The sequence below is a fragment of the Xenorhabdus szentirmaii DSM 16338 genome, assembly GCF_002632585.1.
GTDB classification, from domain to species: Bacteria; Pseudomonadota; Gammaproteobacteria; order Enterobacterales; family Enterobacteriaceae; genus Xenorhabdus; species Xenorhabdus szentirmaii.
This window is the reverse complement of sequence record NZ_NIBV01000001.1, coordinates 171,472-229,142: the sequence shown is the minus strand read 5'-3', so window position 1 is coordinate 229,142 and position 57,671 is coordinate 171,472. Positions and strand designations below refer to the sequence as shown.

General features: G+C 42.9%; 47 protein-coding genes and 1 other annotated feature (2 of these 48 only partly in view). Of the genes, 24 read left to right on the top strand and 23 right to left on the bottom strand.

Annotation, left to right across the window (positions count from 1 at the left end):
* Window positions 1-626 carry the 5' portion of a molecular chaperone DnaJ gene (gene dnaJ / locus Xsze_RS01105; RefSeq protein WP_038238639.1) on the bottom strand. 511 nt of this gene lie to the left of the window's left edge, so only the first 626 of its 1,137 coding nucleotides appear in the window; it begins with the start codon at window positions 624-626; its stop codon lies off the left edge, out of view.
* Window positions 627-740: 114 nt separating this feature from the next.
* Entirely contained in the window at window positions 741-2,651 is a 1,911-nt protein-coding gene (gene dnaK, locus Xsze_RS01100; RefSeq protein WP_038238636.1) for a molecular chaperone DnaK, read from the bottom strand.
* Window positions 2,652-2,992: 341 nt separating this feature from the next.
* Between dnaK and satP the strand changes: the two genes are divergently transcribed.
* The gene (satP, locus tag Xsze_RS01090; RefSeq protein ID WP_038238635.1) at window positions 2,993-3,565 is read left to right on the top strand and encodes an acetate uptake transporter; all 573 of its coding nucleotides are present in this window, start codon (window positions 2,993-2,995) and stop codon (window positions 3,563-3,565) included.
* Between the two features lie 65 nt (window positions 3,566-3,630).
* Here the strand turns inward: satP and Xsze_RS01085 are convergent, their stop codons facing one another.
* Window positions 3,631-4,923 carry an MFS transporter gene (locus Xsze_RS01085; protein ID WP_038238633.1) on the bottom strand — a complete coding sequence of 431 codons (1,293 nt, stop codon included), beginning with the start codon at window positions 4,921-4,923 and terminating at the stop codon, window positions 3,631-3,633.
* 607 nt (window positions 4,924-5,530) lie between these two features.
* On the opposite strand from Xsze_RS01085, the gene Xsze_RS01080 reads away from it, so the two are divergent.
* The 4 genes from Xsze_RS01080 (at window position 5,531) to Xsze_RS01065 (ending at window position 10,795) form a co-directional block, all read left to right on the top strand.
* Complete coding sequence (locus Xsze_RS01080; RefSeq protein WP_038238631.1) at window positions 5,531-6,187, top strand: ArsR/SmtB family transcription factor; 657 nt, start codon at window positions 5,531-5,533, stop codon at window positions 6,185-6,187.
* Between the two features lie 206 nt (window positions 6,188-6,393).
* Window positions 6,394-7,230, top strand: coding sequence for a BglG family transcription antiterminator LicT (licT, locus tag Xsze_RS01075; protein WP_038238693.1), 837 nt, complete (start codon window positions 6,394-6,396; stop codon window positions 7,228-7,230).
* A 237-nt stretch (window positions 7,231-7,467) separates the two neighbouring features.
* Window positions 7,468-9,372, top strand: a complete 1,905-nt coding sequence (gene bglF, locus Xsze_RS01070) for a PTS beta-glucoside transporter subunit IIABC (protein WP_038238629.1) — start codon at window positions 7,468-7,470, stop codon at window positions 9,370-9,372.
* A 22-nt stretch (window positions 9,373-9,394) separates the two neighbouring features.
* On the top strand, window positions 9,395-10,795 hold the full coding sequence (locus Xsze_RS01065; protein WP_038238627.1) for a glycoside hydrolase family 1 protein: 1,401 nt from the start codon (window positions 9,395-9,397) through the stop codon (window positions 10,793-10,795).
* A gap of 41 nt (window positions 10,796-10,836) precedes the next feature.
* Here Xsze_RS01065 and mog read toward each other — a convergent pair whose 3' ends face one another.
* Window positions 10,837-11,412: a molybdopterin adenylyltransferase gene (gene mog / locus Xsze_RS01060; RefSeq protein WP_038238624.1), complete on the bottom strand. Its 576-nt coding sequence runs from the start codon at window positions 11,410-11,412 to the stop codon at window positions 10,837-10,839.
* Between the two features lie 86 nt (window positions 11,413-11,498).
* Window positions 11,499-12,452: a transaldolase gene (tal, locus tag Xsze_RS01055; protein WP_038238622.1), complete on the bottom strand. Its 954-nt coding sequence runs from the start codon at window positions 12,450-12,452 to the stop codon at window positions 11,499-11,501.
* 184 nt (window positions 12,453-12,636) lie between these two features.
* Here tal and yaaA point away from each other — a divergent pair, with 184 nt between their 5' ends.
* Window positions 12,637-13,413, top strand: a complete 777-nt coding sequence (gene yaaA, locus Xsze_RS01050) for a peroxide stress protein YaaA (RefSeq protein ID WP_038238620.1) — start codon at window positions 12,637-12,639, stop codon at window positions 13,411-13,413.
* Window positions 13,414-13,464: 51 nt separating this feature from the next.
* On the opposite strand, the gene thrC is transcribed toward yaaA, so the two are convergent.
* Genes thrC through thrA form a run of 3 tightly spaced genes read right to left on the bottom strand, consistent with a single transcriptional unit; the run spans window position 13,465 to window position 18,175 of the window.
* A complete protein-coding gene (gene thrC / locus Xsze_RS01045; protein ID WP_038238618.1) occupies window positions 13,465-14,757 on the bottom strand; it encodes a threonine synthase in 1,293 nt (430 codons plus the stop codon).
* A 2-nt stretch (window positions 14,758-14,759) separates the two neighbouring features.
* On the bottom strand, window positions 14,760-15,710 hold the full coding sequence (gene thrB, locus Xsze_RS01040; protein ID WP_071991784.1) for a homoserine kinase: 951 nt from the start codon (window positions 15,708-15,710) through the stop codon (window positions 14,760-14,762).
* A complete protein-coding gene (gene thrA / locus Xsze_RS01035) occupies window positions 15,692-18,175 on the bottom strand; it encodes a bifunctional aspartate kinase/homoserine dehydrogenase I (protein WP_038238612.1) in 2,484 nt (827 codons plus the stop codon). Before thrA ends, thrB begins: the two co-directional genes overlap by 19 nt.
* A gap of 26 nt (window positions 18,176-18,201) precedes the next feature.
* Window positions 18,202-18,321, bottom strand: a sequence feature (Thr leader region).
* A gap of 697 nt (window positions 18,322-19,018) precedes the next feature.
* Here thrA and arcA point away from each other — a divergent pair.
* The gene (gene arcA, locus Xsze_RS01030) at window positions 19,019-19,735 is read left to right on the top strand and encodes a two-component system response regulator ArcA (RefSeq protein ID WP_038238609.1); all 717 of its coding nucleotides are present in this window, start codon (window positions 19,019-19,021) and stop codon (window positions 19,733-19,735) included.
* A gap of 102 nt (window positions 19,736-19,837) precedes the next feature.
* On the opposite strand, the gene creA is transcribed toward arcA, so the two are convergent.
* A complete protein-coding gene (gene creA, locus Xsze_RS01025; protein ID WP_209435281.1) occupies window positions 19,838-20,314 on the bottom strand; it encodes a protein CreA in 477 nt (158 codons plus the stop codon).
* A 687-nt stretch (window positions 20,315-21,001) separates the two neighbouring features.
* Here creA and robA point away from each other — a divergent pair.
* Window positions 21,002-21,883 (top strand): MDR efflux pump AcrAB transcriptional activator RobA, encoded by an 882-nt coding sequence (robA, locus tag Xsze_RS01020; RefSeq protein ID WP_038238606.1) that lies wholly within the window; start codon window positions 21,002-21,004, stop codon window positions 21,881-21,883.
* Here robA and gpmB read toward each other — a convergent pair.
* A complete protein-coding gene (gpmB, locus tag Xsze_RS01015) occupies window positions 21,880-22,527 on the bottom strand; it encodes a 2,3-diphosphoglycerate-dependent phosphoglycerate mutase GpmB (RefSeq protein ID WP_038238605.1) in 648 nt (215 codons plus the stop codon). The two genes, robA and gpmB, sit on opposite strands and share 4 nt — an antisense overlap.
* Before the next feature lie 55 nt (window positions 22,528-22,582).
* Between gpmB and yjjX the strand changes: the two genes are divergently transcribed.
* Window positions 22,583-23,110 (top strand): inosine/xanthosine triphosphatase, encoded by a 528-nt coding sequence (gene yjjX / locus Xsze_RS01010; RefSeq protein ID WP_038238603.1) that lies wholly within the window; start codon window positions 22,583-22,585, stop codon window positions 23,108-23,110.
* Between the two features lie 177 nt (window positions 23,111-23,287).
* On the opposite strand, the gene trpR is transcribed toward yjjX, so the two are convergent.
* Both trpR and sltY read right to left on the bottom strand, forming a co-directional pair.
* Entirely contained in the window at window positions 23,288-23,608 is a 321-nt protein-coding gene (gene trpR, locus Xsze_RS01005) for a trp operon repressor (RefSeq protein WP_038238600.1), read from the bottom strand.
* A gap of 56 nt (window positions 23,609-23,664) precedes the next feature.
* Entirely contained in the window at window positions 23,665-25,593 is a 1,929-nt protein-coding gene (sltY, locus tag Xsze_RS01000; protein WP_038238599.1) for a murein transglycosylase, read from the bottom strand.
* Between the two features lie 305 nt (window positions 25,594-25,898).
* On the opposite strand from sltY, the gene ettA reads away from it, so the two are divergent.
* Complete coding sequence (ettA, locus tag Xsze_RS00995) at window positions 25,899-27,566, top strand: energy-dependent translational throttle protein EttA (RefSeq protein WP_038238597.1); 1,668 nt, start codon at window positions 25,899-25,901, stop codon at window positions 27,564-27,566.
* Window positions 27,567-27,630: 64 nt separating this feature from the next.
* On the opposite strand, the gene Xsze_RS00990 is transcribed toward ettA, so the two are convergent.
* The 4 genes from Xsze_RS00990 to serB form a co-directional block, all read right to left on the bottom strand.
* Window positions 27,631-28,356, bottom strand: a complete 726-nt coding sequence (locus Xsze_RS00990) for an ATP-binding cassette domain-containing protein (RefSeq protein ID WP_038238594.1) — start codon at window positions 28,354-28,356, stop codon at window positions 27,631-27,633.
* Window positions 28,357-29,035: 679 nt separating this feature from the next.
* Complete coding sequence (nadR, locus tag Xsze_RS00985) at window positions 29,036-30,262, bottom strand: multifunctional transcriptional regulator/nicotinamide-nucleotide adenylyltransferase/ribosylnicotinamide kinase NadR (protein WP_038238592.1); 1,227 nt, start codon at window positions 30,260-30,262, stop codon at window positions 29,036-29,038.
* Between the two features lie 570 nt (window positions 30,263-30,832).
* Window positions 30,833-32,218, bottom strand: coding sequence for a DNA repair protein RadA (gene radA, locus Xsze_RS00980; RefSeq protein WP_038238590.1), 1,386 nt, complete (start codon window positions 32,216-32,218; stop codon window positions 30,833-30,835).
* A 40-nt stretch (window positions 32,219-32,258) separates the two neighbouring features.
* A complete protein-coding gene (gene serB / locus Xsze_RS00975; protein ID WP_038238587.1) occupies window positions 32,259-33,236 on the bottom strand; it encodes a phosphoserine phosphatase in 978 nt (325 codons plus the stop codon).
* A 115-nt stretch (window positions 33,237-33,351) separates the two neighbouring features.
* On the opposite strand from serB, the gene Xsze_RS00970 reads away from it, so the two are divergent.
* The gene (locus Xsze_RS00970; RefSeq protein ID WP_038238585.1) at window positions 33,352-34,011 is read left to right on the top strand and encodes a YtjB family periplasmic protein; all 660 of its coding nucleotides are present in this window, start codon (window positions 33,352-33,354) and stop codon (window positions 34,009-34,011) included.
* A gap of 50 nt (window positions 34,012-34,061) precedes the next feature.
* On the opposite strand, the gene dkgA is transcribed toward Xsze_RS00970, so the two are convergent.
* The 4 genes from dkgA to metC form a co-directional block, all read right to left on the bottom strand.
* A complete protein-coding gene (dkgA, locus tag Xsze_RS00965) occupies window positions 34,062-34,892 on the bottom strand; it encodes a 2,5-didehydrogluconate reductase DkgA (protein WP_038238583.1) in 831 nt (276 codons plus the stop codon).
* 24 nt (window positions 34,893-34,916) lie between these two features.
* Window positions 34,917-35,072 carry a hypothetical protein gene (locus Xsze_RS22030; protein WP_156935884.1) on the bottom strand — a complete coding sequence of 52 codons (156 nt, stop codon included), beginning with the start codon at window positions 35,070-35,072 and terminating at the stop codon, window positions 34,917-34,919.
* Between the two features lie 275 nt (window positions 35,073-35,347).
* On the bottom strand, window positions 35,348-36,019 hold the full coding sequence (locus Xsze_RS00960) for a DedA family protein (protein WP_038238581.1): 672 nt from the start codon (window positions 36,017-36,019) through the stop codon (window positions 35,348-35,350).
* A 312-nt stretch (window positions 36,020-36,331) separates the two neighbouring features.
* The gene (metC, locus tag Xsze_RS00955) at window positions 36,332-37,543 is read right to left on the bottom strand and encodes a cystathionine beta-lyase (RefSeq protein ID WP_038238580.1); all 1,212 of its coding nucleotides are present in this window, start codon (window positions 37,541-37,543) and stop codon (window positions 36,332-36,334) included.
* Between the two features lie 369 nt (window positions 37,544-37,912).
* On the opposite strand from metC, the gene exbB reads away from it, so the two are divergent.
* From exbB to Xsze_RS00935, 4 genes are all read left to right on the top strand, one after another.
* Window positions 37,913-38,935, top strand: a complete 1,023-nt coding sequence (gene exbB / locus Xsze_RS00950) for a tonB-system energizer ExbB (RefSeq protein ID WP_038238578.1) — start codon at window positions 37,913-37,915, stop codon at window positions 38,933-38,935.
* A 6-nt stretch (window positions 38,936-38,941) separates the two neighbouring features.
* The gene (exbD, locus tag Xsze_RS00945) at window positions 38,942-39,367 is read left to right on the top strand and encodes a TonB system transport protein ExbD (RefSeq protein ID WP_038238576.1); all 426 of its coding nucleotides are present in this window, start codon (window positions 38,942-38,944) and stop codon (window positions 39,365-39,367) included.
* A 534-nt stretch (window positions 39,368-39,901) separates the two neighbouring features.
* A complete protein-coding gene (locus Xsze_RS00940) occupies window positions 39,902-41,107 on the top strand; it encodes an alpha-xenorhabdolysin family binary toxin subunit A (RefSeq protein WP_038238574.1) in 1,206 nt (401 codons plus the stop codon).
* Between the two features lie 42 nt (window positions 41,108-41,149).
* Complete coding sequence (locus tag Xsze_RS00935) at window positions 41,150-42,202, top strand: alpha-xenorhabdolysin family binary toxin subunit B (protein ID WP_038238572.1); 1,053 nt, start codon at window positions 41,150-41,152, stop codon at window positions 42,200-42,202.
* Between the two features lie 150 nt (window positions 42,203-42,352).
* On the opposite strand, the gene Xsze_RS00930 is transcribed toward Xsze_RS00935, so the two are convergent.
* A complete protein-coding gene (locus tag Xsze_RS00930) occupies window positions 42,353-42,988 on the bottom strand; it encodes a TetR/AcrR family transcriptional regulator (RefSeq protein WP_038238569.1) in 636 nt (211 codons plus the stop codon).
* A gap of 510 nt (window positions 42,989-43,498) precedes the next feature.
* On the opposite strand from Xsze_RS00930, the gene Xsze_RS00925 reads away from it, so the two are divergent.
* Window positions 43,499-44,653 (top strand): porin, encoded by a 1,155-nt coding sequence (locus Xsze_RS00925; protein ID WP_038238566.1) that lies wholly within the window; start codon window positions 43,499-43,501, stop codon window positions 44,651-44,653.
* A gap of 278 nt (window positions 44,654-44,931) precedes the next feature.
* Here the strand turns inward: Xsze_RS00925 and rdgC are convergent, their stop codons facing one another.
* Window positions 44,932-45,843 (bottom strand): recombination-associated protein RdgC, encoded by a 912-nt coding sequence (gene rdgC, locus Xsze_RS00920; protein WP_038238564.1) that lies wholly within the window; start codon window positions 45,841-45,843, stop codon window positions 44,932-44,934.
* A gap of 168 nt (window positions 45,844-46,011) precedes the next feature.
* Between rdgC and mak the strand changes: the two genes are divergently transcribed.
* Entirely contained in the window at window positions 46,012-46,920 is a 909-nt protein-coding gene (gene mak / locus Xsze_RS00915; RefSeq protein WP_038238561.1) for a fructokinase, read from the top strand.
* A 51-nt stretch (window positions 46,921-46,971) separates the two neighbouring features.
* Here mak and Xsze_RS00910 read toward each other — a convergent pair whose 3' ends face one another.
* Entirely contained in the window at window positions 46,972-47,211 is a 240-nt protein-coding gene (locus Xsze_RS00910) for a DUF7823 domain-containing protein (RefSeq protein ID WP_455685319.1), read from the bottom strand.
* Between the two features lie 64 nt (window positions 47,212-47,275).
* On the opposite strand from Xsze_RS00910, the gene Xsze_RS00905 reads away from it, so the two are divergent.
* The 7 genes from Xsze_RS00905 to Xsze_RS00875 form a co-directional block, all read left to right on the top strand.
* Window positions 47,276-49,243, top strand: a complete 1,968-nt coding sequence (locus tag Xsze_RS00905) for a bifunctional 2',3'-cyclic-nucleotide 2'-phosphodiesterase/3'-nucleotidase (RefSeq protein WP_038238557.1) — start codon at window positions 47,276-47,278, stop codon at window positions 49,241-49,243.
* 190 nt (window positions 49,244-49,433) lie between these two features.
* Window positions 49,434-50,246: a ribonuclease T2 family protein gene (locus Xsze_RS00900; protein WP_038238555.1), complete on the top strand. Its 813-nt coding sequence runs from the start codon at window positions 49,434-49,436 to the stop codon at window positions 50,244-50,246.
* Window positions 50,247-50,566: 320 nt separating this feature from the next.
* A complete protein-coding gene (locus tag Xsze_RS00895) occupies window positions 50,567-51,601 on the top strand; it encodes a peptide ABC transporter substrate-binding protein (RefSeq protein ID WP_244431797.1) in 1,035 nt (344 codons plus the stop codon).
* Between the two features lie 73 nt (window positions 51,602-51,674).
* The gene (locus tag Xsze_RS00890) at window positions 51,675-53,309 is read left to right on the top strand and encodes an ABC transporter substrate-binding protein (RefSeq protein WP_051462401.1); all 1,635 of its coding nucleotides are present in this window, start codon (window positions 51,675-51,677) and stop codon (window positions 53,307-53,309) included.
* 103 nt (window positions 53,310-53,412) lie between these two features.
* On the top strand, window positions 53,413-55,050 hold the full coding sequence (locus Xsze_RS00885; RefSeq protein ID WP_051462400.1) for an ABC transporter substrate-binding protein: 1,638 nt from the start codon (window positions 53,413-53,415) through the stop codon (window positions 55,048-55,050).
* 45 nt (window positions 55,051-55,095) lie between these two features.
* Window positions 55,096-56,730 (top strand): ABC transporter substrate-binding protein, encoded by a 1,635-nt coding sequence (locus Xsze_RS00880; RefSeq protein WP_038238553.1) that lies wholly within the window; start codon window positions 55,096-55,098, stop codon window positions 56,728-56,730.
* Between the two features lie 100 nt (window positions 56,731-56,830).
* Window positions 56,831-57,671, top strand: the 5' portion of a protein-coding gene (locus tag Xsze_RS00875) for an ABC transporter substrate-binding protein (RefSeq protein ID WP_084616244.1). It continues 794 nt past the right edge of the window; only the first 841 of its 1,635 coding nucleotides appear in the window; it begins with the start codon at window positions 56,831-56,833; its stop codon lies off the right edge, out of view.

Genomic DNA, 57,671 nt, shown 5'->3' with positions numbered 1-57,671 from the left:
TCAACGCGGCCATGTCCATGACATTTGCCACAAGGCTCTTTGATGGTTTTCCCGCGCCCGTGGCACTGAGGACAAGGCTGCTGAACGGTGAAGAACCCTTGTCTCATATGGACTTGGCCTGCTCCGTGACAGGTTGAACAGGTTTCAGGGCTTGTTCCTGCCTTGGCTCCGCTGCCATGGCAGCTATCGCAGGATTCCAATGTTGGAATTCGGATCTCTTTGGTCACACCACGGACGGCTTCTTCCAGTGTCAGTTCCATGTTGTAACGCAGGTCTGAGCCACGGCTGGCACGCTGCTGACGTCGACCGCCACCGAAAATATCTCCGAAAACGTCACCAAAGATATCGCTAAAGTCAGCTCCGCCACCGAAACCACCTGCTCCGCCACCCATACCACCGTGTTCAAAGGCGGCGTGACCGTATTGGTCATAAGCGGCACGCTTCTGCGAATCGGTCAGGATTTCATAGGATTCTTTAATTTCTTTGAATTTATTTTCTGCTTCTTTATCACCCTGATTACGGTCGGGATGATATTTCATTGCCAGCCTTTTATAGGCTTTTTTGATCTCTTTTTCGTCAGCTGTTTTGGATACTCCCAAAACTTCGTAATAATCTTTTTTTGCCATTGTATTGTTTACCCTTAACACGCACACACGGGCGTGGAGTTACCTCAACGCCCGTGTCAGTTAACAAGTAACAGGCGCCCTGTTACTTTCTGTTAATTTGCCCGTCAAGGGCTATTATTTTTTGTCTTTAACTTCTTCGAATTCAGCGTCTACGGCGTCGTCTTCTTTCTTCGCGTTGCCTGCACCTGCATCAGCAGCGCCAGCCTGAGCTTGTTGCTGTGCGATTTCCAGAAGTTTCTGGGATGCTTCAACCAGAGCCTGAATTTTTGTTTCGATTTCAGCTTTGTCTTCGCCTTTCGACGCAGTTTCCAGCTCAGAAGATGCTTTCTCGATTGCCGCTTTGTCGTCAGCAGTCAGTTTGTCGCCCGCTTCTTCAACTTGCTTACGAGTACCGTGGATCAGCTGGTCAGCTTGGTTACGAATCTGAACCAGCTCTTCAAATTTACGGTCAGCTTCTGCGTTTGCTTCAGCATCACGTACCATTTGTTGGATTTCTTCTTCGTTCAGACCAGAAGATGCCTTGATGGTGATGTTCTGCTCACGGCCAGAGTTTTTGTCTTTTGCAGAAACATGCAGGATACCATCAGCATCGATGTCGAAAGTGACTTCGATCTGTGGAGTACCGCGCATTGCTGGCTGAATGCCGTCAAGGTTGAACTGACCCAGGGACTTGTTATCGCCGGCGCGCTTACGCTCACCTTGCAGTACGTGGATAGTTACCGCGGACTGGTTGTCTTCAGCAGTAGAGAACACTTGGCTATGCTTGGTTGGGATAGTGGTGTTCTTAGAAATCAGGGAAGTCATTACGCCGCCCATGGTTTCGATACCCAGAGACAGTGGTGTTACGTCCAGCAGCAGAACGTCTTTCACGTCACCTGCCAGTACGCCACCCTGAACTGCTGCACCTATAGCAACCGCTTCATCCGGGTTTACGTCTTTGCGTGGCTCTTTACCGAAGAAGTCTGCGACCGCTTTCTGCACCATTGGCATACGAGTCTGACCACCCACCAGAATCACGTCCTGAATGTCAGATACAGACAGGCCTGCGTCATTCAGAGCAACTTTCAGTGGCTCGATAGAACGTTTAACCAGATCTTCAACCAGAGATTCCAGTTTCGCACGGGTAACTTTTACGTTCATGTGCTTAGGACCGGTTGCATCTGCGGTGATGTATGGCAGGTTTACGTCAGTCTGTTGTGCGGAAGAAAGCTCGATTTTCGCTTTTTCTGCCGCTTCTTTCAGACGCTGCATTGCCAGTGGGTCGTTACGCAGGTCGATACCTTGTTCTTTTTTGAATTCATCAACCAGGTAGTTGATCATGCGGCTGTCGAAGTCTTCACCACCCAGGTGGGTATCACCATTGGTTGCCAGAACTTCATACGTTTTTTCGCCGTCAACTTCGTCGATTTCGATGATAGAGATATCGAAAGTACCGCCACCCAGGTCATAAACTGCGATAGTACGGTTGCCGACTTCTTTGTCCAGACCGTAAGCCAGAGCCGCTGCGGTTGGTTCGTTGATGATACGCTTAACTTCCAGACCTGCAATGCGGCCGGCATCTTTGGTTGCCTGACGCTGTGCATCGTTGAAGTAGGCAGGAACGGTGATAACAGCTTCAGTCACCGTTTCACCCAGATAATCTTCTGCTGTTTTCTTCATTTTTTTCAGAACTTCAGCGGAAATCTGAGGTGGTGCCATTTTCTGGCCTTTCACTTCCAGCCATGCATCGCCATTATCAGAAGCCATGATTTTGTATGGCATGATAGCTTCGTCGCGCTGAACTTCTTCGTCCTGAAAACGACGGCCAATCAGACGCTTGATAGCGAACAGTGTATTTTGCGGGTTAGTGACAGCCTGACGTTTAGCTGGTTGACCAACCAGAGTTTCACCGTCCTGAGTATATGCGATGATGGAAGGTGTGGTACGGTCACCTTCACTGTTTTCAAGCACACGAGCAGTAGTGCCGTCCATAATTGCTACACAAGAGTTGGTAGTTCCCAAGTCGATACCAATGATCTTACCCATCTAAACGCCTCCACAGAGAATTCATAATATTCGGTCAAGTTACTAAGCTATATGAGGACGAATGCTTTCTTTTCAATGGCACGGATTGCCAGAAATTCCTCATTTCATGTTTTCAACTGATGTTGAAATATCGGTAGTAACTGTAGTTGAAACTTAAATGGGGTCATTCATTCCATCATCAAGGGGCTGATAGAAAAAAAAGTGAGGGTGAATGAAAAAATTTTTCGGAGGCCATTGTGTAGTTGATGGCATCACATTATGATTCGCCGCCTTTTATGGCTTTTGGGCACAAAAATGTGCCATGAGAATTTTTTACTCTTTGTTTTGTTTCTAGGGGAAGTATGCATTCTAATAAGTTGGCGAATCCAGGCCCATTGGGGTTAATGGGTTTTGGTATGACAACCATTTTGTTGAACTTGCACAACGCAGGTTTTTTCCCATTGACGTCTGTCATTTTAAGTATGGGAATTTTTTACGGTGGTTTGGCTCAAGTCCTTGCGGGTATCTTTGAGTACAAAAAAGGAAATACTTTTGCGGCAACCGCATTTACCTCTTACGGTATGTTCTGGTTGAGTCTGATTGGGGTACTTTTCCTGCCGACGATGGGGCTGGCTGAAGCAACCAGTCATGAATTCCTTGGTGTTTACCTTGCCCTGTGGGGTATTTTCACCCTGTTCATGTTCTTTGGTACGCTGAAGGCTAACCGCGTTTTGCAGTTTGTATTTGGTAGCCTGACTTTGCTGTTTGCTTTGTTGGCAATCGGCAATATCACAGGCAATGCCGGCATTCTGACCTTCGCGGGCTTTGAAGGCGTTATCTGTGGTGCGAGTGCTTTCTATCTGGCAATGGCTGAAGTTCTGAATGAACAATATGGCCGTACTGTTTTGCCGATTGGTGAAGTGAAACACGCTTAATCTTTCAGACAGGATGAGCATAAACACTCATCCTGTTTTTAAATGTCCGTTCCTGCCGGAGTGCATTATTTTGTTTTATGCTCAGTCCACACCTTCCCTTTTCTGAGATACAGCCCCAATAAAACACCGACAGCGGATAAGGCCATAATATAGTAAGCAGGCGCCAGAGAAGTGTATCTCAGCAACAGGGTAATGAGGATTGGCGTCAGGCCACCGAAAATGGCATAGGCCATATTATATGAAAATGAAATACCACTGAATCTGACTTCTGCCGGATAGCTGTTGACCATCACAAACGGCGCTGCACTGATGACGCCGACAATCAGTCCAAGGGTGGAATATATGCTAAATAACTTGAGTGGTTCATGGCTGATATTGTGGTAGAAAAACCAGGTTGCAGCGGCTAATAGAATGCAGCCCACGATCAATACAATACTCGCTCCCCATTTATCACACAGGTATCCCACGGATATACAGCCAATCGCGAGTGAGATAATGGCCAGACTGTTTGCTTTCAGGGTCAGCGATTGTTCCAGATGGAAAACGGTTTGCATATAGGTCGGTGTCATCAGAATAATGACCACGATACCCGCGGACAGCAACCATGTCAGAAACATGGAGACAGCAATAGCACGTTTGTGATTGAAAACTACGGCTTTCAGCGGCAATCCGTCAAACAATGCCTTGCGTTCCTGCATTTCCTTGAAGATAGGCGTTTCATGTAACCAGCGACGCAAGTACATGGCACACAGGCCGAAGAACCCGCCGAGGAAGAATGGCAGACGCCATGCCCAATCCAATACCTCTTGCTTGTCATAAAGGGATGTAATGATGGTTGCCACAAGGGAGCCAAACAAAATCCCCATCGTCAAACCGGCGGTCAGGATACCACAGGCAAAGCCGATGCGTTTGCGGGGAACATGTTCTGCCACGAATACCCATGCTCCGGGCACTTCACCACCAATTGCCGCTCCCTGCATGACTCTCATCAGCAAGAGCAGAATAGGCGCTGCAATGCCAATCGTATCGTAAGTCGGCAGCATTCCGATGGTGAGTGTCGGCAAAGCCATCAGCAATATGCTGAGCGAGAACATTTTCTTGCGGCCCACCAAATCACCAAAGTGAGCCATGATGATCCCGCCTAAAGGCCGGGCCAGATAACCCGCTGCAAAAATACCGAATGTCTGTAGTTGCCTGAGCCATTCAGGGATATCAGCAGGGAAAAAGAGTTCTCCGAGTGTCATGGCAAAAAAAACAAAGATAATAAAATCGTAAAACTCCAATGCACCACCTAAGGCAGCCAAAGACAGAGTTTTATAGTCCTGCTTGTTTAATGAACGATTGTGTTGTTGTGACATAAGTTACCGATTTATAGTTATAAAATGAGGTTTTTATTATTATTTTCCATACTCCGCATCGGAATGGAGCAAGATGAAAATAAAACTTATGCTATATTAAAAGGTATTTATCCTGCAATTTTTTGAATAAAACGATTGTAGCGATTTATAGGATAGGTTAAGGCAGAAATAGAGGTTATTACTGTCTATGATAGGAATTTAAGGCAAGCGTGCAAGGCCTGACTTTTATTTAACTATTTTATTCTGTTAACTAAGAAGGTTAAATTTTTTTCTTATACACCCTAATAATTGTTCTGGGAAATAAAACAAATGCGATGGAATTAATAAACCATTCCTGTTGATAAATAGCCGTTGAAAAATGGCTGGTTACAAATAGCCATCGATAAAGTTTACCGACGGTAATTTAAATATGAAATCATGAGAATAATGTTATGAGAAGTACTGATAAATCAGTGCGGATAAATATAAGCCAACACCAAAAGAAGGTTAGCCAGTTATTCACTTGTCCTGCGATTCATTGGATATATGCTGGCATTCGAAAAGCCCGAAAAACTCTGATATTATCACAATCAATAATTTTATTGAATGTAATAATATTGGAAGATTGATGTCAATATTTGATAAACAAATTTTTGTTGAGGTTGCTGAAATTGCTAAGGTTCTGGGAAATGTCCATCGACTGACACTGCTTGAGTGTCTGGCTGATACAGAGCTATCCGTGGAACATTTGTCAGAACTTTCCGGTTTGTCCATTGCCAATACTTCCCAGCACCTTCAGCACCTTCAGCAGCTTAAACGCGCTGGCGTGCTTCAATCACGAAAATCCGGCAAACATGTGTTTTATCGTCGGGGAGAAGGCCCTGTCATGGAAATTATTTCCGCGCTTCGGCAATATGCTGAATTTAACCGGGCAGAAATGCGCAGGTTGATCGATGATGCAAGCAACCAAGAAGCGATTTCCAGGGAAGAGTTGCTGGACAGAATCAAAGAAAAGAGCATGACTTTACTGGATGTCAGGCCGAAAGAGGAATTTGAACAAGGCCATTTGCCCGATGCCATTAATATTCCAGTCGATGAGCTGGAAAACAGGTTGGATGAATTAATTTCCCATCAAAATTTGATCGCTTATTGCCGTGGCCCTTATTGCATACTTTCTGCTAATGCGTTGGCCTTGCTTCACGCCAAGGGCATTAAGGCCCGCAGATTTAAAAAAGGATTTTTGGGATGGAAAGAGGCAGGAATGGATATTGAAGTGAAACCTTAAAATAAATCCAATTTAATTCGTCTTATCCGAGTCACGAGAATTGATATTTTATCCCGAGATCATAATCACATTTCTATTGTCCACAAATTGAGGTGTGACTAAAAGCAGATAGAATTAGAAATTGATTGTTACTGCGTAGGCAGGCAAAACCTGATCCATTGGCATCTGCCAGAGTTCAGGTTTTTTTGTTTCTGGGGCTTTTTACGATGAAAATTACTAAAATTCTTAATAACAATGCCGTCGTCACCCTTGATGCACATCAATGTGAACAAGTCGTGATGGGGTGTGGCATTGGGTTTCAGAAACGCGCGGGAGAATCATTAAATAAAGAATTGATTGAGAAAGTTTTCAGGCTTCAGCGTTGTGGTTGGGTATCGCACTTGAGCGAATTGCTTGATCATGTTCCTTTAGAAGTGATTACAACCTGTGACCTGATTATTTCTGGTGTCAGAACACAGCTGGGTAAGCTACAGGATAGTCTTTACATCACACTGGCCGATCACTGTCATTTTGCTATTGAGCGTCAACAACAGGGAATTTTTATCCGCAATAATTTGCTTTGGGAAATTCAACGATTGTATCCCAGGGAATATGCATTGGGCGGGGAAGCGTTAGATATTATTGAAAAACGTTTAGGAATACGTTTGGCAGAAGATGAAGCCGGATTCATTGCTCTGCATTTGGTTAATGCACAATTAAACAGTGACATGCCCGAAGTCATGAACATTACGCAAATCATGCACGAGATCCTGAATATCACCAAATATCAGCTGCGGATAAATTACGATGAAAAGATGCTGAGCTATCAACGTTTTGTGACTCATTTGAAGTTTTTTGTACAGCGGATGTTGTTACAAACGCCTGTGCCTGATGACGATCTTGGTCTGCATGAAACCGTCATGAATCATTATCCCATTGCATGGCAATGCGCAGAGAAAATCAGCCACTTCTTTGCGATGCAATACCAACGGGAATTAACCTCTGAAGAAACCATGTTCCTTGCGATTCATATTGAAAGAGTCAGGAAAGACAGCATGAACTGAGTGTTGGAAAACTGAGTACTGAAAATAGTGAAAAAACAGTTTAGAAACCGGTGTCGATAGACAGGATTGTTACTGCGGCCCGTTATGGGTGCAGGCAAAACCTGACAGTGATTATCTCCCCGACAAGGGAAGATGGCATTGTCAGGTTTTTTTCAGCTGGACCTGAATGATTTTGCAACAAGCCTATTTTGGAAACAGTACAGCGCGTAAATACGGTGTGTAAATGAGGGAAATGGCATGAATTACCCGATATTGACTCGAGAAATACTTGAAGGTGTTGGCGGTAAAGAGAATATTGTCAGCCTTATCCATTGTGCAACCCGACTGCGTTTTAAATTACAGGATCATAGACTTGCCGATATCGACAAATTAAAAGCCAATCCCGACATTATTATGGTGCTGGAAAGTGGGGGGCAATTTCAGGTTGTCATTGGCAATGAAGTGAAAGGGGTTTATCAGGCAATTCAGCAAGTATTGGCACCGAATGATGAAACGCCATCAGAGACAAAGACAGCAGGTAAGAAGGATAAATTATTTGAGCGTTTTATCGATATCATTTCGGGCATTTTTACCCCTTTTTTAGGCATCATGGCGGCTTCTGGTATCTTGAAAGGATTTCTGGCGGTTGCCATTACCCTGAATTGGTTTTCACAAGATAGTGGAACTTATCGTATCTGGTATGCTGCCAGTGATTCATTGTTTTACTTTTTTCCGTTGTTACTGGGTTATACCGCGGGTAAAAAATTTGGCGGCAACCCTTTTATTACGATGGGGATTGGCGGTGCATTGGTTCATCCTCTGATTACCTCTGCCTTTGAGGCATCAACTGCCGCTGGTGGTACGACGGAATACTTTCTGGGAATTCCTCTTTCCTTTCTGAATTACAGCTCTTCGGTGATCCCGATTATTTTTGCTTCTTGGGTGAGCTGTGAGGTAGAAAAAAAACTGGATGCCCGTCTCCCGAGCACAATCAAATTGTTTATCACCCCCCTCGTTTGCCTGATGCTGGTCGTTCCCCTTGTTTTTCTTATTATTGGACCAACCGCAGAATGGTTAAGTCAATTATTGGCTCAGGGTTATCAAGCTATATATGGATTTGCTCCGGCGTTGGCGGGGGCAGTCATGGGAGCCATCTGGCAGGTTTGTGTCATGTTTGGCCTGCATTGGGGATTAGTGCCGATTGCGATCAATAACATCACGGTCATGGGGCACGACACACTTGCTCCTTTGCTGTTACCTGCGGTCATAGGACAAGCGGGAGCGGCGTTGGGGGTTTTCCTGCGAACCCGGGACGCAAAATTGAAAGTGTTATCCGGTTCTGCTGTGACGGCGGGGATTTTCGGCATCACTGAGCCTGCGGTTTATGGCGTAACCCTCCCTTACCGGCGCCCCTTTATCTTTGGCTGCGCCGCCGGGGCGGCGGGTGGCTTTGTTGTTGGTTATTACCAAAGCGCAGTTTACTCCATGGGAATAGTCAATATTTTTACCTTTATGCAAATGATCCCGCCATCAGGCATCAATCATACCGTCTGGGGAGCGATTATCGGCACATTGCTGGCATTTTTTATTTCTGTCGCATTGACATGGATGTTCGGCCTGCCCGCAGTCACTACTCCGCCCGTTGAAAAACAAGCCGATGAAAGCCAGCCTGAATCTCAGCCCGTCGGCAGTCATTGCGTATTCATGCCAGCCAATGGGTGTGTCATACCATTGGAACAGGTTAAGGACCCGGCATTTGCCAGCGGATTATTGGGGCAGGGCGTGGCGATTATTCCAGAAGAAGGATGTATTTTCTCTCCGGTAACGGGGCAAGTTGTTTCATTATTCCAAACCAAGCATGCCATTGGCATTAAAAGTGAGTCCGGCATTGATGTGTTGATCCATATCGGTATCGATACCGTCAAATTGGACGGGAAATATTTTACTGCATTGGTGCAACAAGATGCTTTCGTGAAAGCGGGAGAGGCGTTAATTCAATTTGATAGGCAAGCCATTTTGGACGCAGGTTTTGATCTTACGACGCCGGTTATTGTCAGTAACAATGAGAACGATTCATCAATAGAGTGCCTTGCTGCATCAAAAATTGCGGCATCAAAAGTGGAAAAAGGTTCGCCATTATTATTCGTTAAATATTCATCATAAGTATTCATAAGAGGACATTTGAATGAAACAGTTCCCAACACACTTTCTGTGGGGAGGCGCGCTTGCTGCCAATCAGGTTGAAGGTGCTTATTTGACGGATGGAAAGGGTCTGTCTACGTCAGATGTGATGCCACAAGGCATTATTGGCCCTGTTATCGAGCGTGATACGGTAAATAAAACTGCATGCCTCAAAGATATCGCCATCGATTTCTATCACCGCTATCCCGAAGACATCGCGTTATTTGCAGAAATGGGGTTTAAATGCCTGCGGACGTCCATCGCATGGAGCCGTATTTTTCCCCATGGTGATGAAACCCAGCCTAATGAAGCCGGGTTGGCATTTTATGACAGCGTGTTCGATGAAATGGCCAAGTATGGCATTCAACCTGTGATCACGTTATCTCATTATGAAATGCCGTGGACATTGGTCAAAAAATACGGTGGCTGGGGGGATCGCAAGCTGATTGATTTTTTTGAACACTATGCGCGGACGGTATTCACCCGTTATCAGGAAAAAGTGAAATTATGGCTGACATTCAACGAAATCAATATGTCGTTGCATGAGCCAATGACTGGGGTCGGGTTACCGAAAAGCAGCAGTCAATCTGAAATCTATCAAGCGATCCATCATCAATTGGTTGCCAGTGCACGTGTGGTGAAATTGTGCCATGAAATCATTCCTGAAGCCCGGATTGGCAATATGCTGCTTGGCGGCTTGATGTACCCATTAACGTGTAAACCGGAAGATGTGCTGGCAACGCTTCAGCAAAATCAAAAATGGTTATTTTTTGGTGATGTTCAGAGCCGGGGAAATTATCCTGGTTACATGCTGCGTTATTTCCGTGAAAATGGCATTGAGCTGGCTATTACAGAGCAAGATCGACAAGATTTGAAAAACACCGTCGATTTTATTTCATTCAGTTACTACATGAGTGGCTGTACAACCGCGGATGAGTCGGAATACCTGAAACAGCAGGGCAATATCCTGCATATGATAACTAACCCTCATTTACCCAGCTCTGAATGGGGTTGGCAGATAGATCCCCTCGGTTTACGCACGTTATTGAATCTATTGTGGGATCGTTACCAGAAGCCCTTATTTATCGTTGAAAATGGTCTGGGTGCCAAAGATACGCCAGAAGCCGATGGCAGTATTCAGGATGACTACCGTATTCAATACCTCAATGATCATCTTGTTCAGGTCAGGGAAGCGATTGAAGATGGGGTGGATATTATGGGATATACCAGTTGGGGCGCGATTGATTTGGTCAGCGCCTCAAAAGGTGAGATATCCAAACGCTATGGTTATATCTATGTTGATCAGAATGAACAAGGAACGGGATCGCTGGAACGCCGCCGCAAAAAGAGTTTCCATTGGTATAAGCAAGTCATTGAAACCCAAGGTGGCAGCTTGAGTGAATAATCCGCCACAAAGGTTCTGAAAAACTCAGAACCTTTGGTGAATCAACGACGGGCGCTCTTTGGTCTGAAGGCGGCGACAACAGATTCATCAGTTTCGATATAAGGGCCATCCAGCAGTTGGATGCAATAAGGAACGCTGGCAAAAATGCCGGATACTATCACCTTGCCATTCTCATCTTTTAAACCTTCCAGTGTTTCCGCGATGGCTTTAGGTTGCCCGGGCAGATTCAGGATCAATGCCTGATTACGGATCACGCCGACCTGACGGGACAGGATTGCCGTGGGAACAAACTGTAGGCTGATTTGACGCATTTGCTCCCCAAATCCGGGCATTTCACGATCCGCAATCGCCAGCGTCGCATCCGGCGTGACATCCCGACGCGCTGGTCCGGTGCCTCCGGTGGTCAGTACAAAATGACATCCCAATTCATCGACCAATTCACACAGGGTTTGTTCAATCAAAATCTGTTCGTCAGGAATAAGGCGGGTTTCTACACTAAAAGGAGTGGTGATGGTTTTTTTCAGCCACGCTTCCAGTGCCGGAAGCCCTTTGTCCTGATAAACACCGCTTGAGGCCCGATCAGAAACGGAGACGAGGCCAATGCGCAATTCATTCATATAAACCTCAATAATAGATAAAAAAGGCGACTCATTATGATGTCGCCTTTCTACAGGAAAAATAGCGTATCGCTTAGCGCTTAAGATTACAGTAGGTCTGCGATCATGCTTTCCAGTTTGCCTTGGTCTACCGCAAACTTACGGATGCCTTCCGCCAGTTTTTCAGTTGCCATTGCATCCTGATGGTGTTCCCAATAAAACTCCGCTTCCGTCATTGGTGCCGGACGTGCTTTAACTTCGCCTTCATAGCCCAGTTTGCGCTCGACTTCACCTTCTGCTTCTGACAGCTCTTTCAGCAGTGCAGGGGAAATGGTCAGGCGGTCACAGCCAGCCAGTTCCAGAATTTCACCCGCGTTACGGAAACTTGCACCCATTACGACGGTGTTGTAGCCGTGTTCTTTGTAGAATTGATAAATTTCAGAAACAGAAATCACACCCGGATCTTCATGAGGTGCGAACTCTTTCTTGTCACCGTTCGCTTTGTACCAGTCGAAGATACGGCCGACGAACGGAGAAATCAGGAAAACACCTGCTTCTGCGCAAGCACGCGCTTGGGCAAAGGAGAACAACAGGGTCAGGTTACAGTTGATGCCTTCTTTTTCCAGCTGTTCGGCAGCACGGATACCCTGCCATGTGGAAGCCAGTTTGATCAGGATGCGGTCATTGCTGATACCCGCTTCGTTGTACAGTTTGATCAGGCGTTTTGCTTTCGCGACGCTTGCTTCGGTGTCATAAGACAGACGAGCATCCACTTCAGTGGAGATACGGCCGGGGATCAGTTTCAGGATTTCCAGACCAATATTGATAGCCAATTTGTCGCCGGCATCAATAACTTGCTGCTCACGGGAATCGCTCTGGCTACGCGCCCATTCAACAGCATCGTCAATCAGTTGACGGTATTCCGGAATTTGGGCTGCATTTAAAATCAGGGAAGGGTTGGTGGTAGCATCTTGCGGCTGATAGAGTTTCATCGCCGCGATATCCCCGGTATCTGCTACTACTGTTGTCAGTTTACGCAGGGAAGTCAGTTTATCGGTCATGTTTAATGTCTCATCGTTATACGTAAAATCTTTGGCAGCATTGCCTCGCCATCCTGTGATAATAACATGGTCAAGCGTGACTGTAAGGTAGGAAAATCCTATCGCTGAGATTCTCCCCTTTTCATCTTTTTTTGCTAAAGTGGAGAGAGTCTGAGTTCCTGGAAAGAATAGTTAGGAAAAAATAATGCTTATTACCCTTTCACCTGCAAAAACCCTCGATTATGAAAGTCCGCTCCCGACAGAAAAATACAGTCAGCCGGAATTGTTGGAAGAATCCCAGCAATTGATCGATATCTGCCGAACATTAACCCCGGCACAAATCAGCAGCTTAATGAATATCAGCGATAAGCTGGCAGGTTTGAATGCCGCTCGTTTTGGTGAATGGCAACCCCATTTTACGCCGGAAAATGCCCGTCAGGCGATTTTGGCATTTAAGGGCGATGTTTATACAGGAATGGAGGCAGAAACGTTCTCTGCCCGCGATTTTGATTTCGCTCAAGTACATTTGAGAATGCTGTCGGGGTTGTATGGTGTTTTGCGCCCTCTTGATCTGATGCAACCTTATCGTCTGGAAATGGGCGTTAAACTGGAAAATCCCCGGGGTAAAGATCTGTATAAGTTTTGGGGTGACCGCATTACCGAAAATTTGAATGCCACACTGGAACAACAGGGGGATGATATTCTGGTTAATCTGGCGTCGGATGAGTATTTCAAGTCAGTGAATACTAAAAAACTGGCAGCCAGAATAATTAAACCTGTTTTTCTGGATGAAAAAAATGGCAAGTACAAAGTCATCAGCTTTTATGCCAAAAAAGCCCGTGGATTGATGAGCCGTTTTATCATTCAGAATAAACTGACCGATCCGGCACGTTTGGTTGAATTCAATCTGGAAGGATACACTTTTGAGGCCTCCCTTTCCAAAGGGGATGAGTTGGTGTTTGTTCGTCCAGAGCAGCACTAACCCATTTTATAGATATCACCCCACCCATGTGGGTGGAGTGATGAGCGCTGATTATTTCGCTGCTTTTTCCATCAGGAATTCACGCAGGGTTGAGAACTCAGCAGGCAGGAAGTGGGAGAGCAAGGCCAAATCGGCTCTTTCTGCCAATTCTGTGGGCAAGGGAAGTGCTTGGCCGAGAGTCGCTTCAACACTTTCTTTGAATTTAGCCGGATGAGCCGTACCCAAGAACAAACCATATTCTCCATCCTGTAACTGATCACGCAGGATACGATAAGCAACGGCTGCATGGGGTTCGGAAATATAGCCCTTTGCCGCCAGCTCCCGCATGGTGTTTTGCGTGGTATCGTCGTTCACGACACCATTTGCCAATTCACTCAGTGCCCAGCCTTTGCGTCTGAACAGTTCTTCAATGCGTGGCCAGTTATTAGGCTGGCTGACATCCATTGCGTTGGACAATGTGGCAACAGTCTTGTTGGGCTGCCATTCACCCTCCGCCAGATAGCGGGGAACGGTATCATTGACGTTGGTTGCGGCGATAAAGCGTTTGACCGGCAATCCCAGAGACTTCGCCAATAATCCTGCGGTTAAGTTACCGAAATTGCCGCTGGGTACGGAAATGACCAATTGTTCACGTTTTTCTGCTGGGATCTGTGCAACGGCTTCAAAGTAATAACAGATTTGTGCCAACAAACGGCTGATGTTAATGGAGTTGGCTGAATTGAGGTGCAGGGCACGTTTCAGTTCTTCATCATCAAAAGCCTGTTTGACCAGCGCCTGACAAGCGTCGAAATCACCGTTGATGGCAACAGTGTGAATATTCTTGCCCAGAGTGCAGAAAAGCTTTTCTTGCAAGGGGCTGATTTTGCCTTCGGGATACAAAATCACGACTTGCACGTTATCCAGCCCATAAAATGCATGGGCAACCGCAGCACCGGTATCACCGGATGTTGCAGTCAAAATAGTGACAGGCTGTTCTCCCGCAATATGAGCAAGGATTTGTGCCATGAAACGACCGCCAAAGTCTTTGAACGCCAGTGTCGGGCCGTGGTAAAGCTCCAGTGAGGCAATATCATCTTCGACCTGTGTGACGGGTGCAGGGAAAGCAAAGGCATTTTTAATGCGGGCAGCCAATTGTTCTGCGGGGATCTCATCCCCAATAAACGCAGAGAGAATTTTCTGGCTGCGACTGACGAAATCCAGTTTCAGTAATTCGTCAATTTCATCACGGCTAAATTCAGGTAAATCTTGTGGAAAAAAGAGACCTTGTTGTTTACCCAATCCCTGTTTTACCGCCTGAGAAAAACTGACCTGCTCGCTGTTGTCTTTTAAGTTATAGAGTTTCATGGTTACTTTACCTGTCGTGCGCCTGCGAGATCCAGACGGCAAATGTGTACAAAGCCTTCATCATTCTGCACGTAATGTTGTTGCAGCCATTGGGCGACTTCTTTTGCTACTGCCATTTCGTTACAAATGGTAAAGAGGGTTGGGCCTGAGCCGGAAATACTGCATGCCAGCGCACCCAATTTCTTGACCGCATCACGTGCATCGGCGAATCCGGGCAAGAGTTTCGTGCGGTAGGGTTCCGCGACAACATCTTGCATCAGTCTGGCTGCCAGCTCTGATTGCCGGGTATGGCAGGCGTGAATAAAACCTGCAAAATGACGGCCATGCTCGATGATATCCTGGCGGGTGTAGTGTTTTGGCAGGATCGCGCGGGCTTCTGATGTCGGCACTTTGATGCCCGGATAAGCCATGACCCACAACCAGTCATCAAAGGCAGGGACTGGCTGACAAAAAGGCGCTTCCTGAGATAAAAGCAGCTGCAATCCGCCTAAATAGCAGGGAGCGACGTTATCGTAATGAACCCCGCCGGAAAGACGCCCTTCCAATTCGCCCATCATGTCCAGCAATTGGTCGCGGTCAAACGGACGGTTGGCATATTCATTCAATGCCACCAAACCCGCCACCACAGAACAGGCGCTGGAGCCTAATCCGGAACCAATCGGCATATTTTTTTCCAGGGTCATGGCGACGGGCAGCGTTTTCCCCAGTTTCTGACAAAAAAGCTGCCAACACTGGTAAACAATATTTTGTTTGGGATCAGTGGGTAATTTACCGACAAATCGTCCTTTATTATTCAGGCTGAAACTTTCAGCCTCACTGACAGAGATACAATCTCCAAGCAACGAGCCATCAACGGGAGAAACCGCTGCGCCAAGGACATCAAATCCGACGCCAACGTTCCCGATAGAGGCAGGCGCATAAACCCTGACTACCATTAAACCCCCAATTTCCATGACAGAGTACGTAAGATATCAGCAAAAACACCTGCTGCCGTAACATCATTTCCGGCACCATAACCACGCAGTACCAGCGGGATAGGCTGATAGTAACGGGTATAGAACGCCAGCGCATTTTCGCCATTTTTGACTTTATAGAGTGGATCATTACCATCTACAGCGACCATTTTTACTGTACAACGGCCTTGATCAATTAAACCAACATAACGCAAAACTTTTCCTTGTTCTGCGGCATCCACAGCACGTTGGCTGAATTCCTGATCCAGTTGTGGTAAACGTTGCAGGAAAGTATCGACATCACCATTGGCATCAAAGGAAGCTGGCAGTACGGGTTCAACCTGTATATCTTCCAGCTCCAATTCATAACCCGCCTCACGGGCCAGAATCAGCAGTTTGCGCGCAACATCCATGCCAGAGAGGTCATCGCGTGGATCAGGTTCTGTAAAGCCTTTCTCTTTTGCCAGCAAGGTGGCTTGTGAAAGCGTCATGCCTTCATCCAGCATACCGAAGATATAGGAGAGAGAACCCGACAAAATGCCGCTGAATTGTACTAATTCATCCCCGGCATTAAGCAGGTTTTGTAAGTTTTCAATAACAGGCAATCCTGCACCGACGTTTGTGTCATACAAGAACTTGCGCTTGGACTTTTCGGCCGCCTGACGGATCTGGCGGTAATAGCCCATTGATAAAGTGTTGGCTTTTTTATTTGGTGTCACAATGTTGAAACCGTCACTGAGGAAGCTGGCGTATTGCTCTGCAATTGACTGATTAGAAGTGCAGTCAACAATGACCGGGTTCAGCAAATGGTACTCTTTTTCCAGCCGGATCAGGCGGCTCAGACTAAATGGCTCAGTCGCTTCAGACAGCGCCTGCTGCCAGTTATCCAGATTAATGCCCTGCATATCGGTCAACAGGGCACGGGAGTTGGCGATGCCACAAACCCGCAATTCGATGTGTTTTTGTTTGAGCCATACTTGCTGGCGACGGATTTGCTCAATGAGGGCGCTTCCTACTCCGCCTACACCCACAACGAAGACTTCAACAACCTGAGCGGTATTGAACAGCATTTGGTGGCAAAGGCGAACCGCGGTAGTCGCTGCGCTATTTTCAATGACGGCGGAAATGGAACGCTCGGAAGAACCCTGAGCAATCGCAACGATATTGATATTGGCGCGAGTCAGTGCAGAGAAGAAGCGGGCTGAAATCCCACGTTGGGTGCGCATGCCATCCCCAACGACGGAGATAATGGCAAGGTTATCTATCACATCAATGGGATCGAGCACGCCGTCTTTCAATTCGAGATAAAACTCTTCTGTCAGAGCCTTCTGCGCTTTCGCCAGCTCTTTGTGCGGGACACAGAAACTGATGCTGTATTCAGATGAGGATTGTGTGATCAAGACCACCGAAATGCCTTTGCTGGACATGACGGAAAACACACGGGCAGCCATCCCGACCATGCCTTTCATTCCGGGGCCGGAAACGTTGATCATCGCCATGTGGTTCAGATTGGTAATGCCCTTGATTGGCATCTCTTCGTTTTTTTGTCCGTTTTGTCCGTTGTTGTGCAGCCCATTGCCAATCAACGTGCCCGGGGCATCAGGATTCGCCGTGTTTTTAATCAGGCAGGGGATCTGGAACTGGGCGATGGGGGCGATAGTGCGTGGATGGAGAACTTTCGCACCGAAGTAGGATAATTCCATCGCTTCCTGATATGACATGCTTTTCAGCAAACGGGCATCTGCAACGGCTCTCGGATCACAAGTGTAGACACCGTCTACGTCAGTCCAAATTTCACAACAGTTCGCATGTAAACACGCCGCTAATACGGCAGCTGAATAATCAGAGCCATTTCTGCCCAGAACCACCAATTCACCGTTTTCATTTCCTGCGGTAAAACCGGCCATCAAAATAATATGGTCAGCAGGAATATGGAGTTCAGCAATACGCTTGGAAGATTCATGAATATCGACAGTGGATTCAAGATAATGCCCGTGCGCCAATAAATTTTTGACAGGATCAATGACAGTGACTTTATGGCCGCGAGCTTGTAATACTGCTTCCATGATGGCAATTGACAGTTTCTCACCACAGCAAATCAGGGCTGCATTAATGCTGTCCGGGCATTGCCTCAGCAAGGAAATGCCGTGTAATGTCTGTTTCAGGTAAGCGAACTCACGTTCAACAACGCCTTTCAGACGTTCATAGTCGAACCCGGTTTGCTTTTCTTTCAGCCCCAGTAACAAGTCAGCAAAGATTTGGGCGGCGTCATTGATATTGGCAATGACATCCTGCCCTGAAACGGTTTTTTCAATCATGGCGACCAGATGGTTGGTGATCTTTGCTGGCGCAGAGAGTACCAAGGCAACTTGCCCTAGGGATAGCTCATTCTCGGCGATATCTGCAACGCTTAGCACACGTTGGTCATTTGCGACCGAAGTGCCCCCAAATTTTAGTACTCTCATTAAATGTTCCTCTCCTGATTTTTGTCCAAAAAAAAGCCCGTATCTTGTGGGATACGGGCTCATGGTTATTTTATTTTTACGCGTCAGCCCGCACCGTAACTTGTGGTTCCGGTGGTAATCGTAGTGGTGGTTTTTGTTGTACCTATTTTTTCCAGGCTGATATGACGCATGATTTCCTGTCTGTCTTTTTGTTTGCTTGACCCCCTATTGGTTAAATTAAATAGGGGGCAATGTCAAATTTTTTTTACTCAAAAAGCAAAAAAAAACGCCATTTTGCGTATTGTAATTATTCAAAATATAACAAAATGTTCAAATCATTATCTGGCAGGCTGCCTTATTTATTAGCATTTAATTTCATAAAAAACATATTTTGTAATTATTTTGTCTTTATGATAAAAACATGCGCGTTTGGACAATTGGGTGCGGTGTCTGGCTTTTTGATAACTTAATACTACACTACATTCATTAACACATTTCATTCAATTTAATAACAAAAGGTCTAAACTAAAATTAACAATTACAATTACAATTACAATTAATGTTAACGTGCTACAATTGATTTTGATATGTATCAACAAAAGTTAGTTTTTTTAGAAGGTAAATGCATTACTAGCTGTTATATTGCTGTTAATAGACTAATATAGGGCCTTGTTTACATCGGGTTTTTCGAGTATGTACCTTCCAAAAAAGTGGAGCCGGCTTTTAGCGTAAAACATATCAAAGCATTTATTTTGGGCATAAGCTGGTTTTCTGTGAATCAGAACAAGATTAGTGTATTTTCTTTTAATAATTAGCAGCTTATGCCATACAGATTCTGTTTTTTAGCGATTTTAGGTAGCAACCATGCAAACCCCGCACATTTTGATTGTTGAAGACGAAATTGTCACACGCAATACCCTGAAAAGCATTTTTGAAGCTGAAGGGTATGTTGTTTATGAAGCAACTGACGGTTCAGAAATGCACAATATTCTGTCAGATAACGATATCAATTTAGTGATTATGGATATCAATCTGCCAGGTAAAAACGGGTTACTTCTCGCCCGTGAATTACGTGAACAGGCAAATGTAGCACTGATGTTCCTGACAGGCCGTGACAATGAAGTGGATAAAATCCTCGGTCTTGAAATCGGTGCTGATGACTATATCACTAAGCCATTCAACCCGCGTGAGTTAACTATCCGTGCCCGGAACTTGCTTTCGCGAACCATGAATCTGAGCCATTCAGGTGAAGAACGTCGTCAGGTTGAAAGTTATAAATTCAATGGTTGGGAGCTGGATATCAATAGCCGCTCTTTGGTTAGCCCGATGGGAGATCAGTATAAACTGCCGCGTAGTGAATTTCGTGCGATGCTTCACTTCTGTGAAAATCCGGGAAAAATCCAGACCCGGGCTGAACTGTTGAAAAAAATGACCGGGCGCGAGCTGAAACCTCACGATCGTACTGTTGATGTGACTATCCGCCGTATCCGTAAACATTTTGAATCAACACCAGATACGCCAGAAATTATTGCAACTATCCACGGTGAAGGTTACCGTTTTTGTGGTGATTTAGAAGACTGATTGATATCACAGGCAATCGTCCGTTTATTTGCTAAAAACCCCTGATGCCGTATGACATCAGGGGTTTTTAATTCACACTTGATTGATGAAATGGCCGGTTCATTACCGCCAAGGCATAATAGGAACGGCACTGATTGCATTTTTAGGCGAACCATCAATGACTTTGTCAGAATATGTTAAATAAATCAGTGAATTACGCTTTTCATCATAGAAACGTACGACTTGAAGTTTTTTGAAGACCAGTGATGTACGCTTCTGGAAGACAACTTGCCCTTTATTATTGGTCTGTTTTTTAATCTGATTCGTTAGTTCAATCGGACCAACTTGTTGGCAGGATATGGCGGCATCAGACGTATCTTCCGCTAATCCTAATCCCCCCTTGATTCCGCCCGTTTTTGCTCGGCTCAAATAACAAGTGACATTTTTTACATCGGGATCATCAAAAGCCTCGATCACAATTTTGTTATCAGGGCCGAAGAGTTTGAACACTGTATCGACAGAACCGATCTCTTCGGCGTGTAGAATCGCAGGGGAAAAGAGTAAAGCCGCTGCTATCAATGTTTTCTTCATGGTAACCATATTTAGTCCACTTTAATTGAATAAATGCAGTGAAAATATCCAACATTAACCTATAATATCAGGTTATTGTTTTATTATAATCATTACTTTCATGAATGCATTTGTAATGAAAAATCATGGCATTATAGCTGAGTATGCCTTTAAAACGAGTCAGTTGTGATTGTTAATTTATTCCTATAGATACTAATGATTTATCTTCTTGGTCATATTTCATTATTCATAATCGATTATATTTCTATCAATTTGTTATGACTGAAAGAAAAATAACATATCGCATATCAATATTGGAATTATATTGTTTAAATTCAACTAGTTAATCTTTTTCCAAGACAATGCTTGACATATTGCCTGATCTACCGTTACCTTATTCCAAGCTTAATCTTGTTTAATTTGTTTGTGGCTGGTTTATGCACTGAGACGTGAACCTGACACGCATCATTATCTAAACAGACTATCAGGGTGGCGAGCAGCGTTATTATCTAATAAAGTCACATTGTAGCAGTGATTCTGACTAATTGATCGATATGGGTAGAAGGTATAACTACAAAGATAAGAAATAGAGGAATAATGTCCTAGACTAAATAAAAATGTAAAATCTGCATTATGTCTGAATGGTAGGCAAAGGGTGGTTTAAAAACACCATATTTATGTTTATTTTCTTTTTATCTTAATGACTTAGGGAGATGTATGGATCAAACCAACATCATTCGTGATTTGCTGCATTGGCTGGATAATAATCTGGATCGCCCGCTATCTCTTGATAATGTGGCTGCAAAAGCGGGATATTCCAAGTGGCATTTACAACGTATGTTCAAAGAAGTGACTGGTCAGGCAATTGGCTCTTATATCCGCGCAAGACGATTATCCAGAGCTGCGGTTGCACTGCGTTTAACGAGTCGCTCTATTTTAGACATTGCTTTGCAGTATCGTTTTGACTCACAGCAAACTTTTACGCGAGCTTTTAAAAAACAATTCGACAGGACACCAGCATCTTACCGCCGAAGTGAAGAGTGGTGTGCCACGGGGATATGCCCTCCAATTTTATTGGATAATAAGCCCCTGCCAGAACACAAGTATGTCAAATTAGAAGAAAAACCGCTTATCGGCACGGAGCATACTTGCAGTTATACGCTGGAAGAGTTGTCGACAGCCTGTCGGGACATTCGCCGCGATTTCTGGATTAATTACCTCCAACATGCAGAAGTATTGCCACCCAGACTTTACGGATTGCACCATACTACGATTAGTACGGAACATGAAGATGAGCATACTGTGTTCTATACCACGGCAATAGAGCCAGAGTATGCGACCTTTGATACCAAGGGAAGCGATGCCGTTGTCCTGCCCGGTGGAGATTATATTTCGTTTAGTTATTTTGGTGCCAAAGAACAATTGCAAGAGTTTCTCTTTACAATTTATGGCACCTGCTTACCTAAATTAAACATCACCCGCAGAAAGGGATATGATGTCGAGCGATACTATCTCACCAATTTGGAGTGGAAAAAGCTTGAGGATGCGTCCCAAAGTCACGTTGTCGAATTTGAGTACCTCATCCCAATTGCACTTTAGCCCTGCAATTCATCTAACGCGGGCATATTCAGATGTGTGATGTCGCCCGCGGTTTCAACAATCCAGCCTGAAGCCAGCCATGGGCTGTCCTGATAATCCACACGTGATATGGAACAATTTCTCAGTCTCAGACGGCGTTCTGAATTGGCGGGAAGCCCCAGAATCGTGCAGATCAGACTCACCAGGGCCATCCCATGACTCACCAGCAACGGACGGCTGCCCGCCGGTAGATTAAGGCAGTTTTCCAACGCGGCTCTCATCCGGATAGATACTTCAGTCATCGATTCACCTTCTGGGATCCGTCCATTTGGTGTACCATCAACAAGGCTTTTACGCCAGGACTCTTCTTCCCGTGTAAGGGAATTGAGTTCACGATTTTCGAGAACCCCCATATGTAGCTCCCGCAATCGGGGTTCCAGTATGACTTCACATCCACAAGCGTTGGCGATGATCTCTGCTGTGTGGCGTGTTCGGCCAAGGTCACTGGTGATAACATGAGTAATGTTTTCTGATTTGATTCTTTGCGCGACTAAGTGAGCCTGACGCTGGCCTGTTTCCGTCAAGGGGCTGTCAGACTGCCCTTGAATGCGGCGAGCCACGTTCCATTCAGTTTCGCCATGGCGAACAAGATAGACCTGTAACATATTTATTTTCCGTTATACTGCATCATGAAATAGTTCAAAGGATAATTTATTTATTATGTACCATGTTATTGCGGCAACAACTAACCCTGCGAAAATAAAAGCAATTAGCCTTGCATTCGATGATGTTTTTGGCCCTGGCACTTACCGCATAGAAGACGTCAATGTAGATAGCCGTGTACCTCAACAACCCATTGGCAATGCTGAAACTCGTACCGGTGCCCGTCATCGGGTTATGGCGGCTCGCCAAGTCAGGCCTGAAGCTGATTTTTGGGTTGGCGTTGAGGCTGGAATTGAAGATGACATGACGTTTGCCTGGATGGTGGTTGAGCATAAGCAAATCCGGGGTGAATCGCGCTCTGCCAGTCTGATGTTGCCTGAAAAAGTTCTGGCGGGCATCCGTGAAGGGCGTGAGCTTGGCCATGAAATGGCAGATGTCGCTGGCATTGATAATATTAAACAAAAAGGCGGAGCAATTGGCTTTTTTACCAATGGGATACTGACTCGCACCAGCGTTTACCATCAAGCTCTGATCTTGGCTCTTGTACCTATCCATCATGAAATTTACAACGAATTGAATAATTAGCCTTAATGACCGACTGACAACCTAGCTGTTTGGGGTCATATAAATGACCCCATAGAATTATCTATACCCGTTGCTTTTCATGTGGCATCTTTGTTGGCTGCACTCACTTCTTTGCTGCCTCGACGCAACCTGAAATTCATTGGATATCTCTATCTATATAGCGCATTTCATAACAGTTTATTTTAATAACTGTTCTTCCAACCATGTTTTTACATGGGATGGCGCAGCCTTCAGGCTATTAGAACCACGAGTGATTGTCGCAATACCAACATTTAGCTCGTTTTTCAGTTCACGCTGGCTCATTTCACCACGCATCAGTTCCTGAATAATCCGCACTCGAGTGGATAAAGCTGTACGTTCATCGGGGGTCAATAATAGCTGCAAAATAGAATGTTGCAAATTTTGTTCAAATGCAGACTGTAGCAGCTCGACAAAAGCGAACCAGTCATCACCCTCTTCCGGCGAAAGAGCCGGATCAACCAAATGATTTAGTGTCATAATAAATTGCCATACTATTTAACTAGTACGGCAGAATACCATATATTGCCTTGAAATTAATAACGTCTTTGCCATTCGTCGTTTGTCAGTATATTTGTCATTGTGCCCATAAAGTTATGATAAAACACATCGTAAGCCAGCACATTTTTGACGTAGGAGCGCGTTTCCGGAAACGGAATACTTTCAATGAAAGCAATTGCATCAATGCGCCCGGAGGTATCAGCAAGCCAGCGGTTAACATTCGTAGGGCCTGCGTTGTAGGCTGCGCTGGCGAGAATGCGGTTATTGTCAAAGCGTTGATAAATGGAATCCAGATAAGCAGTACCAATTTTAATATTCATGACGGGGTTCATCAATTGGCTGTGGCTGACATAACCGTCAATTTTTTTCGTTTTGGCCGTATGTTCCGCTGTTTGGGGCATAATCTGCATTAATCCGCTGGCACCTTTCGGAGAAAGGGCTTGCGGATTCAATGCACTTTCCTGCCGGGCAATTGCCATGGCATAACTTTGTGAAATACCTTTATCCGATGTGAAACTGGCGAATTCGTTTTGCCACGCCAATGGGAAACGCTCTTCCAGATGATCCCACATTTTGGCTGTGATTGTTGCCTGAACACTGAATGCAGGCCAGTGCTGTTCGAAAGCATAGCGTGCTAACTGTGCTTGCTTCACCGGGGGTAAAGAGGAAACCAGGCGGTTCCATTCTGAACGGGCAAGGGTATCCATATTCCAATACAGCAATTCATGTATCCGCTTAATTTCCGGCATTTGTGCAATTGAGCTGTCGGGCCTTTCTGATTGGTTGATGATCAGAGGATAGGGCATGTGTAATTTTTGGGCGGCGACCATAGGATAAAAGCCACGATGTTCAGTCAGTTTACGCAGTACAGCGTTTCCTTCCGTGGTTTTACCTTGATTGAGTAAAATCATGGCACCCCAGAATTGCCACTCATCCTGTTGCAAAACTGTTTTTGGCAGTCGATTTAACCACTCGGCAAGATCAGTGTAATCATCGTATCTCAACGCTAATCGGACACGTCGCTCAAGCAATTTAGTGGATTGTGAATTCCGGATAGCCTCATCCCGCCATTGTTTTTGCTCCGGGGTTATATTTCCCATTAACTGCCACACCACAATCTCTTTTAGTTGTTGTTTCTCTGCATCATTTAACTTCTGTGCACGCACTAAAGAAGGAATGCTCATTCTGGCTAGCTCGGCATTATTGCGCGCAAAGCGGGAAAAAGCGGTGATAACAACGGAGCGGGTGAAATCAGTGGGAGTTGTGGTTGTGGCAAACTGTTCAATAACAGCAGAGTCTTGCTGCAATTTAATCAAACTGGCACCCAGACTTTGGTCTTTCGATGGCAGGCGCTTGGCAAGATAGGTAACAAGTGAGGTGTTATTTGCTTTCATGGCCAATTCAATGCGTTGCAAAATTAAAGTTGCAGATAAGTGCCCATCCTGCTCCCAGGCATTAAGTAGTTTATTACAGCGATCGGGTAATGAATTACCATTAAGCCAAATATTTTTTGCACCTGTCCATGCGACTTGTGGGTGCCCTGTAGTCCATTGGGCAAAGTAATAGTCACAACGCTCAGCAACTGCACCGGGGGGCGTTGCATTCAATGCCAAAATGCCGGACCAATCGTTATTGCTTGCCAGCACATTCGTAAATCTTACTTTCAGCGAGTGTATTAATGGCAAAGTAGGGTGGGTATCAATAAACTGCTGGACGTGTTCCGGGGTTGACTTGGGTAAATTATGAACAAGTTGTTGGTATTCAAGATAAGGATACAAAGGATAATTTTTTAATGTTGGCATCAGGTGTGCAACTTGCTCCATGTTTTTTGCATCCCATGCTCGTTTTATTTCCTGATACCGTTGGCGTTGTGCTTCCAGAGAGTCAGCCTGCGCTATCCCGGCCACACTGACTACAACAGAAACTATACCTACAGCCATTGCAAAATGCTGCCACTTATTCATTGCCACATACCCCTCAAGAAGACTACTATCACTGTTTCTAAACGCACGATTAAATGCCCAAAATAATTATGTAATTATAATCATATTATTAGAGTGATTTATCCAATCTGCTGTAAAACCCCCTTTTAGGGCGGGTAAGGACGTCAATACAACCTACTAATGCTGAAAAGAAGATTTGGAGTGTGTGATTTAATCCTAATCAGGTAGCAACACGGTATGTAAAATTTAGGGTAAAATGCGCCATTTAAGCTTAATAAGTGCAAACAAATTTCAAAATTTTCTGATTAATGAAAAGGTAAAATACATTGGCTCAATATGTTTATAGTATGCATCGGGTGGGTAAAATCGTTCCCCCGAAAAGGCATATTCTCAAAAATATTTCTCTGAGTTTTTTCCCTGGAGCAAAAATTGGTGTTCTTGGCCTGAACGGTGCAGGTAAGTCAACGTTACTGCGCATTATGGCGGGCATTGATAAAGATATTGAAGGGGAAGCTCGCCCGCAACCAGGCATTAAAATCGGTTATCTGCCGCAGGAACCTAAACTCAATCTTGAACACACAGTTCGGGAAGCAGTAGAAGAAGCCGTCAGCGAAGTTAAAAATGCACTGACTCGCCTTGATGAAGTTTATGCGGCTTATGCGGAGCCTGATGCGGATTTCGATAAGCTGGCAAAAGAACAAGGTGCATTAGAAGCCATTATTCAGTCCCATGATGGGCACAATCTGGAAAACCAGCTTGAGCGAGCGGCGGATGCACTGCGCCTGCCTGCCTGGGATGCCAAAATTGCACACTTGTCTGGTGGTGAGCGTCGTCGTGTTGCTATCTGCCGCTTGTTACTGGAAAAACCAGACATGCTGTTGCTGGATGAACCGACCAACCACCTTGACGCTGAATCTGTTGCATGGTTGGAGCGCTTCCTGCATGACTATGAAGGAACTGTTGTGGCAATTACCCATGACCGTTACTTCCTTGATAATGTTGCCGGCTGGATACTGGAGCTTGACCGTGGGGAAGGCATTCCATGGGAAGGTAACTATTCTTCTTGGCTGGAACAAAAAGATGCGCGTCTGGCGCAAGAAGCTGCATCAGAAGCGGCTCGTCGCAAATCCATTGAAAAAGAACTTGAGTGGGTTCGCCAAAATCCGAAAGGGCGTCAGGCAAAAGGCAAGGCACGCTTGGCTCGTTTCGAAGAACTCAATAGTGTTGAGTATCAGAAACGTAATGAAACCAGTGAATTGTTCATTCCGCCTGGCCCACGCTTGGGTGACAAAGTATTGGAAGTGGTCAATCTGACGAAGTCTTATGGTGATCGTGTTCTGATTGACGATTTGACTTTCTCTCTGCCAAAAGGGGCGATTGTTGGGATCATCGGCCCGAATGGTGCGGGTAAATCGACACTGTTCCGTATGTTGGCGGGTCAGGAACAACCGGATTCTGGCTCCATTACACTGGGTGAAACCGTGAAACTGGCCTCTGTTGATCAGTTCCGTGACAGCATGGATGATAGCAAAACCGTTTGGGAAGAAGTGTCTGGCGGTCAGGATATCATGCGCATCGGCAACTTTGAAATTCCAAGTCGCGCTTATGTTGGCCGCTTTAATTTCAAGGGCGTGGATCAAGGTAAGCGTGTTGGTGAGCTGTCTGGTGGTGAGCGTGGCCGTTTGCATTTATCCAAGCTGTTGCAAGTTGGTGGAAACATGCTGCTGCTTGATGAACCAACCAATGATTTGGATATCGAAACATTGCGCGCCTTGGAAAATGCCCTGCTGGAATTCCCGGGCTGTGCGATGGTCATTTCCCATGACCGTTGGTTCCTTGACCGTATCGCGACACATATCATCGATTACCAAGATGAAGGCAAAGTGTCCTTCTTCGAAGGAAACTTCAGCGAATATGAAGATTATAAAAAGCGGACAATGGGAGCTGAAGCCCTGGAGCCACACCGAATTAAGTATAAGAAAATAAGCAAATAAGGTTATAAAAAAACGGCCTGAAACTAGGCCGTTTTTTACTTAAGAGTTTATTGACGAATCACAGTTAGACTAAAACCCGTTGTTCCTGAAAAGACTCATAGGTTTTGACTGCCTTTCCTCTTTCTAAAGTGATGACACTATCTGCATACCGCATCAAGCGACAATCTTGGGAGGCAATCACAACAGTACCTTTCTGTTCATGTGCAATAAATTTAAGAATATTGACTACCGTCTGAAACGAGGGTTGATCTAAGCCGCAAGTTGGATCATCAGCAAATAGATACTCAGGCCTTCTCACTATGGCTTTTGCCATCGCAGCCAGTTGTTTCTCGTTTTCAGACAGTTCCCCCGGGTAATAACGGCTTTTATGGCCTAATTTCACAATATCTAACGATTTCTGTGCGAGTTTTTTAGCTTGTTCGCTAGAAAGCGATAGTCCATAAGATATTGATAATAACAAGTTATCTAGCAGGGTGAGCTCACTGAATAAATTGAAGCCATTAAAGACAAACCCGCTATTTTTAGTGTGAAACTGTCCTAATTCTACATCATTCATCAGTCTCAACTTGTTATTATTGATTAATACATCTCCTTGATCTGGTTGTAACATACCCGATGCAATCGACATCACTGTACGGTTAGTCGATGCTTTCGGCCCTGTTATCAAAGTAATTTCACCTGGTATAATAGAAAATGTGATATCTGAAATCATTTCATGATTAACTGTTTTATCAGTCAAACCATATGAAATATTGATAACCTCAATCGATTTAAATTGATTTAAGTTCATATTCTCAACACAATTAGGTTAAAAGATTAAAGCTTTTTCCTTAACATATGCTGTCTAAGTTCATTCACAGCAACACTAATATCCATAAGGTACTGTGCGAATAAAAATAGTTTATATACGAAACATCATCATCAAAGATACACTCATCTTATGACAATTATTATTTACAATGACTATATAACAAATGAGACGTTTCTTAATTATAGAATAAAAAGATCAACAATATTAATTAATTATACCCAACTAGGGCAAATTTTGATTTAAATAAAAATAGCATAAATTATTCTATCTTCATTCCATCTGGATAATAAGGAAAAAATACTATGTTTTATTAACGTATTAATATTATTTTTGTGTAACCTCCATTATGATAAAGAACCTATTATATATGTGGAATTATGGGGCGCTAATAAATTTGATATAAATCAACTAATAGCTCTGTTCATTAAATGACTTATTCCTCTGTAATTCAAGTTAAAACGGTAAAATTTAAGTATCAAAAAATATTATTATCACAATCTATTTTATTGCCTGTGTAAAAATAACCAAGTGAAACATTTAATTAAGCTCCACTTGTAAATGAAATTCATAACTAATAAAAGTTACTTAGGATAATAAATTGTTATCAATTAATTATGCCAATAATAAAAGTCTAATCTATTTTTTAGATAAATGAGAGTTATTCCATCAACATTTTTTGAACAAGCTCAACGCAATGTAAAAAACGTTGGTCGTAATCTGGTGAATTAACGCTGACATAATCAATATTATTTTTCTTTAGCATGCTTTTAAGTAACTGTTGGAATTCTTTACGTTCCCGTTCATTGCCTAAGCTTCTCAAGCCATCAGCAACCCAGGGCGTGTTGTTTTCTAAAAGTATTACCAAATCAAAACGATACTCATCTATCATTGCCTGAACGAAAGGATGTTCTTTTCCTTCATAGCGCTTGCAAAATGCTTGTGTCGTTACAAAATCAGTATCTATGAAAGCAACTTTGTTTGCATATTTTACTGAAAAATCAATGTATTGTGCATGGCCTAATGCAATCTTATCATAATCTGAGTATTGCAGGGCCATTTCGTTGCCACCTAAGTGGGAAAAGACGTATTCACGCCCGTACTCCCATGCACTGGTGGTATTGAACATGTTAGCCAGCTTGTTTACCAGAGTGGATTTTCCGCTTGATTCTCCACCAAGAATAGCGATTGTGCGTACAAAGAATGGCTTAACTTCAGTAGGAATATATTCCCAGTAGCGGAACGGGGCCTGACGAATCTGGCTGCCGCTGATGTTCATGAACGATCGCTGCGGATCAATGAGAATAGTTTCAATATCGAAATGCTCTTTATAACGTGGCACGTCCTGAGATTCGCTGGAGTAGATATATTGGGGGTTGATGTTTTTTTTCGCCATGAATGCCGTTACCCCTTGGCTCCATGACGTCCACCCATTTGGATAAGGTTCGGTTCCGTGTTCATCAAAAGCGTGAATATGGATGTTTTTTTGATACTTGAAGGTTTGCAGTAACCATCTTAAGCGGTCACTGACTGTCGGCTGTTGGGACATTGAACTATTGATGAACAGTTCCCGATCCCGTATTTCGTCATAACAAAGAATAACATGCAGCTCATCAACTTGACTGGATGCCCGTTGAATCAAATAAATATGGCCGGTATGCAGCGGATAAAATTTACCAAATACAACGCCGACTGTTTTTTTCTTCATGGGATAGGCTAATCCCAGATATTGGTGGAGGGAAGCCAGCTTTTGCGCACTGGGGCTTTTGATCTTGTCGTTAATGAGCTGGCTGAGATAACCTTTTGTCATTCCACTGGCATCAGCGACCTGCTGTAGTGTTAATCCTGCTTGTTTAATGGCATCTTTCAGGTAGTCAAATTGTCCCATACACCCCTCCTTTGTTTAGTATACTAAACAAAATAGCATTTTGATTGGAAAAGTAAAATGAAATTGGTTGGTTATTGATGATTTGAGATCTCATGTTGTTGCTTTAGGCTTGGTCAGGTCTTTAATTCATCTCATGAGATATTCATAAAAAATAAAATATCCAAATGTTAAATTCGAGGTTTCACGAAAACTTAATCATAAAATAACAGTCATCTTTTTATTTTCTGTAACAATTTGACTTTTTATTCGTTATGAAATTTATTACATAACGAAATAGATTCAACTCTGCCAGAGCTTCACTATCAATAAATGGTGATATTAAAGAGTAATGTAAAGTTGTAAATAAAATGTAATTTAATGAGTTGATTTTTTATCTTAATAAAGTGAATAAAAATACTTCTTATATTGTGTTTGTATTATTTTAAAATTAAGAATAATCCGAAAATTATAGCAGATTTTGGATTATAACTTGAAATTAAGAAAAAAACATATTTGCCTGCTATAACAACAGGCAAATATGTTTAAGTAATGTATAAAAACGGATTAGGCCATAATGAAACAAGGACTGATTTAATCAGTTAACTCATCGAGAACGGATAAAGCATCAGAAAGTTTTTTAACACCGAATACTTTCATATCAGGCAAGACTTTTTTCGGCATATTGGCATGAGGAACAATAGCGCGTTTAAACCCGTGCTTAGATGCTTCAGATATACGCTCCTGACCACTGGGGACGGGACGGATTTCCCCTGCCAACCCGACTTCACCGAATACCACTAAATCGCGAGGCAAAGGGCGATCACGGAAACTGGATACCAAAGAGAGCAATAACGCCAAGTCTGCACTGGTTTCTGTGACTTTCACACCGCCCACCACATTAACAAAAACATCTTGGTCAGCCATCTGAAGACCGCCATGTCGGTGTAGCACAGCCAACAGAATAGCCAACCTGTTTTGTTCGAGTCCTACCGCGACACGCCGTGGGTTTGACATCATTGAGTGATCTACCAGCGCCTGAATTTCAACCAGCAAGGGACGAGTGCCTTCCCATACGATCATCACAGAGCTGCCGGCGGTAATTTCATCACCACGGCTCAGAAAAATGGCCGAAGGATTGTTGACTTCCCGCAATCCTTGTTCAGTCATTGCAAATACACCCAGTTCATTGACTGCACCAAAGCGGTTTTTATGGCTACGCAAAGTGCGGAAGCGGGAATCTGCTTCGCCATCCAGCATGACAGAACAGTCGATACAGTGTTCAAGCACTTTGGGGCCGGCTAGCGTTCCATCTTTTGTCACGTGCCCGACCATGATAATGGCAACCCCTCGGGTTTTGGCAAAGCGTGTCAGATACGCGGCCGTTTCCCTGACTTGTGCAACGCTTCCCGGGGAAGATTGAATATCCGCGATGTGCATGACTTGAATTGAGTCAATGACCATCAGTTTCGGTTGTTCTTGCTCTGCAATCAGACAGATTTGCTCAATACTGGTTTCTGACAGCATATTTAATGTATCTGTCGGCAGCCCCAGCCGGTGTGCCCGCATCGCGACCTGTTGCAATGATTCTTCCCCGGTGACATAGAGGGTTTTCATCTGTGTTGATAACTGGCACATAGTCTGTAAGAGCAGGGTACTTTTCCCTGCACCGGGGTTACCGCCAATCAAAATAGCACTGCCGGGAACGACACCCCCGCCAAGAACCCGGTCAAACTCTTTGAAGCCTGTCGAAAAACGAGGCAGTTCTTCCAGGCTGATCTCAGAGAGTTTTTGTACCTTACTGACCCCGGTGTCGCCGGCATAACCACTGAATCGCTCAGTGCGGGAAGATGAAGCTGCCGCCAAACGTACTTCCGTAATGGTATTCCATGCGTGGCATTCGCTGCATTGCCCCTGCCAGCGGGGATAATCCGCGCCACATTCGTTACAGACAAATGCCCGTTTTGCTGCTTTTGCCACTCTGTACTCCCTCAATAATGGTGATTGTTGTCCGCTGGTCTTAACGTTCTTCGTGCTTAAGGCCGCCACTTAAAACACACAAAACGCCCATCAAATCTGCATGGCGAATTGAAACTTTGGCCTGTGCGTATACTTTGGGTTTAGCATGATAAGCAATGCCCAACCCCGCCTTGCGGAGCATTTTCATATCATTGGCCCCATCGCCGATAGCAATGGTTTGACTCATCGGAATATCTAATTCTTTTGCCAGCCTGACCAACGTCGTTGCTTTGTATTTTGCGTCAACAATGGGGCCTTTGATTTTGCCGGTCAGTTTTCCATCTTGTATTTCAAGTTGGTTGGCGACTGTGGCAAAAAGGCGTAATTTCTGACGAAGATTGTCGGAAAAGAAAGTAAAGCCACCGGATGCAATGGCGACATGCCAATCTAATGATTGTAGCTTACGGACAAGGCTGGTGAGCCCGGGCATGAGGGGAAGTGTTTCCATCACTTGATGCAGAACGGCAATATCGGTGCCTTCCAGCAAAGCGACTCGTTTGCGCAGGCTTTCTGAAAAATCGAGTTCACCTTGCATGGCCTGCTCTGTGATTTCGGCGACTTTATCACCAACACCGGCCAGACGGGCAATCTCGTCAATGCACTCAATCTGGATGGCGGTAGAATCCATATCCATCAATAATAATCCAGGTGAACGCAGGCGTGGAATTTGCCCCAATGGAACAACATCCAGACGGCATTCATCCGCGAGTTTTTTTATGCGTGGGGAAAGGCTACCGGCAATACGGACAACTTGATAATCATCAATACGCCATGAAGAGACAACAACAATAGCGACCCCAAGACGATGCTGAAAACCGCTAATGCGTTGTTTATCCAAACCTCGTCCGTAAAGTAACCAACCACTGTCCCCGGCCCGGTAATCCAGCGGCATAACTTCATCACCGCTGAGAGACAGCGGTAATCCAGGCCATTTATGAATTTCATCCGGTAAGTAGCGATAGGCCAGATTATTAGACATGAATATTGACTCCTGTAATTCCATATAATTTACGCAGGCAAAAAATGCTTTTCAAACTATCCTATCAATACCGCATCTGGCAACATGTGCTCTTACGGCACGGGATGGGATAACGATGATAAAAGCAAAGCTCAAGTTTCGACTGCATAAGACAGCGATTATTTTAATATGCATTACACTACTGGTACTGCTGATGCAGGGGGTTTCCTATTTCAGCCGTTCTCAACAGCAATCCCATATCGATCAGTTTGAAGATCTGGCAAAAACATTGGCAAAGCAGGTTGCGTTTAGCTTGTCTGATTATATGGAGAATGGCAGCAAAGATCTTAATAATAAGAAAATTGTTGCGAATTTAGATTATCTGACGAGCAAAAGCCGCATTTTGGATGCCAGTGTTTATTTGGAAAATGGAACCCAGATCGCACGGAGTGGCGAGCCTATTTCTGTGCGTGAACGATTGTCGCTGGATGGCAAAAAATCCAGTAGTTTTTTCAGTCAACAAATCGTTGTTCCGATCCCGGGTGAAAACCATCCAAAGGGATTTCTCCGCCTGACATTAGATACGCACAGATTGGCAACGGAAGCTAAGCAAGTTGATAATACAACAAACTTGCTCAGGATCATGCTCCTGCTGTCTTTGGCGATTGGTTTTATTCTGGCTCATAACTTATTGCAATTGACGCCGAGCCGCTGGCAACAATCACCTTATCTTTTGACTGCAAACACGAAATCTTCTGATGAAGCTGAAAATAAAGGCAATGATCCCGAACGATAAGACGATTATGGCCTGAACTCTGTCAGGAAACAGAATTCAGGCTAATGATGTTAGAGTTGATTGAAAGTTTCAGGATCTGGTCCTATCCGTTTACCGATATCCAGTTCTGACATGGCCGTGAGATCTTCTTTTTCCAGCCGGAAATCGAACACATCAAAATTTTCTTTAATCCGGCTTGGGGTAACAGATTTGGGAATGGCAATCATGCCACATTCAAGGTGCCAGCGGATCACAATTTGCGCAGGGGTTTTCCCGTATTTCATGGCGAGTTGTTCAACCAATGAGGAGCTAAACACGCCTTTTCCTCCCCGTGATAACGGACTCCAGGATTCAGTCGTAATATGATGCGTTGCATTCCATGAGTGAAGCTGCCGCTGTTGCAATAAAGGATGCAACTCAATCTGGTTAATCGCGGGAACCACACTGGTTTCCAGCATCAACTTCTGTAAGTGCTCAATGTGAAAATTACAAACACCAATGCTGCGGGTCAGCCCGGCGTTTTGCAGCTCAATAAGCTGTCTCCATGCATCAACGTAATGATCCTGTTCAGGCACAGGCCACTGAATAAGATAGAGATCAATATAATCTAGCTGTAATTTGTCCAAACTCTCCTGTAATGCCGCACTGGCGTCTAAATGGCGATCATTCCAAAGTTTGGTGGTAACGAAAATTTCTTCCCGTGGAATAAGACTTTCTTTTAATGCTTTTCCTACACCTTCTTCATTATGGAAAATCGCTGCCGTATCAATGGAACGGTAACCGATTTCCAAGGCGGTGTGGATAGCCGGAACAACTTGCTCATTGTTCGCTTTCCAAACCCCAAGCCCCAGTTGTGGCATGTGGTTTCCATCAACGAGTTTAATAATTGTCTGTTGACCCATGCTTACCTCCTCAGGTTTGGCGCTTCACATGGACATTTCACCAATTCGCTTACTGATATCAAGCGTCATATTTTGGTGTTCACCGAGAGCCATCAAACCTTGTTGTTCATTGTGCAATTGAGCCGTTTGCCCTTTGCCAAAGATGATTTTGGTGGGTGGGTGCAGCGTAAAGTTTTGCATAAAAACCGCCCTTACCAATAGGATTATGTAAGTTTTTAGCGATATCAATCAGCATCAGCGATGCATTACTTTAAATGTAATTTTACTCAACGTTGTTGCTGAGTATGAATGGACAATCCCATCCATTCCATGCAGGAGACGCTGTTCAATAAGTTAAGTCAGGCTTCTTTTAAATGATTGGCAGCAACGTCACCTGTTGGAATGGGAAATTAATGTTTCTTGCTAGCTTGGTGAGTGAAAATCGTTTTTGCTGGTGCATTAAAACCGAATATAGGTTACTTGTTTTTCTTTGATGATATTTTCTTGTGGCGCAGATACATCAACAAAGAAGCAAACAGCCCGCTGAGCAGTAAAACGATGGGCAAAATCATCAAAATATTCATGACCAAATCTTGATTTTCCTTGATGAAAGGGATCTGGTTCAAGATGTAGCCAAAGCCCACGACAATAATGACCCATAAAAAGCCACTTAACCAGTTAAAAAATTGAAAGCGTTTGGAATTTAGACCTGAAATACCCGCAAATGTTGGCAGGAGAGTACGAACAAACGCTAAAAAACGGCCGATAAGTAAAGCGGACAGGCCATGTTTGGTGAAGAGCACATTAGCGCGCTGACGATATTGCAGGGGAAGATGAGCTAACCAATTTTTAACAAGGTGTGTATGGCCGAGCCACCGTCCCTGCAAATATCCCAGCCAGCTTCCAAGACTGGCTGCGACAGTCAGCAAAAGCATTGTCGGGATAAAACTCATGACACCTTTGGCAATCAAGGCGCCAGAAAGTATCAACAGGGTATCGCCGGGCAAAAAAGCTGCGGGTAATAGTCCGTTTTCCAGAACAAGAGTGGCAAAGAGGACACCATAAATAATCCAGATGACTTCGGGATTGGCGAGTTGGTTAAAATCATGATGCCAGAGGGCAGACATGATCTCGCTTAACGTTTCCATTGTTTATCCTGTGATTCTTGCTAATAAGCTAATTAATGAACAAATTTATACCCAATAGATTTCAAATTGCAGCGCGGCGGCAAGAGAGGGACAAATTCGTCGAGAACAGGGCCGAAGAATGTAGCCAACAAAACTGCAACTTGAAAGATGATGAGTCGTTCCAGTGTACCGCAAAATAGGGGGATGAGGGGGTGATTTGATTCAGCATAAAGGTGCCGTTAACATTGAAAGGCAACTTTGCTTTTCCACAGCCCCCGGCCCGGATTGGGCTGGGGGATAAGAGAAATAGTGACAGAACCTATAAATCGGGCATTAATCAGCAGCCAATCGATCAAAAGCAGCGGATAGATCATCAATCAAATCTTGCGGATCTTCCAGCCCAATATGGAGGCGAAATAAAGTCCCTTCTTTCTGTATTGTTTTATTTTGACTCAAGGAAGGGTACTGACGTAATGACTTAAGCATCTTTGGCTGGACCCCCAGAATCAACGATTCGAATCCCCCCCATGAAAATGCCATCTTAAAATGCTTCATGTTATCGAGGTAATTAGAAAATTGTTTGGGTGTCAGTTGGGTCTTCAGGAGAAAAGAAAATAGCCCGCACGATCCTGTAAAATCACGTTTAAAATAAGTGTGCCCGGGACAAGAAGGCAAGGCGGGATGGTAAACCTCACTCACTTCTGGTCGTTGTGCGAGCCATTTTGCGATGTGAATACTGCTTTTTTCATGCTGCTTGAGGCGGACAGCCAGCGTATGCAAACCACGGGTTGCCATGTATACCGTATCGGGGTCGGCGATTTGTCCCAGCAGATAAGATCTGTCCCTGAGTTGCTCCCAGCACCGGGCATTGGCGACAGCAGTTCCCAGCATTCCATCTGAATGACCGATGATATATTTTGTGGCGGATTGGACAGAGATATCGACACCGAATTCCAGTGCCTTGAACAGAATGCCCGCCGACCATGTATTATCAATAATGATCACAATCTCGGGATTAACCTGACGGGCAGCCTGCACAATAGCGGGAACATCTTGGACTTCCATCGTCAACGATCCGGGGGATTCAAGAAAAAGCACTTTGGTATTGGGCTTAATAAGTGCCGCAATGCCTTTCCCGATCATGGGATCAAAATAATCGGTGGAAATATTCATCTTGCTCAGGAACTGATCGCAAAAAAATTGGGTTGGTTCGTACACAGTCCCTGTCACCAGCACATGATCGCCGGTTTCCACAAAAGCCAGGATCGAGCTGGAAATGGCAGCCGTACCAGAAGGGTATAGTGCACAGCCGGCACCTCCTTCCAGTGTGGTCATTGCATCCCGGAAGGCGAAATGTGTCATCGTGCCCCGACGCCCATAAATTAATGTGCCTTTATGGTGGGTTTTCAATGCATGTTGCAGATCTTCAACCGTATCAAAAATGACAGATGATGTTCGCTGAATAAGGGTATTGACTGCCCCTTGGGTATATTTTTTTTCCCTTCCTACATTGACCAATAAGGTGTCTATCTTCTCTTTTGCCATGGAACTTACCCCATATTAATTGTTGATTTGCCATCTAATGGCCAATTAAATTGTTCAAATAATGATTAGCAAGTTAAAAGATTTAGGTTGGATTTACCAAAGGGATTCGAACAACTTGACGAAAATTCAAGATGATCGGTGGATGTTAAATCAGAAGAGATTAGTAAAAGTATACTATTAGTCAGGACTTTTTTATTAAATAGTAATGATAATTACTATCAAATCGCGCAATGTCTGATATCATTCGCAACAGGCTTTTCCCCTATCGTGGTAAAGGCATGACTTTAGTCATATTAGGATTAGCAAGATGAGTAAATGTGATTCACTGCTAAGTAACAGAATCTATAAGAAAGAGAGTAAGGCTAACTGATGCGTAATTTGACAGCTTCTATTCTATTGGCACTCGGATTAACAAGCTCTGCATGGGCTGATACTACACCGGCCACACCAGAAAATCAGGCAACTGCTCAGGTAGCCACTCCAGCAGCAGAATCCGCCGCTGCGCCACAACAATCTGAACAAGTACAAGCTCCGGCTGAACAAAAAACGGATGTCCAGAAAAGAGATCCCCAGAAAACAGATGAATCCGCAACAACCGGAACGGAAATTAAGGCTGTTGACAGTGTAGAAACTGTAACAACTGAAACAGTGATTACACCCGCGGCAGGTGGCTCTGAAAACGTATCCAGTGGTTTTGCCACCGACCTGTCTGTTTGGGGCATGTATCAGAATGCGGATGCGGTAGTAAAAAGTGTCATGGTAGGATTGGTCATTGCTTCTGTTATCACATGGGCACTGCTTTTCTCCAAAGGGGCGGAATTATTAATGGCCCGCCGTCGCTTGCGTAAAGAACAATTGGCATTGGTTGAAGTCGCTAATCTGGATGCGGCGATAAAAATTGCCGCTGATTTTGACAAGCAGAGTGTCAGCCGTTTGTTATTGAGTGAAGTGCAATCAGAACGGGCTTTATCTGTTGAAAGTACAGACAAAGATGGCACTAAAGAACGAGCTTCATTCCGAATGGAACGCGCGGTAGCGGCAATCAGCCGTCATATGGGACGCGGAAACGGCTATCTGGCGACAATTGGTGCAATTTCTCCATTTGTCGGCTTGTTCGGGACAGTTTGGGGGATCATGAACAGCTTTATCGGTATCGCGCATTCACAAACCACGAATCTGGCCGTTGTTGCTCCGGGTATTGCGGAAGCATTACTGGCAACTGCATTGGGGCTGGTGGCTGCGATCCCTGCGGTAGTTATTTATAACGTTTTTGCTCGTGTCATTTCTTCATACCGTGGGCAAGTTGGTGATATGGCCGCCCAGGCAATTTTATTGCTGGGGCGTGACTTGGATCTGGCTGACAGTAAAACAGAAAAAGCGAAAGCAAGGTAATCAATTATGGCAATACGTCTTAATGAGGATTTGGACGATAGCGGAGAATTGCATGAAATCAACGTCACGCCCTTTATTGACGTGATGTTGGTGCTGTTGATCATTTTCATGGTAGCGGCACCTCTGGCAACGGTTGATATTAAAGTTGATTTGCCTGCATCATCCGCGAAACCACAACCACGGCCGGAAAAACCCGTGTTTCTGACAGTGAGGGCGGATCATCAGCTATATGTGGGTGATGAACGGGTTGATCGTAATACCTTGTCTTCGGTATTGGATAAAACAACACAATCCAACAAGGACACCACAATTTTCTTTCAGGCCGATAAGACTGTGGATTATGAAACATTGATGAGTGTAATGGATTTTTTACGCAAAGCAGGTTACCTCAAAGTTGGATTGGTAGGTATGGAGTCTGCTGTCGCCCAATAGGCGCCATTGGCGTCTATCAGTGACGGGTGATGCATATCTCTTTTCTGGACAATCTGAACTGCCCGAATGATCAAACCGGGCAGTTTTTTTTCATTTAATGTGTTGTTTTTTATTTAAACATTCTCATGATTATTTCCCTGATCCATCAATTTGATAAAAGTCAGGCGATAACGATGATTCTGACTATCTTCATTTAATCTCACCTGATTATCCCCATAATAACATTACGGATAAAACACGTTATTATTAGATATCTAATAAATATTAATAACAAAAGGATAAATAAGATATTTTTTAAAAATAATGCAGTAACAAATGAAAATAATTTCGGTTTTGTCGATATCCGGGAATAATAAAGTTAAGATAAGTCATGAAGTTAATTATAAATATTTTGCTAGATAAAATAATAAGCTTTTTATTGAAATTAATATAATTATTAGTATTTGTAGTATATTAAAATAAAAGTATTTTCAGATAGAAAAAGGAGCCGTTATATTTATTTAAATTACGCATCAATACGAACGGAGGAGTGGTATGTTATTAAACTCAGAAAGTCAGATCCCGGTATCAGAAGTTCCTTCTGTTACTTTAAAAATGTTAACCAGCCAAATAACAGGTGTCGCTCGTCCCGGGGGGATCTTTACTAAAGAAGATATTATTAGCCTTAAATTATATGTCAAACACAGTTTGGCACTCCCTTATACATTGGAAGGGGTCAAAGAATATATAGGCTATAACGACATTGACGTTGATGGCCTAAAGCCTGCGAAGATGACCGATTTATTTAAAGAGATCCACGATCATGCACTTAGCTGGAGTGGGGTGGAGGATAAAGTTCAGCAACAAAGTCGTGATTTGGAAGAGGCAGGAAGACAAATTACTGAAGTAGGGCAGGATATCATCAACAATATTAATCAGATGCCGATTATTGAACGTGTAAAGGAAAAATTAGGCGATTTAACGGATAAGCAATTAGCAGAAATAACTTACACCGGTGATGATAAACTTGTTGCTTCGGCTTTGGGGGAAATCCTCGGAAGCATGAAAAAAGATATCGAAAAACAACAAGAAAATACTCAGAAAGTAAAAAATGCAGTCAGTGACTTTAAACTTATCTTGATTGGTGGTGAGCTATCAAATGGCAATATTGCTCAAGGTTTGCAGCCACAAGTGAATAGTAAGAAAAAGTTAATGGATGATAACCATCTTTCCACTACTATCAAAGAGTTGGAAGATTCAATTAATGAGAAAAATAAGGAGATTGAACAACTTAAAAAAGATTACGACAAATATGTAGGTTTAGCATTTTCAGGAGCGGTGGGAGGCATTATTGGGTGGGCAATTACCGGTGGTATCTTTGGGGATAAAGCAGAGAAAGCCCGTAAGCGAAAAAATGAATTAATTGCAGAAGTGAAGAAATTACAAGATCAGGTGAAAGGTAAAAGTGCATTGCAAGAAGCAATTCAAAATCTCTCTCATAATTTTAATGATATTGGCATTCGTATGGTGGATGCGGAAGTCGCCTTAAATCACTTAGATTTTATGTGGAGTACCATGCTGGGACAAATAAATTCGTCCAAAGATAAGTTTTTAGATATTAATAATGCATTGAGTCTGATTAATTTCACGAAGACATTTAAACAAGTTATCAGCCCTTGGGAAAAAGTACAAGGCTCGGCTGAACAGTTAATCAAGTCTTTTGATGAAGCGTTGATTGAATATAAGAAAATATACGGATAATTTGTTTTTTAATAAAAAGATAAATAAAAAAGGAAGATTAGTATGTCCAGTAATGTTGTTTCACAAAAACAAATCAAATACCCTGAAATTAAAATCAAAGAATTAAATGATGCAGTGAATAATATTTGGCGTTTAGCTGCAAGGCAAACATCCGGCATTGAAATTATTGGAAATAAAATTGAGCGACTTAAGCTTTATAGTCGTGAGCTTAATGAATTGACACGTAATTCTCTTACTCAACTCACTCCCATACTCAGCCAATTCATGGAGGGCAATATTTTCACGACAATTCATCAAATCAACGAAGCCTTGGAAGACCCAACATTGAGTGATGATGATCGCAATATATTATTACAAGAGCGTGACCAACTGATTGAAAGTTTATCAAAAGATATTGATCGCGTCATTGTCAGTTTCAGTCTTCACAACAGTCAATTGGCTGGTAAGATTAGTGATATTCTCAATATTGTTATTGAAGAGCGTCTGCAAGATATTCTGGCACAGACTAAAGAAAAAAAAGCTGAATTGCAGAATGATATTGAACAGAAAGTTGAAAAAAGAAATAAACTGGATGCACAACGGGAAAAAATCATCGAAAGTCAGGATGTTATCCGGGCAAATAATATTGCGGATATGTTCAAGGATTTTATTCCCAGTGCCAGTGATATTGATAACCTAGATCTCACGCAACCTAAAAAAGAAGCCATCAAACAAGCCATTAAACAAGGTGTTGAAATAGCCAGAAAAATTCTGGGTAAAATTTCAGAGGGCTTGAAATACATCGATTTGGCGGATGCCAGAATGAAGCTGAGCGACCAAATTGATCAGGTCATGAAAGAAACGGGTACATTGAAAGCGACTTTAGGGGAAATAGAGCTGCGCCTTTCTGGCCTGGAAGATGTGATGCAGATAGATGCAGAACGCACTACGATGATTTCTGAGGCGGTTAAACTGGATAAAGCATGGGGAGCATTCGCCAATCAGTTGCATGAATTATCCGGTAAGGAAATTAATCAAAATGAGTTGACTGATTTGATAAATAGTCAGCTGAATTTCTTAAATAATTTATCTTCACAATATAATGCGTTGAAATAAACACTGCCCTGAAATACGCATGTGTTTAAACTAAAGAGGCATTGAAATAATAGTTTTATTTATGCTTTGATGCTAAAAGGCCGGGAGGTATAACCCCGGCTTTTTTAGTGACTAAATTATCTTAATTAACTTATTAATACTTCAGTTTTATTACTCTCCCAGTTGACTTTCGAGTAATGTGATTGCTGCGATAATACGGGGAGAGATATTTGTTTCGGGTACAGGTTCAATAAGACCCAGAGACATTTGTCGGAGAGGTTCAGAAATAACCATCGAAATGATTAATTCGCTGGTCATATTAAAGTCCATTTTTTTCAAGAACCCCTGTTGGCATTGGTGATTAAGCCAGTCAGTCAGAATTATTTTACTTCGTTCAATACCACCCTGTTGATATTTAGTGAGTAAGATTTCACGATGGGGGAAATCGGATTGTAATAATTTAAATAAACCTATTGATTCAAAAGATAAGAGGTTCTTTGCTATTTCATTTAAATATATTTTCAATAAGTTAATCAATTGATCAGGATTATTACCTTCGTTTTGAAAGGCCGGTATAAATTTGTCTTCCCAAGACAGAAAAATTTGTTCTATTAGATCTTCTCGATTTTTGACAAAGCGGTAAAGTGTTTTTTTGGCAATGCCCGCTTTCTGGGCAACAACATCCATGGTTGTTTTGCTATAGCCTTGATTAATAAGAAGTGAGAAGGTGATATTGTGAATTTTCCTGCGGGTTTCCTGCTCTGGAATGGTTGGGCGGCCACGGGGACGAGGATGATTTTCTGCCATTTTCGCACCTTATCAGTTGTTAAGTTTATATGCATTGGCGTGATTCCATGTAAAAACAAAATTATTTAAACGGAAGGATTCAATCACACTTCACCAAATACAAAACTCACCGAGCCTTGTCAATCATATTAATAAGTTATCAATATGTTATTTATTATAATATTGAGTTAAAAAAATATTTAATTATGGGGTGTATGGTTAAATGTTTTTATGTGATATCTATAACTAACTGTTTTAAATAACTTATTTTCATAGTCAATTCTAATTAATTACTAGAATAATCACTATTATGTGATTTTCTTCACAGGATGGCATTTATTGCTAATTTTTGTTAGCAAAAGGTTGCATTAAATTTTAATATCCTTGTCACATGTTACAAATTTAACATTAAATTAACGTGTTCATGTAAAACATTCTGCTCATCTGATTATTTATTCCAGAAAAATATTCCTTGGAATGGGTATTTTTGGGCTGCAGAAAATAATAACAAAACGAATGAGGATCATGATAATGACAAAGCGCAACACAATGGCAATAGCAATGGTACTTCCGGCAATGCTTATGACTGGGGCTGCAAATGCGGCAGAAGTTTATAATAAGGATGGCAATAAACTTGATATATATGGAAAAGCGGATGTTCAAAGGCTTTTCGCTAAATCAGAAAGTAAACAGGCCGGTGACAGCTCAGTTGCTCGTGTCGGGATCAGGGGGTCAACTGAGATTACAGATCGATTGAGTGGTTTCGGTCGTTGGGAATTCAACATGTTGGCAAATGACATAGAAACGGAAAGTGGTAAAAATACCCGGTTACGTTATGCCTATGCAGGGTTAACATTTGATAAGAACACGACCCTTGATTATGGCCGTAATATGGGGGTTGTTTACGATGCCAACTCATGGACGGATTATTTACCGATTTTCGGCGGTGATTCCATGGCAGCAACGGATAACTTCATGATGGGTCGTTCAACAGGATTACTGACTTTCCGTAATAGTGATTTTTTTGGTTTAGCGGATGGCCTTAAGTTAGCGGTGCAGTATCAGGCGAAAAATGACGGTGATACCAAAAACAGCCGTAGTGATATTGCAAGGCAGAATGGGGATGGTTTTGGCTTCTCAAGTCTCTATGATTTTGGCAATGGCTTTAATATTGGTGCATCATACGGCAACTCCAACCGTACCACGGCACAAAAAGAAGGAACTAAAAACGCTAATGTGCTGGCCAGAGGAAACAAAGCGGAAGCATGGATTGTTTCTGCCAAATATGAAAAAGATAATATTTATCTGGCAGGAATGTACGGTGAAACCCGTAACTTAACCCGGTTTGGTAAACTGGATAATTACACTATGTTTGCCAATAAAACCCAAAATATTGAGTTGGTAGCTCAATATCTTTTTGATTTCGGCTTACGTCCATCAGTGGCTTTTGTTTATTCCAAAGGTAAGGATTTGGGCGATGACTTGGCGGATAAGAGCATACTGACGACTAAAGGCTCTGAAGATTTGGTTAAGTATGTTTCTGTCGGTGCTTATTATGACTTTAATAAAAATATGGGCACTTATTTTGAATATCAATTCAATTTATTAAAAGATAACGATTTTACGAGAAAAACAAAGCTGGACATTGATGATGTCTTCGGTGTTGGCTTAATTTATCGTTTCTAATTCAGGTCATATTATAAATTCATAAATTCGGGTTGCTGCACTGTGTGGTCAAAGTGCGTCATCCACTCGGAAGCATGGAAGCATAATTGGCCATGTTTGCGAGTGAATCAGGCTAACACGCAGCAACTCGAACCTCGAACAAATGAGGTATATACCCAATGGATTTCAAGTTGTATCGCGGCGGCAAGAGAGTGAATCCCCGGGAGCACAGATAACTATGTGACCGGGGTGAATGAACGTAGCCAACAAAGAGGCAACTTGAAAGACGAAGGGTATAGTTATCTTTCTGCTTCGCCACCCAATGCTTCAATGGTGTTTTTAATTAACACACTTAATTCACCTGACATTAAGGTAAAGTCGGCATCGAATCGTTGAGCGAAATCTTCCCGGTCGATATCATCATTTTGCTCACGCAGCGTTTCGCTGAATTTGATTCGCTTGAGAGCGCCGTCATCTGACATCACAAATTGAATGCGCTCTTCCCAATCCAGAGCCAGTTTAGTCACATATTTGCCTGATTCAATGTGTGTCGCAATCTCGTCGGATACCAGTTCTTGCTTTTTACAGCGGATAACGCCACCTTCTTCCAAAATAGCTTTCAATTCAGCTTCATCCATTAGTGCATAACCCGTTGGCAGGTTACCTGAGCGTACCCATTCTGTTAAAGTCAGTTCAATGGGCTCTGCCAGTGTCAGAGGGACAACAGGCAATGACCCCAATGTTTTCCTCAGCAATGCAAGATTATCTTCGGCACGTTTGGCACTGGCTGCATCAACGATGATCAGGCTATTGACCGTATCGATCCAAATATAGGTCTGGCTGAAACGGCTGAATGCCCTTGGCAGCAGTGTGTGGATCACTTCATCTTTTAGAGAATCTTTTTCGGTCTTTTTCAGTTTACGGTGCTGTTCACCTTCCAGGCGGGCTATTTTGGCCTGCAACTCTTGCTTAATTACAGGAGAAGGCAGCATTTTTTCTTCCTTGCGCGTGCAGATCAGAATTTGATTGCCAGAGGCATGGGTCAATGCTTCGCTGTGAGAACCCATCGGGGGAACCCAGCCGGTTTTCATCATATCTTGACTGCCACACGGGGTGAATGCCAATGGGCTTAATTGTTTTTCCAGTTCATCCGCAGAAAAAGACACATCTCGGTTTAAACGGTAAATCATTAAATTTTTGAACCATAACATGCAGTTACCCCATATAGTTACGCATTGTAGAAAAAATCACTTTTAAATATAGGGGAGCATGATAACGAATCATGTGACGAAGCCCTAGAACTTCATCTGTTCCCTATAATCCTTACCTCATTCTCATATAATAGAAAACATCATCATAATTAAACAGAAAGGTAACCTATGCGCATAGGCATTGATCTCGGTGGAACAAAGATTGAAGGGATTGCATTGGGCTCTCAGGGAGAGGAATTGTATCGGAAACGAGTAGATACCCCACGTGATGACTACCAGAAAACACTGGAAGCCATTGCCGGATTGGTGATGGAGGCCGAGCAAGTCACAGGACAACAAGGAACGGTGGGGATCGGGATACCGGGTGTTATTTCTCCTTTTACCGGAAAAGTGAAGAATGCCAACTCAGTTTGGATTAATGGAAAGGTATTGGACCAAGATATTTCTGCTTTACTGGGACGTGAAGTGCGTGTTGCCAACGATGCAAACTGTCTGGCTGTCTCTGAAGCCACGGATGGAGCGGGAGAAGGGATGCCAATGGTATTTGCCGTTATCATCGGAACCGGTTGTGGTTCAGGAATGACGTTTGATAGAAGAGTGCATTCGGGGGGAAATGGTCTGGCTGGGGAGTGGGGGCATAACCCGTTGCCCTGGATGGATGAAGACGATTTAGCGTATCAGGATCATGCTCACTGTTTTTGTGGTAAGGCCGGGTGTACAGAAACATTTGTTTCAGGGACAGGATTTATGCAGGACTATTTCATGTTAAGCGGAGTACAGAAAAAAGGGCATGAAATAATAGAAGCGCTGGCTCAGGGGGATGAATGGGCGGAATTGGCTATGCATCGTTATGAAAAACGTCTGGCCCGGGCTTTGGCACAAGTCATTAATTTACTGGATCCGGATGTCATTGTATTGGGCGGAGGTATGAGTAATGTCGACAGGCTGTATAACACACTGCCGGATTTAGTCAAAAAGTGGGTTTTTGGTGGAGAATGTGCCACACCCATTAGAAAAGCCGTACATGGTGATTCCAGTGGTGTGCGTGGGGCAGCCTGGCTCTGGCCCCAGCAATAAGCCGAAACCTACACCCTGGATTCAGGGTGTAGGTTGAGATGGTTATTTAAATCACAACCATTTGAAGCAAAAACGTTTAGTTTTCCCTGCTTGCTTCAGGATATCGCCGAATTCAGCACTGATGTAATACCAATTGTAATAGAGCAATGCATCTGGATCTTGAATAACACTCCACCCAAGTGAACGACCTAAATTATACGTTTTACCATCAACAGTAACCTGAAGATCATGCTGGTTGAAAAGCGTAGCCACCTTATCGTAAGTTTCTTTAGCAAAGTAGGGGAATTTAATTTGGTTTTTTTATGGACGAATAAATGAAAGTTTATTTACACCTGTCTACAAGAGGCATAGCAAGATGAAAAATGTGTTGAAAGTATCCACATTGGCCATGTTGGTGGCATTCAATGTGAATGCGGCGACAGTGGATTTGCGGGTCATGGAGACTTCAGATATTCACAGCAATCTGATTGATTTCGATTACTTCAAAGATAAATCCACGGAACAGTTTGGTCTGGTTCGTACCGCAAACTTGATCAAGTCGGCGAAAACCGGAGCGACCAATGCGATTCTGGTTGATAACGGTGATCTGATCCAAGGCAGCCCGCTGGCGGATTACATGGCAGCGAAAGGCCTGAAAGAAGGGGAGGTTCATCCTGCTTATAAACTGATGAATACGATGGGTTACACGGTGGGTAACTTTGGTAACCACGAATTCAACTTTGGTCTGGATTACCTGAAACAGGCTATTGCGGGTGCTAAATTCCCTTATATCAATGCCAACATCATGGATGCCAAAACAGGCAAGAATTATTTCACACCTTATATTATCGTTGATATCCAGGTAAAAGATCGCGATGGTAAAGAACATACCATCAAAATTGGCTATATCGGTTTTGTTCCGCCACAAATCAGCATTTGGGACAAATCAAATCTGGATGGCAAAGTCGTGGTAAACGACATTACCGAAACAGCAAAAAAATTCGTTCCTCAGATGAAAAAAGAGGGTGCCGATCTGATTATCGCCATTCCGCACTCCGGTTTTTCTCAAGATCCTTATAAAGCGATGGCCGAAAACTCTGTTTATTACCTGAGTGAAGTTCCGGGCATCAATGCCATTATGTTTGGTCATGCGCACGGTGTATTCCCGAGTAAAGAATATGCAGGCGTCAAGGGCGTTGATGTTGCCAACGGAACAATCAACGGTATTCCTGCTGTTATGCCGGGCCAGTGGGGGGATCACCTTGGCGTCGTCGATATGGTGATCAATAACGATCAGGGTGAATGGAAAGTTGAATCGGCGAAAGCGGAAGCGCAACCTATTTACGATAAAGTTCATAAGAAAGCGTTGGTAGAACGTGATAGCAAACTGGCCTCCATTATCGAAAAGGAACATCAGGGAACACGTGATTTTGTTGGCAAATTCATTGGTAAAGCTTCTGCCAACATGTACAGCTATTTGTCCCTGATCCAAAGCGATCCAACCGTTCAAATCGTCAATGATGCACAGGTGGATCACACCAAACGCCTCATTCAGGGTGATCCGAATTTAGAAGGAATACCTGTTCTGGCGGCGGCTTCACCTTTCAAAGCGGGCGGGCGCAAGAATGCACCGGCTGATTTTGTGGAAGTGGAAAAAGGGGATCTGACTTTCCGTAATGCGGCGGATCTGTATCTCTATCCGAATACGCTGGCGGTGGTAAAAGCAACAGGTGCTGATGTTGTGGAATGGCTGGAATGTTCTGCGGGCATGTTTAACCAGATCGATCCAAACTCAACCAAACCACAAGAATTGCTAAATTGGGACGGATTCCGCACTTATAACTTTGATACACTCACCGGAGTGAACTATAAAATAGATATCACTCAGCCTGCAAAATATGACACTGATTGCCAGCTTGTCCACAAAGGCGCGAATCGTATTAAAGACGTCACCTATCAAGGCAAGCCGATTGATCCGAAAGCAACCTTCCTGATCACAACCAATAACTACCGTGCTTATGGCGGTAAATTTGCAGGAACGGGCGATGGTCACATTGCATTTGCTTCACCGGACGAAAACCGCACCATTCTGGCTGCCTACATTTCCAGAATGACAAAAGAAAAAGGCGTGGTATCAATACAGGCTGAAAACAATTGGTCATTCTTGCCAATCAAGACAGACAAACAGCTGGATGTGCGCTTTGAAACTTCACCTTCTGAAAAAGCGGCGAAATTCATTAAAGACCATGCACAATATCCTGTGAAATATCTGAAAAATGATGATATCGGTTTCGCTATCTATCAAATTGATCTGACAGAAAAAAATAAATTTTTGTTGTACTGATAACTGCTCCTCTCATTCGTTGGGGAGCAGGATAATTTTTAACACCCAATAGATTTAAGTTGCTGCCGATGTTGCTATCAAGATGGCTATCATGGCCATCGTCTCGGCCCTGAAGGACAGAGTTTTACGGCGAGCTGGATAAAGTAGTGGCCTGAAAGATTGGGAGATATATAAAAATGGAGATACCACTATGACTTTCCTGAACAGACTTTTTTTAAAATTGTTATCTTTTACAAAAATAGCGCCAGTTGTTCTGGCTATGATGGCATCGGGTTGTGTCACTTTACCCGGACAGACTCAATCGCAAAAAGTGCAATCGGCATTGATGGAGACAGTTTCTTGTACCGTGCCGGAACAACCGACAGCCAATTATGACTATGATGCTAAAACTGACCATTTTGGCCCGAACAATAAAGCTTCAACCGACTACTTTAAGCTGGTTGTAAACTATTCGCCTGCATTTTGCGCCAATAAAAAGAAAAAAATAAAACACTTTGAGGAGAAAGAGAAAAAAGAACAAGCCCAGAATGAACATGAAAAATACGCATTTCAATGTTTCTCCGAAAATAAATTTGGCTGGATTTTACATGGGCTGTGGTCAGAAACCTGCAATGGAAAATCCATGGAAGAGTGCCGCGACTGGTCAGATATTCGTAAGCATCCTCGTTTGTGCAAAGGAGATTTGCCTGCATTGGACTACCAAATCATCAAGCCTTACCTGTGTACTTCTCCTGGCATAGATTTATTGCAAGCGGAATGGGAAAAACATGGTGCTTGTGATTTCGATACAGCAGAAAATTTTTTCAGCAAACAGCAGGAACTCTTCAATGGCTTGGTATTACCGGAAGACCGGCCATCAAATAAAGAACTGATTCAGTTCCTGAAAGAGCACAACCCTGTACTGAAAGATAAATATATTCAGATTAATCGTAACGAATTCTATATCTGTTATAGCAAGGACTTTGAAGTCATTGATTGCCCGAAACCTGAACATCAGAGATAACAAGACAGAATTATTGCTCTCAGAGCAAAATAATGTGACAGCGGTAAAAGATAACGTCGTTCACGGTAGCTAAAACAAATAGATTAAAGATACTGTAACAGGCGTTTTACCCAGAGCATCTGAATATAGGAAGTTAAGTGCAACGCTAATTATGGTGCGTTGCACTTATTAATTTAGCGGGTTTATAAATTAATAAGTTGTTTCAATTAATAAAAGGAATTACTCGTAATGGTAGTATTTTCGTTAGTGATAATAATAAGGCAATAGTGAAATATGTCATTATTGTTTGATAATAAAAACAGTTATGGAGGCATATTAATATGCAAAAAACGATGGCACAGCGAATAAAAAATACAATTGCCAAAGTATTAATCTGTTCTGTCAGTTTATTATTGGGAAGTATGACATTATCTTATGCTGCAGTGATCCCACCTCATTTACCCTTGTCTGATTATAAAGCGGATTTCAATCGCTATCTGACCGGAGAAATGGATATATCCAATGGGGGGCCACCAGAGTTTCTGCCACTGGTTAAAGAGAAATATGGCGACCAGCTCCATGTTAAACCTATATCGAGTGTTTATTATTACTTGTTCAATGTGGAAAAGCCGCCGTTTGATGATGTTCGGGTCAGGCAAGCGCTAGCACTGGCCGTAGACAGGAATATTATTACTGACAAGGTATTGGGCAATGGTCAAAAACCGGCTTATGATGTCGTGGCTCCCGGTACTGGCGGGGTTTATTTAAAACATCCGGAGTATGCATCTTGGACACAAGAACAACGTAATGCAAAAGCGAAAGCGCTGCTGAATGCAGCCGGGTTTAATGAAAATAATCCGCTCAAGCTCACCTTGCTGTATAACACTTCAGAATCCCATAAAAAAATTGCCATTGCTGCCAGTTCGATATGGCGAAAAAACCTGGGGGTGGAAGTCATTTTACAAAATCAGGAATCTAAAACGCAAAATACCAGTACAGTTCAGGGTAATTTCGAGCTGACGCGATATTCATGGAATGCGGATTATAATAATGCGACCAGCTTTTTTGAGATTTTTACGTCAGGAAATACCAATAACCACATGAGGTATCAAAATAAGGCATTTGATCAATGGGCGTTAAAAGCGGATGAAACTAACGATCCAACTGATTATCAACGGGCCATTGATATCCTCAATCAAGATATGCCTGCCATTCCGGTTTATTACTATACTCGGGTGAAATTAGTTAAACCCTATGTAAAGGGAGTTAATATTGACTGGCGGGGAACTATCCGGACAAAAGATATTTATATTATAAAAAATGAGATAAATAATAAGGGCCTGTTATATCAGGCTCTTATTGTTTATTTAAGTTAGTTAAATCAGCAAATTTAATCAATATGGTAGCGTAATGTAATAATAAAAACAGTAAATAATGGAGATTTAAAATATGAAGAAAATGATGGCGGGTTTGTTTAAAAACAAACTCACCCAAATCCTTACTTGTTCGATGGGACTATTATTAACAAATATTGCACCTTCTTATGCTGCCGTCGTTCCGCCAGGCACTCAATTGGCTGAGAAACAGGAAATTGTGCGTAACAATGGGAGTTTTCCGGCTTCTTTGGATGTCCATAAAGTAGAAAGTAACGTTGAACTGAATATTATCCATGATTTTTTTGACGGTCTGGTCTACACCGATAATAAAGGCAAAATTATTCCCCGTTTGGCAGAGCGCTGGGAAACCAGTGATAACCAAACATGGGTTTTTCATATAAGAAAAGATGCAAAATGGTCTGATGGCACACCGATTACGGCACAGGATGTGGTATTCAGTTGGCGGCGTTTGCTTGATCCGGAAATGGGGTCACCTTATGGCAGTTACCTTGCTACTGCCCATGTCGTCAACGCAAACGACATCATGGCTGGCAAGAAGAAAGCGGAAGATCTGGGTGTCAAGGCACTGAATGATACGAGTTTAGAAGTCAAACTCGATAAACCCGTTGCCTATTTTTTGCAAATGTTAACCCACCCGATCTTAGTGCCAATCAGTGAAAAGGTCGTGCAGAAATACGGTGATAAATGGACGCACCCCAGTACTTTTGTGGGCAGTGGTGCCTTCAAATTGTCCGAGTGGAAAGTGAATGAATATGTCATAGGCGTCAGGAATACTCACTATTGGGATAATGCCAATACCGTACTCAATAAAGTCACTTATCTTGCCATAGTGTCTGAAAAATCAGATCTAAACCGTTACCTTGCGGGCGAAATAGACATTACACAGACTATTCCCCTGGACTCTTTTGCATCATTGAAGAAATCGCTGGGCAGTCAGGTTCATATCGATCCGATGCTAAGTACTTATTATTACGCCTTCAATACCCAAAAACCGCCCTTTAATGATGTCAGAGTCAGGAAGGCATTAAGTTTAGCCATAGACAGAGAAGTGATTGCTGAGAAAGTCTTTGGCATGGGGCAGTTGCCTGCTTACGACGTTCTTCCTCCCAATATCGGCGGGATAACATTAGCTCAGCCGGAGTTTGCATCATGGACACAGGCCCAGCGGGTACAAAAAGCCAAAGAACTGCTGAATGAAGCAGGGTTTAACGAGAAAAATCCGCTTAAATTTGACTTGCTCTACAACACGAGGGAATCGCATAAAAAGCTGGCGATTGCCGTGAGTTCAATGTGGAAAAAGAACCTCGGTGTTCAGGCCAATATACAGAACCAAGAGTGGAAGGTACTGTTGGATAATATGCATCAGGGCAAGTTTGATGTAGTCAGATATGCCTGGACAGCAGATTACAACAGCCCCATGTCTTTTCTGGATACTTTCCTGACCGGCAGCAGTCAGAACATGCCGCAATATGCCAACAGTGATTTTGACCAGATGGTGATTAAGGCAGGTGAAACCAATGACACGGCGTACTACCAAAAGGCGATGGATATTTTCAATAACGATATGCCGGTAATTCCTATTTATTATTATGTCATCAACCATATGGTGAAACCGTATGTTGGTGGTCTCTATGTCAGTCCGATGGATTATATATCCACAAAAGACCTCTATATTATTAAACACTAAAAAAACGGAGCCTGTTTTATCAGGCTCTAATGATTGTTCTGATTAAATTAATGAGATGTCATTTGGATAAATAAGAATAAATACAATTGTGGAGTAATGATATATGCTAAAAATAATAAATAATAAAATAACAAGTGATAAAAAAATAAAACTATTATCTTGTGCCATTGCATTAATGTGGGGAAATGTTTCATTATCCTACGCGGCGGTTGTACCAGAAGGAACACAATTGGCTGAAAAACAAGAAATTGTGAGAAATAATGGCTCAGAACCGGCTTCCTTGGATGTACATAAAGTTGAAAGTGACGTTGACTTTAATATCATCAGTGATTTCTTTGATGGTTTGGTTTATCTCGATCAGAAAAGTGAAATTAAGCCAAGGTTGGCAACAAGTTGGGAAACAAGTGACAACCAAAACTGGATTTTCCATTTGAGAAAAGACGCAAAATGGTCTGATGGTTCGCCGATTACGGCACAGGATGTGGTGTTTAGCTGGCGGCGTTTAATCGACCCCGCAACCATTTCACCTTATGGAAATTACCTTGTGAATGCATCAGTAGTTAATGCCAATGATGTGTTGCAAGGCAAGCGTCAAGTGGATGCGTTAGGGATCAAAGCGCTGGATGATTCTACGCTGGAAGTAAAATTAGATAAGCCTGTCGGGGACTTTTTGCTGATGTTGGCACACCCCAGCATGGTGCCGATAAGTGAAAAAGTGGTCAAAAAACAGGGTGATAAATGGACAAAACCTGAATACTTTGTTGGCAGTGGTGCATTTAAATTATCTGAATGGGTAGTAAATGAAAGAGTGGTCGGCGTCAGAAACCCGCAGTATTGGGATAATCAAAATACCGTCATTAATAAAGTCACTTATCTTCCGCTGTCTTCAGAAAAAGCAGATTTAAACCGCTACTTGTCAGGTGAAATTGATATTACTCTGACCATTCCCTTGGACTCATTTGCCTCATTAAAGGAAAAATACCCAGACCAAGTGAATATCACTCCTAAAATTTCCACTTACTATTATGAAATTAATACCCAAAAGCCCCCTTTTAATGATGTCAGGGTGAGACAGGCACTGAATTTAGCGATTGATAGAGAAGTGATTGCCAATAAGGTATTAGGCCAAGGGCAGATGGCCGCTTATACCCTGCTCCCACCTAATATCGGAGGTTTTTCTTTCCAACAACCTGATTATGCATCCTGGACACAAGAGCAACGTAATGCAAAAGCCAGAGAATTATTAAACGAAGCCGGTTTTAATAAAAGTAACCCGCTTAAATTTAATTTGTTGTACAACACACAGGAAGCTCATAAGAAACTTGCTATTGCAGTAAGCTCCATGTGGAAAAAGAACCTTGATATTGATGCTGCCTTGCAAAACCAAGAGTGGAAAGTCTTAATAGACAATAAATACCAAGGAAAGTTTGAGGTTGCCAGATATGGTTGGATTGGCGATTATAATAGCCCAATGACATTTTTCAATATTTTCATGACTGATCATACGCAGAATTCATCCGCTTATTCAAATAAAAAATTTGATGAATTGGTACTGGATGCTGGAAAAACCAATAATAAATCCAATTACCAACAAGCGTTAGATATTATAACTCATGATGCGCCAATCATTCCTATTTATTATTATGTTAATGCCAAAATGGTCAAACCTTATATTGGTGGGTTTTATGTGGATTCACGAGGGTTTATTTCCACGAAAGATCTGTATGTCATTAAACACTGAATATAAATATATCTTTAATACTAAAAAAGTATGGAGAACATGAAAATGCAGAAAGCAATGGAAACAATAATAACAAGTCAAAAAATAAAACAACTCTCTTGTGTGATTGCATTAATATTAGGGAATATCGCAATATCCTATGCTGCCGTTGTTCCTTCCGGCACAAAACTTGCGGCGAAACAGGAACTGGTGCGTAATAATGGTTCTGAACCTGCTTCGCTGGATACGCATAAAGTTTCGAGCAACGTCGAATTCAATATTATCAGCGACTTTTTTGATGGTCTAGTCAGCGTGAATAAACAAGGAAAGGTTGAGCCGAGATTGGCTGAACGTTGGGAAACCAGTGATAATAAAACATGGATATTTCATTTAAAGAAAGGGATTAAATGGTCAGATGGTTCACCCATTACGGCCCATGATGTGGTATTCAGTTGGCGACGATTGACTGAGCCGGATACCGTTTCACCTTATGGTAGTTATTTTGAAAACGCGGCTATAGTGAATGCGAGTGATGTCCTGACAGGTAAGAAAAAACCGGAAGAATTAGGCGTAAAGGCGCTGGATGATTTTACGCTGGAGATTAAATTAGATAAGCCTGTGGGGGATTTCCTGCAAATGTTGGGGCATCCGGTCACATTTCCCATCAGTGAAAAAGCCGTAAATAAATATGGTGATAGATGGACTAGGGTGGGAAGCTTTGTGGGAAGTGGTGCCTATAAACTTTCTGAGTGGGTTGTCAATGAGAAGTTGGTCGGTGTCAGAAATCCTCAATATTGGGATGATAAGAATACTGTCATTAATAAAGTCACTTACCTTCCATTGTCTTCAGAAAAAGCAGATTTAAACCGTTATTTGGCGGGGGAAATCGATATTACGTTTACGATTTCAGTAGAAGATTTCCCGTCACTAAAAAAATCATTGCCTGATGAGGTGAAAATTTCACCTAAATCAACGGTCTATTTTTATGAATTCAATACTAAAAAACCCCCCTTTGATGATGTCAGAGTCAGAAAGGCACTGAGTTTAGCCATCGATAGAGATATTATTGTTGATAAAATATTGGGACAGGGACAATTGCCGGCTTATTCAATGTTAACGCCAAATATTGGCGGATTTGATTTCGAACAACCTGATTATGCTTCATGGACTCAGGAACAGCGTGTCGCTAAGGCAAAAGTGTTATTGAATGAAGCGGGGTTCAATAAAAATAACCCTTTAAAATTTGACCTTCTTTATAATACTCAGGAAGGGCATAAGAAAATGGCTATTGCTGTGAGCTCAATGTGGAAAAAAAATCTTGGGGTAAATGCTGCTTTGCAAAATCAAGAGTGGAAAGTGGTGTTGGATAATATGCATCAGGGGAAATTTGATGTTATCCGGCGGGCATGGGTAGCTGATTATGACAGTCCAATGACATTCTTAACGCTTTTTGCATCGAAACAAGTTAACAATACATCTCAATATGAAAATAAAGAGTTTGATGAATTTTTTGAAAAAGCCGGTGTGATTGGCTCTAAAGATTATTATCAGAAAGCTTCGGATATTTTAACAAAAGACCTTCCTTCTATACCTGTTTATTATTATGTTAACCATAATATGGTTAAACCGTATGTCGGCGGCTTTGATATTAATGCAAGGGGCGAATATTTCACAAAAGACCTTTATATCATCGAACATTAATTAATTGATTCAATAGAGCTTGTATTAACAGGCTCTATTAAATCATCAGAATAAATAATGAAATAGTCATATACCATAAAGATAATAATAGGAAAATAAAATGCAACCATACATAATAAAGTCAATAATTAATGAAACCATAAAAGTATTATCCTATTCTGTTGCAATTATCTTGGGAAGTTTGGCCTTATCTCATGCAGCAATCGTACCAGAGGGAATAACGCTGGCGGATAAACAGGAAATTACCCGCAATAATTTCTCAGAACCTGCTTCACTCGACCCGCATAAATCAGAAAGTGATGTTGAATTTAATATTATTCATGATTTTTTTGATGGCTTGGTCTACACTGATCAAAAAGGAAATATTATTCCCAGACTTGCTGAAAGTTGGGAAACGAAAGATAACAAGACGTGGATCTTTCATCTGAAAAAAGGGCTGAAATGGTCTGACGATTCACCCATCACAGCACATGATGTAGTATTTAGCTGGCGGCGTCTGGTTGATCCTGACACGATATCGCCTTATGGCAGTTATCTGGAAAGTATCCATGTCGTGAATGCCAATGATGTTCTGTCGGGCAAGAAAAAAGTCGAAGAATTGGGGGTAAAAGCACTGGATGATTTGACGCTGGAAGTACAATTGGAAAAACCGATAGCTTATTTTCTACAGGCATTAACACATCCGACTATGGTACCCATTAGCGAAAAGGTGGTTAAAAGATATGGTGATAAATGGACTCGGCTGGGGGCTTTTGTCGGTAGCGGCCCATTTACTTTATCCGAATGGGTAGTGAATGAAAAACTGGTTGGCGTCAGAAATCCCCATTATTGGGATGACAAAAATACCGTCATTAATAAAGTCACTTATCTTCCCATTACCTCAGATAAAGCAGATTTAAACCGTTATCTGGCCGGAGAAGAGGATATTGCCAGATCTGGCC

What these genes read in the sequence shown, in the direction of transcription:
- rdgC (WP_038238564.1), bottom strand. Translation starts at nt 45,843, where the DNA reads ATGTTATGGTTCAAAAATTTAATGATTTACCGTTTAAACCGAGATGTG.
- Xsze_RS01065 (WP_038238627.1), top strand. Translation starts at nt 9,395, where the DNA reads ATGAAACAGTTCCCAACACACTTTCTGTGGGGAGGCGCGCTTGCTGCC.
- thrA (WP_038238612.1), bottom strand. Translation starts at nt 18,175, where the DNA reads ATGAGAGTACTAAAATTTGGGGGCACTTCGGTCGCAAATGACCAACGT.
- mog (WP_038238624.1), bottom strand. Translation starts at nt 11,412, where the DNA reads ATGAATGAATTGCGCATTGGCCTCGTCTCCGTTTCTGATCGGGCCTCA.
- trpR (WP_038238600.1), bottom strand. Translation starts at nt 23,608, where the DNA reads ATGACACTAAATCATTTGGTTGATCCGGCTCTTTCGCCGGAAGAGGGT.
- Xsze_RS00935 (WP_038238572.1), top strand. Translation starts at nt 41,150, where the DNA reads ATGTCCAGTAATGTTGTTTCACAAAAACAAATCAAATACCCTGAAATT.
- metC (WP_038238580.1), bottom strand. Translation starts at nt 37,543, where the DNA reads ATGGCAAAAGAGAAGATAGACACCTTATTGGTCAATGTAGGAAGGGAA.
- Xsze_RS00940 (WP_038238574.1), top strand. Translation starts at nt 39,902, where the DNA reads ATGTTATTAAACTCAGAAAGTCAGATCCCGGTATCAGAAGTTCCTTCT.
- Xsze_RS00880 (WP_038238553.1), top strand. Translation starts at nt 55,096, where the DNA reads ATGCAGAAAGCAATGGAAACAATAATAACAAGTCAAAAAATAAAACAA.
- robA (WP_038238606.1), top strand. Translation starts at nt 21,002, where the DNA reads ATGGATCAAACCAACATCATTCGTGATTTGCTGCATTGGCTGGATAAT.
- serB (WP_038238587.1), bottom strand. Translation starts at nt 33,236, where the DNA reads ATGTCTAATAATCTGGCCTATCGCTACTTACCGGATGAAATTCATAAA.
- sltY (WP_038238599.1), bottom strand. Translation starts at nt 25,593, where the DNA reads ATGAATAAGTGGCAGCATTTTGCAATGGCTGTAGGTATAGTTTCTGTT.
- gpmB (WP_038238605.1), bottom strand. Translation starts at nt 22,527, where the DNA reads ATGTTACAGGTCTATCTTGTTCGCCATGGCGAAACTGAATGGAACGTG.
- nadR (WP_038238592.1), bottom strand. Translation starts at nt 30,262, where the DNA reads ATGGGACAATTTGACTACCTGAAAGATGCCATTAAACAAGCAGGATTA.
- Xsze_RS01080 (WP_038238631.1), top strand. Translation starts at nt 5,531, where the DNA reads ATGTCAATATTTGATAAACAAATTTTTGTTGAGGTTGCTGAAATTGCT.
- dnaK (WP_038238636.1), bottom strand. Translation starts at nt 2,651, where the DNA reads ATGGGTAAGATCATTGGTATCGACTTGGGAACTACCAACTCTTGTGTA.
- Xsze_RS00925 (WP_038238566.1), top strand. Translation starts at nt 43,499, where the DNA reads ATGACAAAGCGCAACACAATGGCAATAGCAATGGTACTTCCGGCAATG.
- Xsze_RS00905 (WP_038238557.1), top strand. Translation starts at nt 47,276, where the DNA reads ATGAAAAATGTGTTGAAAGTATCCACATTGGCCATGTTGGTGGCATTC.
- exbD (WP_038238576.1), top strand. Translation starts at nt 38,942, where the DNA reads ATGGCAATACGTCTTAATGAGGATTTGGACGATAGCGGAGAATTGCAT.
- mak (WP_038238561.1), top strand. Translation starts at nt 46,012, where the DNA reads ATGCGCATAGGCATTGATCTCGGTGGAACAAAGATTGAAGGGATTGCA.
- Xsze_RS00970 (WP_038238585.1), top strand. Translation starts at nt 33,352, where the DNA reads ATGATAAAAGCAAAGCTCAAGTTTCGACTGCATAAGACAGCGATTATT.
- licT (WP_038238693.1), top strand. Translation starts at nt 6,394, where the DNA reads ATGAAAATTACTAAAATTCTTAATAACAATGCCGTCGTCACCCTTGAT.
- Xsze_RS00930 (WP_038238569.1), bottom strand. Translation starts at nt 42,988, where the DNA reads ATGGCAGAAAATCATCCTCGTCCCCGTGGCCGCCCAACCATTCCAGAG.
- arcA (WP_038238609.1), top strand. Translation starts at nt 19,019, where the DNA reads ATGCAAACCCCGCACATTTTGATTGTTGAAGACGAAATTGTCACACGC.
- Xsze_RS00900 (WP_038238555.1), top strand. Translation starts at nt 49,434, where the DNA reads ATGACTTTCCTGAACAGACTTTTTTTAAAATTGTTATCTTTTACAAAA.
- Xsze_RS01085 (WP_038238633.1), bottom strand. Translation starts at nt 4,923, where the DNA reads ATGTCACAACAACACAATCGTTCATTAAACAAGCAGGACTATAAAACT.
- Xsze_RS00890 (WP_051462401.1), top strand. Translation starts at nt 51,675, where the DNA reads ATGAAGAAAATGATGGCGGGTTTGTTTAAAAACAAACTCACCCAAATC.
- exbB (WP_038238578.1), top strand. Translation starts at nt 37,913, where the DNA reads ATGCGTAATTTGACAGCTTCTATTCTATTGGCACTCGGATTAACAAGC.
- satP (WP_038238635.1), top strand. Translation starts at nt 2,993, where the DNA reads ATGCATTCTAATAAGTTGGCGAATCCAGGCCCATTGGGGTTAATGGGT.
- thrC (WP_038238618.1), bottom strand. Translation starts at nt 14,757, where the DNA reads ATGAAACTCTATAACTTAAAAGACAACAGCGAGCAGGTCAGTTTTTCT.
- dkgA (WP_038238583.1), bottom strand. Translation starts at nt 34,892, where the DNA reads ATGGGTCAACAGACAATTATTAAACTCGTTGATGGAAACCACATGCCA.
- bglF (WP_038238629.1), top strand. Translation starts at nt 7,468, where the DNA reads ATGAATTACCCGATATTGACTCGAGAAATACTTGAAGGTGTTGGCGGT.
- tal (WP_038238622.1), bottom strand. Translation starts at nt 12,452, where the DNA reads ATGACCGATAAACTGACTTCCCTGCGTAAACTGACAACAGTAGTAGCA.
- thrB (WP_071991784.1), bottom strand. Translation starts at nt 15,710, where the DNA reads ATGGAAATTGGGGGTTTAATGGTAGTCAGGGTTTATGCGCCTGCCTCT.
- Xsze_RS00990 (WP_038238594.1), bottom strand. Translation starts at nt 28,356, where the DNA reads ATGAACTTAAATCAATTTAAATCGATTGAGGTTATCAATATTTCATAT.
- Xsze_RS22030 (WP_156935884.1), bottom strand. Translation starts at nt 35,072, where the DNA reads ATGCAAAACTTTACGCTGCACCCACCCACCAAAATCATCTTTGGCAAA.
- creA (WP_209435281.1), bottom strand. Translation starts at nt 20,314, where the DNA reads ATGGTTACCATGAAGAAAACATTGATAGCAGCGGCTTTACTCTTTTCC.
- yaaA (WP_038238620.1), top strand. Translation starts at nt 12,637, where the DNA reads ATGCTTATTACCCTTTCACCTGCAAAAACCCTCGATTATGAAAGTCCG.
- Xsze_RS00885 (WP_051462400.1), top strand. Translation starts at nt 53,413, where the DNA reads ATGCTAAAAATAATAAATAATAAAATAACAAGTGATAAAAAAATAAAA.
- Xsze_RS00960 (WP_038238581.1), bottom strand. Translation starts at nt 36,019, where the DNA reads ATGGAAACGTTAAGCGAGATCATGTCTGCCCTCTGGCATCATGATTTT.
- yjjX (WP_038238603.1), top strand. Translation starts at nt 22,583, where the DNA reads ATGTACCATGTTATTGCGGCAACAACTAACCCTGCGAAAATAAAAGCA.
- Xsze_RS00895 (WP_244431797.1), top strand. Translation starts at nt 50,567, where the DNA reads ATGCAAAAAACGATGGCACAGCGAATAAAAAATACAATTGCCAAAGTA.